52 protein-coding genes and 2 tRNA genes (2 of these 54 running past the window's edge) are annotated in these 56,963 nt (G+C 61.2%); 24 read left to right on the top strand and 30 right to left on the bottom strand.

Going from position 1 to position 56,963, the window contains the following annotated elements:
* The 6 genes from FSY45_RS12775 to hrcA form a co-directional block, all read right to left on the bottom strand.
* Positions 1-550, bottom strand: partial view of a hypothetical protein gene (locus FSY45_RS12775; RefSeq protein ID WP_148748088.1) — the 5' portion only. Its footprint begins 293 nt before the window's first position; only the first 550 of its 843 coding nucleotides appear in the window; its start codon is at positions 548-550; its stop codon lies off the left edge, out of view.
* A gap of 99 nt (positions 551-649) precedes the next feature.
* Positions 650-1,552 (bottom strand): sigma factor-like helix-turn-helix DNA-binding protein, encoded by a 903-nt coding sequence (locus FSY45_RS12770; protein WP_148748087.1) that lies wholly within the window; start codon positions 1,550-1,552, stop codon positions 650-652.
* A 113-nt stretch (positions 1,553-1,665) separates the two neighbouring features.
* The gene (locus tag FSY45_RS12765) at positions 1,666-2,133 is read right to left on the bottom strand and encodes an AlpA family transcriptional regulator (RefSeq protein WP_255443315.1); all 468 of its coding nucleotides are present in this window, start codon (positions 2,131-2,133) and stop codon (positions 1,666-1,668) included.
* Positions 2,134-2,211: 78 nt separating this feature from the next.
* The gene (locus FSY45_RS12760; RefSeq protein WP_148748086.1) at positions 2,212-3,165 is read right to left on the bottom strand and encodes a ChaN family lipoprotein; all 954 of its coding nucleotides are present in this window, start codon (positions 3,163-3,165) and stop codon (positions 2,212-2,214) included.
* 364 nt (positions 3,166-3,529) lie between these two features.
* A tRNA-Ile gene (locus FSY45_RS12755) sits at positions 3,530-3,606 on the bottom strand.
* Between the two features lie 52 nt (positions 3,607-3,658).
* The gene (gene hrcA, locus FSY45_RS12750; protein WP_003066063.1) at positions 3,659-4,666 is read right to left on the bottom strand and encodes a heat-inducible transcriptional repressor HrcA; all 1,008 of its coding nucleotides are present in this window, start codon (positions 4,664-4,666) and stop codon (positions 3,659-3,661) included.
* Positions 4,667-4,695: 29 nt separating this feature from the next.
* On the opposite strand from hrcA, the gene FSY45_RS12745 reads away from it, so the two are divergent.
* The 7 genes from FSY45_RS12745 (at position 4,696) to FSY45_RS12715 (ending at position 12,266) form a co-directional block, all read left to right on the top strand.
* The gene (locus FSY45_RS12745) at positions 4,696-5,595 is read left to right on the top strand and encodes an NAD kinase (protein ID WP_003066061.1); all 900 of its coding nucleotides are present in this window, start codon (positions 4,696-4,698) and stop codon (positions 5,593-5,595) included.
* 2 nt (positions 5,596-5,597) lie between these two features.
* On the top strand, positions 5,598-7,355 hold the full coding sequence (gene recN, locus FSY45_RS12740) for a DNA repair protein RecN (protein ID WP_046461106.1): 1,758 nt from the start codon (positions 5,598-5,600) through the stop codon (positions 7,353-7,355).
* A 4-nt stretch (positions 7,356-7,359) separates the two neighbouring features.
* Positions 7,360-8,283, top strand: a complete 924-nt coding sequence (gene rapZ / locus FSY45_RS12735) for an RNase adapter RapZ (protein ID WP_003066057.1) — start codon at positions 7,360-7,362, stop codon at positions 8,281-8,283.
* A gap of 29 nt (positions 8,284-8,312) precedes the next feature.
* Entirely contained in the window at positions 8,313-8,996 is a 684-nt protein-coding gene (locus tag FSY45_RS12730) for a winged helix-turn-helix domain-containing protein (protein WP_012837146.1), read from the top strand.
* A gap of 5 nt (positions 8,997-9,001) precedes the next feature.
* On the top strand, positions 9,002-10,456 hold the full coding sequence (gene creC, locus FSY45_RS12725) for a two-component system sensor histidine kinase CreC (RefSeq protein WP_046461105.1): 1,455 nt from the start codon (positions 9,002-9,004) through the stop codon (positions 10,454-10,456).
* 107 nt (positions 10,457-10,563) lie between these two features.
* Complete coding sequence (gene creD, locus FSY45_RS12720; protein WP_003066052.1) at positions 10,564-11,988, top strand: cell envelope integrity protein CreD; 1,425 nt, start codon at positions 10,564-10,566, stop codon at positions 11,986-11,988.
* Positions 11,985-12,266 carry a hypothetical protein gene (locus FSY45_RS12715; protein WP_003066050.1) on the top strand — a complete coding sequence of 94 codons (282 nt, stop codon included), beginning with the start codon at positions 11,985-11,987 and terminating at the stop codon, positions 12,264-12,266. The genes creD and FSY45_RS12715 overlap by 4 nt, the downstream gene beginning before the upstream one ends.
* Before the next feature lie 63 nt (positions 12,267-12,329).
* Here FSY45_RS12715 and mutY read toward each other — a convergent pair whose 3' ends face one another.
* The 3 genes from mutY to mutM all read right to left on the bottom strand — a co-directional run bounded on the left by mutY (position 12,330) and on the right by mutM (position 16,506).
* Positions 12,330-13,397, bottom strand: coding sequence for an A/G-specific adenine glycosylase (mutY, locus tag FSY45_RS12710; protein WP_003066048.1), 1,068 nt, complete (start codon positions 13,395-13,397; stop codon positions 12,330-12,332).
* Positions 13,398-13,401: 4 nt separating this feature from the next.
* The gene (locus tag FSY45_RS12705) at positions 13,402-15,399 is read right to left on the bottom strand and encodes a dynamin family protein (RefSeq protein WP_003066046.1); all 1,998 of its coding nucleotides are present in this window, start codon (positions 15,397-15,399) and stop codon (positions 13,402-13,404) included.
* Between the two features lie 267 nt (positions 15,400-15,666).
* The gene (gene mutM, locus FSY45_RS12700) at positions 15,667-16,506 is read right to left on the bottom strand and encodes a bifunctional DNA-formamidopyrimidine glycosylase/DNA-(apurinic or apyrimidinic site) lyase (protein ID WP_046461104.1); all 840 of its coding nucleotides are present in this window, start codon (positions 16,504-16,506) and stop codon (positions 15,667-15,669) included.
* 50 nt (positions 16,507-16,556) lie between these two features.
* On the opposite strand from mutM, the gene FSY45_RS12695 reads away from it, so the two are divergent.
* The 7 genes from FSY45_RS12695 to pth all read left to right on the top strand — a co-directional run bounded on the left by FSY45_RS12695 (position 16,557) and on the right by pth (position 22,444).
* A complete protein-coding gene (locus tag FSY45_RS12695) occupies positions 16,557-18,344 on the top strand; it encodes a tetratricopeptide repeat protein (protein ID WP_046461103.1) in 1,788 nt (595 codons plus the stop codon).
* Positions 18,341-18,862 (top strand): lipoprotein insertase outer membrane protein LolB, encoded by a 522-nt coding sequence (locus tag FSY45_RS12690; RefSeq protein ID WP_046461102.1) that lies wholly within the window; start codon positions 18,341-18,343, stop codon positions 18,860-18,862. The genes FSY45_RS12695 and FSY45_RS12690 overlap by 4 nt, the downstream gene beginning before the upstream one ends.
* Before the next feature lie 59 nt (positions 18,863-18,921).
* Positions 18,922-19,785 (top strand): 4-(cytidine 5'-diphospho)-2-C-methyl-D-erythritol kinase, encoded by an 864-nt coding sequence (gene ispE, locus FSY45_RS12685; protein ID WP_046461101.1) that lies wholly within the window; start codon positions 18,922-18,924, stop codon positions 19,783-19,785.
* A gap of 30 nt (positions 19,786-19,815) precedes the next feature.
* A tRNA-Gln gene (locus FSY45_RS12680) sits at positions 19,816-19,892 on the top strand.
* 44 nt (positions 19,893-19,936) lie between these two features.
* Positions 19,937-20,896, top strand: coding sequence for a ribose-phosphate pyrophosphokinase (locus FSY45_RS12675; RefSeq protein WP_003066035.1), 960 nt, complete (start codon positions 19,937-19,939; stop codon positions 20,894-20,896).
* Positions 20,897-21,052: 156 nt separating this feature from the next.
* Positions 21,053-21,676, top strand: coding sequence for a 50S ribosomal protein L25/general stress protein Ctc (locus FSY45_RS12670; RefSeq protein ID WP_003066033.1), 624 nt, complete (start codon positions 21,053-21,055; stop codon positions 21,674-21,676).
* 129 nt (positions 21,677-21,805) lie between these two features.
* Complete coding sequence (gene pth / locus FSY45_RS12665; RefSeq protein ID WP_003066030.1) at positions 21,806-22,444, top strand: aminoacyl-tRNA hydrolase; 639 nt, start codon at positions 21,806-21,808, stop codon at positions 22,442-22,444.
* Between the two features lie 80 nt (positions 22,445-22,524).
* Here the strand turns inward: pth and FSY45_RS12660 are convergent, their stop codons facing one another.
* The gene (locus FSY45_RS12660; RefSeq protein ID WP_003066028.1) at positions 22,525-22,785 is read right to left on the bottom strand and encodes a YfhL family 4Fe-4S dicluster ferredoxin; all 261 of its coding nucleotides are present in this window, start codon (positions 22,783-22,785) and stop codon (positions 22,525-22,527) included.
* 175 nt (positions 22,786-22,960) lie between these two features.
* Here FSY45_RS12660 and FSY45_RS12655 point away from each other — a divergent pair, with 175 nt between their 5' ends.
* The 5 genes from FSY45_RS12655 (at position 22,961) to FSY45_RS12635 (ending at position 28,347) form a co-directional block, all read left to right on the top strand.
* A complete protein-coding gene (locus tag FSY45_RS12655) occupies positions 22,961-23,923 on the top strand; it encodes an ABC transporter permease (protein WP_003066026.1) in 963 nt (320 codons plus the stop codon).
* The gene (locus FSY45_RS12650) at positions 23,920-24,825 is read left to right on the top strand and encodes an ABC transporter permease (protein WP_039049634.1); all 906 of its coding nucleotides are present in this window, start codon (positions 23,920-23,922) and stop codon (positions 24,823-24,825) included. The genes FSY45_RS12655 and FSY45_RS12650 overlap by 4 nt, the downstream gene beginning before the upstream one ends.
* Positions 24,826-24,831: 6 nt before the next feature.
* On the top strand, positions 24,832-25,860 hold the full coding sequence (locus tag FSY45_RS12645; RefSeq protein ID WP_046461100.1) for an ABC transporter ATP-binding protein: 1,029 nt from the start codon (positions 24,832-24,834) through the stop codon (positions 25,858-25,860).
* A complete protein-coding gene (locus tag FSY45_RS12640) occupies positions 25,857-26,687 on the top strand; it encodes an ATP-binding cassette domain-containing protein (protein WP_003066021.1) in 831 nt (276 codons plus the stop codon). Before FSY45_RS12645 ends, FSY45_RS12640 begins: the two co-directional genes overlap by 4 nt.
* 172 nt (positions 26,688-26,859) lie before the next feature.
* Positions 26,860-28,347, top strand: coding sequence for an ABC transporter substrate-binding protein (locus tag FSY45_RS12635; RefSeq protein WP_046461131.1), 1,488 nt, complete (start codon positions 26,860-26,862; stop codon positions 28,345-28,347).
* 192 nt (positions 28,348-28,539) lie between these two features.
* Here FSY45_RS12635 and FSY45_RS12630 read toward each other — a convergent pair whose 3' ends face one another.
* From FSY45_RS12630 to FSY45_RS12555, 16 genes are all read right to left on the bottom strand, one after another.
* Positions 28,540-29,187 (bottom strand): LysE family translocator, encoded by a 648-nt coding sequence (locus tag FSY45_RS12630; protein WP_046461099.1) that lies wholly within the window; start codon positions 29,185-29,187, stop codon positions 28,540-28,542.
* Between the two features lie 78 nt (positions 29,188-29,265).
* On the bottom strand, positions 29,266-30,156 hold the full coding sequence (locus FSY45_RS12625; protein ID WP_003066016.1) for a DMT family transporter: 891 nt from the start codon (positions 30,154-30,156) through the stop codon (positions 29,266-29,268).
* Between the two features lie 195 nt (positions 30,157-30,351).
* A complete protein-coding gene (gene folE, locus FSY45_RS12620; protein WP_003073932.1) occupies positions 30,352-31,074 on the bottom strand; it encodes a GTP cyclohydrolase I in 723 nt (240 codons plus the stop codon).
* 205 nt (positions 31,075-31,279) lie between these two features.
* Complete coding sequence (locus tag FSY45_RS12615; protein WP_003066010.1) at positions 31,280-32,044, bottom strand: endonuclease/exonuclease/phosphatase family protein; 765 nt, start codon at positions 32,042-32,044, stop codon at positions 31,280-31,282.
* 14 nt (positions 32,045-32,058) lie between these two features.
* Positions 32,059-32,562 carry a dihydroneopterin triphosphate diphosphatase gene (gene nudB / locus FSY45_RS12610; RefSeq protein WP_046461098.1) on the bottom strand — a complete coding sequence of 168 codons (504 nt, stop codon included), beginning with the start codon at positions 32,560-32,562 and terminating at the stop codon, positions 32,059-32,061.
* A 243-nt stretch (positions 32,563-32,805) separates the two neighbouring features.
* Complete coding sequence (gene aspS, locus FSY45_RS12605; protein ID WP_046461097.1) at positions 32,806-34,611, bottom strand: aspartate--tRNA ligase; 1,806 nt, start codon at positions 34,609-34,611, stop codon at positions 32,806-32,808.
* An 18-nt stretch (positions 34,612-34,629) separates the two neighbouring features.
* A complete protein-coding gene (locus FSY45_RS12600) occupies positions 34,630-35,274 on the bottom strand; it encodes a DUF502 domain-containing protein (RefSeq protein WP_003058473.1) in 645 nt (214 codons plus the stop codon).
* A gap of 14 nt (positions 35,275-35,288) precedes the next feature.
* Positions 35,289-35,558: an FmdB family zinc ribbon protein gene (locus FSY45_RS12595; protein WP_039049629.1), complete on the bottom strand. Its 270-nt coding sequence runs from the start codon at positions 35,556-35,558 to the stop codon at positions 35,289-35,291.
* A 101-nt stretch (positions 35,559-35,659) separates the two neighbouring features.
* Complete coding sequence (locus FSY45_RS12590; protein ID WP_046461096.1) at positions 35,660-37,111, bottom strand: sodium:solute symporter family protein; 1,452 nt, start codon at positions 37,109-37,111, stop codon at positions 35,660-35,662.
* Between the two features lie 35 nt (positions 37,112-37,146).
* On the bottom strand, positions 37,147-38,715 hold the full coding sequence (gene ubiB, locus FSY45_RS12585; protein WP_012837124.1) for a ubiquinone biosynthesis regulatory protein kinase UbiB: 1,569 nt from the start codon (positions 38,713-38,715) through the stop codon (positions 37,147-37,149).
* Complete coding sequence (locus tag FSY45_RS12580) at positions 38,712-39,323, bottom strand: hypothetical protein (RefSeq protein WP_003065999.1); 612 nt, start codon at positions 39,321-39,323, stop codon at positions 38,712-38,714. Before FSY45_RS12580 ends, ubiB begins: the two co-directional genes overlap by 4 nt.
* 139 nt (positions 39,324-39,462) lie before the next feature.
* The gene (locus tag FSY45_RS12575) at positions 39,463-40,464 is read right to left on the bottom strand and encodes a Tim44 domain-containing protein (protein ID WP_034362179.1); all 1,002 of its coding nucleotides are present in this window, start codon (positions 40,462-40,464) and stop codon (positions 39,463-39,465) included.
* 51 nt (positions 40,465-40,515) lie between these two features.
* On the bottom strand, positions 40,516-41,247 hold the full coding sequence (gene ubiE, locus FSY45_RS12570; protein ID WP_003065997.1) for a bifunctional demethylmenaquinone methyltransferase/2-methoxy-6-polyprenyl-1,4-benzoquinol methylase UbiE: 732 nt from the start codon (positions 41,245-41,247) through the stop codon (positions 40,516-40,518).
* Between the two features lie 243 nt (positions 41,248-41,490).
* Positions 41,491-41,910 carry a gamma-butyrobetaine hydroxylase-like domain-containing protein gene (locus tag FSY45_RS12565; protein ID WP_003065996.1) on the bottom strand — a complete coding sequence of 140 codons (420 nt, stop codon included), beginning with the start codon at positions 41,908-41,910 and terminating at the stop codon, positions 41,491-41,493.
* Positions 41,911-41,984: 74 nt separating this feature from the next.
* Positions 41,985-42,422, bottom strand: a complete 438-nt coding sequence (locus FSY45_RS12560) for an HIT family protein (protein ID WP_012837122.1) — start codon at positions 42,420-42,422, stop codon at positions 41,985-41,987.
* A 111-nt stretch (positions 42,423-42,533) separates the two neighbouring features.
* Positions 42,534-46,451: an FAD/FMN-binding oxidoreductase gene (locus tag FSY45_RS12555; RefSeq protein WP_034357568.1), complete on the bottom strand. Its 3,918-nt coding sequence runs from the start codon at positions 46,449-46,451 to the stop codon at positions 42,534-42,536.
* Positions 46,452-46,954: 503 nt separating this feature from the next.
* Here FSY45_RS12555 and ugpB point away from each other — a divergent pair.
* The 5 genes from ugpB (at position 46,955) to ugpQ (ending at position 52,155) form a co-directional block, all read left to right on the top strand.
* On the top strand, positions 46,955-48,268 hold the full coding sequence (gene ugpB, locus FSY45_RS12550) for a sn-glycerol-3-phosphate ABC transporter substrate-binding protein UgpB (protein WP_003065990.1): 1,314 nt from the start codon (positions 46,955-46,957) through the stop codon (positions 48,266-48,268).
* Between the two features lie 122 nt (positions 48,269-48,390).
* Positions 48,391-49,272, top strand: a complete 882-nt coding sequence (ugpA, locus tag FSY45_RS12545) for a sn-glycerol-3-phosphate ABC transporter permease UgpA (RefSeq protein ID WP_003065988.1) — start codon at positions 48,391-48,393, stop codon at positions 49,270-49,272.
* Positions 49,273-49,274: 2 nt separating this feature from the next.
* Positions 49,275-50,123 carry a sn-glycerol-3-phosphate ABC transporter permease UgpE gene (ugpE, locus tag FSY45_RS12540; RefSeq protein ID WP_003065986.1) on the top strand — a complete coding sequence of 283 codons (849 nt, stop codon included), beginning with the start codon at positions 49,275-49,277 and terminating at the stop codon, positions 50,121-50,123.
* A gap of 65 nt (positions 50,124-50,188) precedes the next feature.
* Positions 50,189-51,196 carry a sn-glycerol-3-phosphate import ATP-binding protein UgpC gene (locus FSY45_RS12535; protein WP_003065985.1) on the top strand — a complete coding sequence of 336 codons (1,008 nt, stop codon included), beginning with the start codon at positions 50,189-50,191 and terminating at the stop codon, positions 51,194-51,196.
* A 182-nt stretch (positions 51,197-51,378) separates the two neighbouring features.
* Complete coding sequence (gene ugpQ, locus FSY45_RS12525) at positions 51,379-52,155, top strand: glycerophosphodiester phosphodiesterase (protein WP_034362157.1); 777 nt, start codon at positions 51,379-51,381, stop codon at positions 52,153-52,155.
* A 201-nt stretch (positions 52,156-52,356) separates the two neighbouring features.
* Here the strand turns inward: ugpQ and FSY45_RS12520 are convergent, their stop codons facing one another.
* From FSY45_RS12520 to FSY45_RS12505, 4 genes are all read right to left on the bottom strand, one after another.
* The gene (locus tag FSY45_RS12520) at positions 52,357-53,340 is read right to left on the bottom strand and encodes a tripartite tricarboxylate transporter substrate binding protein (protein ID WP_179625555.1); all 984 of its coding nucleotides are present in this window, start codon (positions 53,338-53,340) and stop codon (positions 52,357-52,359) included.
* Between the two features lie 180 nt (positions 53,341-53,520).
* Positions 53,521-55,149 carry a tetratricopeptide repeat protein gene (locus FSY45_RS12515; RefSeq protein ID WP_046461095.1) on the bottom strand — a complete coding sequence of 543 codons (1,629 nt, stop codon included), beginning with the start codon at positions 55,147-55,149 and terminating at the stop codon, positions 53,521-53,523.
* A gap of 190 nt (positions 55,150-55,339) precedes the next feature.
* Positions 55,340-56,233: an N-formylglutamate amidohydrolase gene (locus FSY45_RS12510; RefSeq protein ID WP_148748085.1), complete on the bottom strand. Its 894-nt coding sequence runs from the start codon at positions 56,231-56,233 to the stop codon at positions 55,340-55,342.
* Positions 56,234-56,244: 11 nt separating this feature from the next.
* On the bottom strand, positions 56,245-56,963 hold the 3' portion of the coding sequence (locus tag FSY45_RS12505) for a tripartite tricarboxylate transporter substrate binding protein BugE (protein ID WP_003058506.1). Its footprint extends 271 nt past the window's final position; the window shows 719 of its 990 coding nt (coding positions 272-990); its start codon lies off the right edge, out of view — the gene reads right to left on this strand; its stop codon occupies positions 56,245-56,247.

The following is a 56,963-nucleotide window of genomic DNA, read 5'->3' as shown; positions in this document are numbered from 1 at the left end:
GGATGCCGTGCTTTCCCAAAACGTCCTTACCACTCAAGCGCAGCTCAACGTGAAAGCACTCCATGGCACCGGCATCTGGACGCACATTGTTGATCTTGCTGGCTTTATCTGCGTAGACCGCCAGGACACTGCCATCACGACCACAACTTTCTGCCCTCTTACCGCAGTAAAAGGTGCCTTTACATTGAACGAAGAGTGACCTCTGGCTCGTCACTTTTACGGAACCGAGAAACGCAGTAAGTAACGCCATGCGAGCCTTGTTGGGTAAAGTCACATCGCGGGCCAACTCGACATAGGTTAGATCGGCATTGGTTTCTGCCCTCAGAATTTCATTTGCCATACGCAGGCACTTGCGCGTCGGCTGAAACAGGTCCAACTTGCACTTGCGGTTGGCCTGGAACTTGGGCTGATCGTTCGTCACAGTCAGAAAGGTGCAGTGCTCGCGCAGCTCTTCAAACTCAGCTTCTGATGCCAGGCGGTCTAGCCATATCGTCACACGATCAGCCCCATATACAGGCGAGCGAGACACCGCGTTGTTCTCGATAGTCATGATGAGTCTTCTTGAGATTGGGGGGACGTTGCAGGTGTTGCACGAAATCTGGCTTTGCATGGAAATGCCGCAAATCACGCAACACGTGCAACACAGGGATCACAGGCGGCCGCCGCGCAGATGAGAAGGCAGCGCGCTCAAGCGGCGGGAGATGGTGCTTTTGTTGCAGCCCAAGGCTTCGCCGATCTCCTCCAACGACTTGTTTTCTTCTTTACGCAGGCGATAGATTTCGCGATCCCGTCTGTCTGGGGAAACGCAGGGCAGGCAGTGGCGTTCAATGCGCCCCTCAGCATCCACGCGGATGTTTTCGATCACAGCACTGTGGCCCGTCGCTGCAAAAAAACTACCGGAGATGGGAGCGGCCGTAAACGCCGATGGGTAGCCCTGGTCAGGCTCACAGGGGCAGACTGTGAATACGCAGTTAAAGCAGGAAGACAAGTAGGCCTCTTCCTCTTTGCTAAACCCTTGAAAGATAAAAATGACCAGCGCGCCCTTGCCCGCTACTACACGCTTGAATGCAGACAAATTAGATTCGGACCAGCGCACCTTTTTGTTAGCTGCGGGGACAACCACGACATGACAGCCCTCTGCTTTCGGCGGCCCCATGAGAGCACGGCCTTCTTGGCTGCGATAGTCGGGAGGAGTCGGCGTCTTAGGGACGATTACGGAGATATTGGCTTCGCCATCGACAAAACGAGACACCTGAAATTTCAGATCACTTGCGGAAACATGATCAGCCGCGAATATCTCGACATTCTTTTGCTTTCCTACAGACAAACCGAAGATCGTGCCTTCCACGCACAAGTCAGCCGCGACTCCATAGGCAACCAAGGTGGCAGAAGCACCTACTCCTACCGAGACCCCGTAGCAGCGGGACGCGGCCAGAGGAAAAGATTTGCTAGGGACTGAAGAATTGGCTGAATCGCTGCTTTGGGCATCCTTCTTCACAGCTGGCACTGCAACTTTTTGAGCATTGATTTCACTTGGACTAGACGTACTCATGGGCTGATAACTCCTTAGTGGAAAAAATTGGCAAAGCGAAGCCCCTACACCTGTCAATCAGGTGCATACGGTATGGAAATGGAGCTGTTCGGTGAACCAGCGCTAGGCTGGGATCAGAACTTCGGTGGGTTTGCGATGAGTTCGCGGATGGCAGCGCGTGACCAGCCGACTGAGCGGGGGCCAAGTTTTACGCCTGCGGGATAGATGCCTTTGAGGACGCCGTCGTACCATGCCGCACGCGAGACTGGATATACCGTTAGAACGTCATTGAGGCGTATATAGCCATCACCATCCAAGCTAACGTTTGAGAATGGTTTGCTGCCAAACTTTTTATAATGTGCAGCGCGATCGAATGCAGCTGCGTTATCTGCAGTGATGAAGCAATCCGAGGTCTTCTTGGCGCATACTTTAGGCGCCACTGCGATGAGCCTGCGACTGGCAAACTGAGCATCCAGGACACGTTGAAATGCCTTGGTTTTGGGCATGTGGGACGGACGCTTTGGGTAACTCAGAAAAAATGGCGCAAAGGCCAAACTGCCAGATTCAGATGTATTTGAAGAGACAACGTTGTTGAGGCTCATGACGGCGTTTCATACGATTGCTGCGATGCCGTCTACTTTGCCAGCGTCCCTTCGCCCACGAAACATAGGGCACGCAGTTCAAACGTTTGTCTGTTGCTGCGCAGGCGTTTGCACCACTTTTTTCAGACTGGCAATGCGCTCTTTGCCTTCTGCATGTTTCTTAAGTCTGTCGACGAAATCCGCGCCCAGGAATTCGAGAGCGCCTTCAAACGCCTCTTTTACGACACTCTGAGACAACTGATCAATCCCGTGATCCTTGCAGAACTCCGACAACGGTGCATAGAGCCCTGCATCCTTCTTGCCTCGGCTGTGCGCCATCAGCTCTTTGGCAGGCAACTTCGGCTGCAAGCCATAGTCTTTCATGGCCAACGCGATGAGCAATTTAGCCCACTTTTTGTGCAGCGTTTCATCATGCTCGCCACCTGATGACTCTTCTTTTTTTACTGGAGATGGTCCCCTTTGCGTAGTTACTACTTCGGCTCTTCTTGGCACTGGAGGGGTCAGCTCAAAAAATTTCTGAGGTATGTCGAGCCCAGGAAACGGTTTTGTCTCCTTCACCCACTGGATGAATGGGGCCAAAAGAATGCTCGTGCTGTTGGTGACTTTTCCCCCGCCGTGACGAGCTTCAACTGGCAGAACGTCTGGTTCATTGCGAACCCAATCCTTCAAAGTCTTCAAATGCGTATTGAAACCTTTCGTTCTTGGATCGCGGCCTTTCTGTAACTTTTCTAGAACCCGCTTGTTGCCCACGATGTTGTGTACCGTACAGATAGCATCCACCAGAGTTATCGTGTGCCGCTTTTCCCATGAATCCCAAACAGGAATGCTTTTCGCCACAGACTCCTGAGGTGTAGCGCTCTGTGTTGGCGCCCTCTTATGGGCGGTTGATCCTGTTTTCTTGGCGGGCACAGGGCTAGCTTTTTGGGGTGGCGTTGTCTTTTTTACTTTCGCCGCACTCTTCGCCTTGGAGACTTTGGCCGAATCCTTTTCCGAGATGTTGTCAGTGCTCGAAGACTTTGTCGTGCGAGGCATGGTGCTCCTTCTAATTTTACGTACCACTCACTGCATCATTATTGGCGAGCAAGCGCGTCTTTCGTAAATCTCGCGATAACAGAATTTCACCGCAGCTAGCAACGCTTCTGACCAATTTTTATCGACAGCAAGCGCTTGAAAAAATTTTCAACAACTCAGCGCATAAGACCGCTTCGTTGTGATTGATCCGGAGCCACAACGCCATGAAAACAACCGTCTCCACCTGTTGCGTCCATATCGCAACAGTCCATTGACGTACAGCTACATCTGGCAAAATTCCGGAACCAAACCGGAACCAGGAATAAAAGCAAAAAAGCCTGCTACTTTTTATGTAGCAGGCTTTTCAATACCAGAAATGGTTATCTGGTAGGGCGTGGCGGACTTGAACCGACGACCAAAGGATTATGAGTCCTCTGCTCTAACCAACTGAGCTAACGCCCCAACACTGACAACAGCCGTGGCTGCCACCAGAAAAACTTCGCCATTGTAGGGCCTAACGCTTGTGACTCAGAGCATTGCTCACCAGTTTGGATGTGATATCGACAATCTGAATCATCTTGTCGTAGTGCATGCGCGTGGGGCCGATCACCCCCAAGGTGCCAACCACCTTGCCGTCGAGCTCATAGGGAGCACTCACTACAGACAAATCTTCAAACGGCACGGTCTGGCTCTCGCCGCCGATGTAAATGCGTACGCCATCAGCCTGATTGGAGAAATCCAGCAACCTAAGGATTTGCGTTTTCTGCTCGAACAGGTCGAAAGCGCGGCGCAGATTGCCCATATCGCTGGAAAAATCGCTCACGGACAGCAGATTGCGCTCGCCGGCGATCACCACATCCTCGCGATCATGGTTGCTCATGACCTCAGTGCCTACATTCACCGCTGCCTGCATGAGGCTGGCAACCTGGCCCCGCAATTGCTCCACCTCGGTCTGCAGCCGCGTGCGCACCTCCTCCATTGTCAAACCGGCGTAATGGTGATTGAGGAAATTCGAGGCTTCTATCAGTTGCGAGGACTCGTAATCCACATCCGTGAAGATCACGCGGTTTTGCACATCGCCTTCGGGCGAGACGATGATGACCAGAAAGCGCCGCTCCGACAGGCGCACGAACTCGATATGCTTGAAGACGGAGCTGCGACGCGGCACCATGACCACACCCACGAACTGGGAGAGGTTGGACAGCAGATTGGCCGCATTGGCAATCACCTTCTGCGGCTGTTCAGGCATCAGGCCGGGCGTTACAAGATCGCAGCGGTCCACAGTCAGCATGGTGTCGACAAACAGGCGGTATCCCCTGGCTGTCGGCACGCGGCCTGCCGATGTGTGAGGGCTGATGATCAGGCCCATCTCTTCCAGGTCGGCCATCACGTTGCGTATGGTGGCAGGCGACAATTCAAGCCCGGATGCACGTGAAAGAGTGCGCGAGCCGACTGGTTGACCGTCAGCGATGTAACGCTCGATCAGCGCTTTGAGCAATAACTTGGCACGTTCGTCGAGCATGATTTCATTTTAATGATGTAATTTCCCAGATGACATCCACGTTCCACCATATTGCCCTGATCGGCAAGTACCACACACCCGCAGCAGGCGTTCCGTCCGATGCAGCCAGCGAAGCGCTGCAACGGATTGCCGGTTACGTGCGCAGCCTGGGTTGTGAGGTGATTCTGGATACCCAGTCCGCCATCTATGCGGGCCTGCCCGATTACCCGAGCATGGACGTTGACGGTCTGGGCAGGCATTGCGACCTCGGCCTGGTGGTGGGCGGCGACGGCACCATGCTGGGCGTGTGCCGCCATCTGGCGCGCTATGGCACGCCGCTGGTCGGCATCAACCAGGGCCGCCTGGGGTTTGTCACCGATATCGCCCTGGACGAATTCGAAGCCTCCATCACGCCCATACTGCAGGGCGAGTACGAGGAAGACGAACGCACCCTGATGAATGCTCGCGTCATGCGCGACGGCCAGTGCGTGTTTGAAGCCCAGGCCATGAATGATGTAGTGGTCAACCGTGGCTCGACCTCGGGCATGGTGGAGCTGCGCATCGAGGTCGGCGGCAGCTTTGTCTCCAACCAGCGCGCGGACGGCTTGATCGTGGCCACTCCCACAGGCTCCACCGCCTATGCGCTCTCGGCCGGCGGCCCCATGCTGCACCCTTCGATTCCGGCCTGGGTGATGGTGCCCATCGCGCCGCACAACCTCTCCAACCGCCCCATCGTGCTCTCCGACGCTCAGGAAGTGACTATCGAGGTGGTGGGCGGCCGAGGCGACGCCAGCGCGAACTTTGACATGCAGTCACTGAAATCGCTGCAGCATGGTGACCGCATCCTGGTGACGCGCGCCGATCACAGCGTGCACTTTCTGCACCCCAAGGGCTGGAATTACTTCGACACCCTGCGCAAAAAACTGGGCTGGAACGAGGGAGGCGTCTGACCATGGCCTTGAAGCGCATCGTCCTGCGGGACTTTGTGATTGTCCAGTCACTCGATCTGGACTGGCAGACCGGCTTCACGGTGCTTACCGGCGAAACCGGGGCCGGCAAATCCATCATGCTCGACGCTCTGCAACTGGTGCTGGGCGCACGAGCCGATGCACAGGTGGTGCGCGAAGGCTGCCCTCAGGCAGATATTTGCGCAGAGTTCGATTGCCCGCCCCATCTTCATGAATGGCTGGAAGAGTCGGGTTTTGCGCAGGAGCAGGATTTGCTGCTGCGCCGCGTCATCGACAGTCTGGGCCGCAGCCGCGCCTGGATCAACGGCTCTCCCGCCACAGCCACGCAGCTGCGCCATCTGGGCGATCAACTGATCGACATTCACGGCCAGCATGCCTGGCAAAGCCTGACCCGCCCGGATGCAGCACGCGCCATGCTGGATACCTACGGTGGCATTGAAACGGCCCAGCTCAAATCGCTTTGGCTGGACTGGCGCCAGAACCATCAGGCACTGGAGCAGGCGCTATCGGCCCAGGACAATCTGCAACGCGAACGGGAACGCCTGCAATGGCAGATTTCCGAGCTGGACAAGCTGTCGCCGCGCGCCGAAGAGTGGGATGAGCTCAATGCCCAGCACACACGTCTGTCACACGCGCAGACCTTGATGGACTCGGCCCAGTCCTGCCTGCAACTGCTGGAGGATGACGATTCGGGAGCAGCCACCCCATTGGGCAGGGCCCACCACCTGCTGCAGGACCAGGAGCATCTTGAGCCTGAGTTTCAGAGCATTGCCGACGTACTGGGCTCCTGTGTGGCCCAGTTGCACGATGCCCGTCACTCGCTGCAAGCCTATCTGCGCCGCGCCGATCTGGATCCCGAGCTGCTGGCCGATCTCGATGAACGCCTGTCGCTGTGGATGCAACTGGCGCGCCGCTACAAGCGCACACCCGAGGACTTGCCCGCCCTGCTCGAAGGCTGGAAACAGGAGCTGCACCAGCTGGATGCTGCCGTCGACGTGGAGGGGCTGCGCGCCAAAGAGCAAGCCGCCCATCTCAGGTATCAGGCCGAGGCGCGCAAAATCTCGCAGCAGCGCACCCTTGCTGCACCACGCCTGTCACGCGCCATCACCCAGTCCATGCAAAGCCTGGGCATGAAGGGCGGCCGTTTCGAAGTGCAGCTCGAGCATGCCGATGCCGCCAGTCCCGCGGGCACGGACAGCATCACTTTTCTGGTTGCAGGCCATACCGGCGCCACGCCCAAACCCGTTGCCAAGGTGGCATCGGGCGGCGAGTTGTCGCGCATCTCGCTGGCCATCGCCGTGACCACCAGCGAACTGGGCCAGGCCGGGACCCTGATCTTTGACGAGGTGGACTCCGGCGTGGGCGGAGCCGTGGCCGAAACCGTGGGCCGCCTCATGCACTCGCTCGGCGATTCACGCCAGGTGCTGGCCGTCACTCACCTGCCCCAGGTCGCTGCCTACGCAGACCAGCACTACCGGGTGACCAAGCGCCCCAAGTCCAACACCACCATCAGCAGCGTGGATCCGCTGACTGGCGAGGAGCGCGAGATGGAAATGGCCCGCATGCTGGGCGGCGAGCACCTGTCCGAAGCAACCATGGCCCATGCCAGAGAAATGCTGGCCATGGCAAGATTGCCTGCAAAGCAGGCCGCAAACAGCGCCCAGCGTCCATCGGCCACCCAGGCCCGAAGTGCCAAGGCCAGCACTACAGCACGCAAAAGCGGCAAAGTCAGAGGAGTTTGAAATCATGTCCATGGAGATTGTTCTGATCAGCGGCATGTCCGGATCGGGCAAATCCGTTGCGCTGCATGCGCTGGAGGATGCTGGCTACTACTGCGTCGACAACCTGCCCCCGGAACTGCTGCAGTCCTTTGTGGAGCTCAAGCTCAACCATCAGGACGAGAAAGTGGCCATTGCCATGGATGCACGCAGCGCCAAGGGCCTACCTCAGCTGCCTGAGCAGCTGCATCGCCTCAAAAAGCAGGGGCTGATGCCGCGCATGATTTTTCTCGATGCCGACAGCAGCACCCTGATCAGGCGCTTTTCGGAAACCCGCAGGCGCCACCCTCTGTCCCCCGGCTCCCTGACGAACGAGCGCCAGGCACTGGAGCTCGATATCGAAAAGGAACGCGAGCTGCTGGGCCTGCTGCGCGACCGCTCCATCGTCATCGACACCGGCGACCTCAAGTCGGCGCAGCTGCAAAGCTATATCAAGCAGATCATCGAAGCACCCACAGGGCAGATGACGCTGATGTTCCAGTCCTTTGGGTTCAAGCACAGCATGCCTACAGACTCTGACTATGTGTTTGATGTGCGCATGCTGCCCAATCCCTTCTACGACAAGGAACTGCGTGCCTTGACGGGCCTGGACAAGCCGGTTGCCGACTATCTGGGCGCCCTGCCCGAGGTGCAGCAGATGCAGCTGGATATACAGCAGTTCCTCGAACGCTGGCTGCCGCTGCTGGCCAGAGACCACCGCAGCTATGTCACCGTGGGCATAGGTTGCACGGGCGGGCAGCACCGCTCGGTCTTTCTCGTCGAAGCTCTCGCCAGGCACTTCGAGAAGCAGTGGCCCACCGTCCGCCGCCACCGCTCACTGGATTTTCGCGACAAATTCATCCAGGTCTCTCAGCAGTTTCTGGCCCCGGACGCCATCCACCCGATCAGCTGACCCGCATGCTCAGCCCTCAGACGTCAGCCATGCAGGTGCTGCTGCTCGAAGACGACCCGGCCATTGCAAGAACGATTTGCTACGCTCTGGAACGCGAGGGCATTGCCGTCACCCACAGTCTGCTGATCGCCGATGCGCGTCAGCAATGGAGCAGGACAGCGTTTGATGTGCTGCTCATGGACATAGGCCTGCCCGATGGCAACGGCCTGGACTGGTGCCGCGAGCTGCGCTCTGCCGGCTCGATTGTTCCGGTGCTGGTGCTCAGCGCCAGAGGCGAGGAGATGGACAAGGTTCTGGGCCTGGAGCTGGGCGCAGACGACTATCTGACCAAGCCCTTCAGCCCCCGCGAACTGCTGGCGCGCACCCGCGCCCTGCTGCGCCGATCCAGGCAATTTCAGCCTGCAGCACCCGCCCAGCTTGCGAGAGCACTTCAAATAGATGAGCAAGGGCAGCGTGCCCTGATCCACAGCAAGGCGCTGGATCTAACCAGGCGCGAATATCAGCTGCTGCAGAGTCTGGTCAATGCGGCAGGCCGCATCCTGAGCCGCGACGCCTTGCTGGAGCAAATCTGGGGGCTGGACAGCGAGAGCACGGACCGCACGGTGGATACCCATATCAAGACCCTGCGCGCCAAACTGCGCGAGCGTTTGCCCGATCAGGAGCTCATCGTCACCCACCGCGGTCTGGGCTATAGCCTGAACCAGCCCGGATAGCCGGTATGCGTCTGGGCCTGCGTCTCTTCTTCGCCTTCTTCCTGATCAACGGTCTGGCCGCCTTTTTCGTACTGCGCGTCTTCATGGTGGAGATCAAGCCCAGCGTGCGCAAGGTGACCGAGGACACGCTGGTGGAGACCGCCTATGCGCTTGCCACGCTGGCCAGTGCCGACATGGAGAAAGGCAGGCTGCAAGCCGGAGCGGACAGCACGTTTGCCGCTCAGCTGCAGGGCTACACGCAAAAGCCGATACAGGCCTGGATCTGGGACACGCGCAAGACCACGCTGGATCTGCGCATCACCGTCACCGACGCCCGGGGCATGGTGCTATTCGACTCCCAGGGCAGGGACCAGGGAGCCGACTACTCGCGCTGGCGCGATGTCTATCTGACGCTGCGCGGTGAATATGGCGCACGCACCACGCGAGCCGTCAAGGAGGACGAATCCAGCAGCGTCATGTATGTCTCCGCGCCCATCATGGTGGACGGCCAGATTGCCGGGGTGCTGACCACCTCCAAGCCTTCCAGCTCGGTACAGAAAATCGTCGACGGCGCGGAGCAGAAGATTCTGCGCGGCGGCCTGCTGTTTGTGCTGCTGTCCGCCGCCGTGGGCTGTGCGGTGACCTGGTGGTTTGTGCTTCACGTGCGCCGGCTGCGCAACTATGCACAACAGGTGCAGGCCCCCACGCTCAACGAGTCTGCCCACCCCGCACAGGCCTCGGCTCCTGCGGCCATACCCGACATGCCCGGCGAGCTGGGCGAGCTGGCCCAGGCCATGGACAATATGCGCAAGCGCCTGGAAGGGCGCGACTATATCGAGGGCTATGTACGCGCCCTGACCCATGAACTCAAAAGCCCGGTAGCCGCCATACGCGGCGCGGGCGAGTTGCTGCAGGAAGAGCTGCCACCCCAGGACCGGGCCATGTTTGCCGGACAGGTGGTGGACCAGAGCCTGCGCCTGCAAAACCTGATCGACCAGCTGCTCCAGCTCAGCCGCCTCGAGCAGCGCCAGCAACTGGACACCAGCCATGGCTGCAGCCTGATGGAATGTGCCCGGCAGGCCATAGACTCCCTGCAAAGCCATGCCGAGCAACGCGGCATGGCCATGCGCCTGAGCGGTGTGGACAGCAGCGGCCCCTGGGAGGCCGGCCTGGTCACTCTGGCGATCAGCAATCTGCTGCAGAACGCCCTGGATTTCTCTGCAGAGAACAGCGTGATCGAGCTTGAGCTGGCCCCGCACCGCATCACCGTCAGCGATCAGGGCCCGGGCGTGGCCGAGCCCTTGCTGGCCCGCCTGGGCGAGCGCTTCTTCACGACACCCAGACCCAACGGAGAGCGCAGCGGCACCGGGCTGGGCCTGTCCATCGTCACCCGCATCATGCATCTTCATGGCGGCAACATGCATGTCCGCAATCGTCACCCCGGCCTTGCCGTGACACTGGATTTCGCTCCCCAAAGCTGAGCAGCCAAGGCTTTCGAGCAGGACTTCACGCCCACTTCACAGACTTCATTGCATCCACACAGTCGCTGCTGACACTGCGTCCTGAAACCCCTCATTCAGGAGCACGCATGAAAAACCGACTGCTGTTCAAGACAGTCTCACTGCTGATCGTTCTGGCCTTGCTCATGGCCGGCCTGTCCATGATTCAGGATGTGGTGAAAGACCGCATACGCAACCGCGACTACGCCGTGCAAAGCGTGGTCTCCAGCCTGGCCGGCACGCAGACGCTGATCGGCCCGGCCCTGGTGCAGAACTGCACCGAAACCACCAGCACGACCAATGGCAAGAAAATCGAGTACAGCACCCGCGAATTCCAGCGCATGCTGCTGCCCGACACGCTCAACCACGATGCCAACGCCAAAATGGAAGAGCGCTCACGCGGCCTGCACCACATCAACACCTATGTGCTGCACGACCAGATATCGGCCGGTTTTGCCAATGCCGCGCAGTATGCGGAGCTGCCCAAACCCAGCGAGCCCAACGCCGTGGTGCGCTGCAAGAAAGTCTTTGCGGCATTCGCGCTCAGCGACCCCCGCGGCATCCGCAGCGCGACGCTGCAGGCCAACGGCCAGGACCTGGCGGTCGAATCCGGCACTCCGCTGGAGCGCTACGGCAAGGGCATCCAGGCGGAGATTGACGCCAGCCTGCTGAAAAAAGGCCAAGCCCTGAATCTGGACCTCAAGCTGCAGTTGCTGGGCACGGAGCAGCTCGCCTTCAGCCCCATCGCCACGGAAAGCAAGGTCACGCTGACGGCCGACTGGCCTCATCCCTCGTTTGGCGGCAGCTTTCTACCCAGCCGACGCGAAGTGACGGACAGCGGCTTTACCGCCAGCTGGGAGCTGTCCTCGCTGGCCACCTCTGCCAGCACGGCCTTCACCCGCCAGCAACGTCTTTGCAGCCCTGGCTACTGGGGCAGCTCGGAAACCTATGCCGCCTCCGCAGCCCGCGGCCATGACGACAGCGGCCCCTGCCTCGAAACCATGGACACGGAGTTCGTCAACCCCGTCAATGTCTATTCGCTGAGCGAGCGCGCCACCAAATACGGCATTCTTTTTGTGATCCTGACCTTTGTCGCGGTCGGCCTGTTCGAAGTCATGAAAAAGCTGCGCGTTCACCCCGTGCAGTACCTGCTGGTCGGCTCGGCCTTGTGCAGCTTCTTCCTGTTGCTGATCAGCCTGTCCGAGCATCTGGGCTTTGCCACGGCCTATGCGATTGCGGCCAGCTCCTGCGTGGCTCTGCTGGCCTTTTATGCCAGCCACATTCTGGGCAGCATCAGACGCGGCCTGCCGTTCGCGATTGCCATCTCGGCCCTGTACGGCCTGCTGTATGTGCTGCTGCAGCTGGAGCAGACCGCTCTGGTCGTCGGCTCCATCGCCCTGTTCGGCGTGCTGGCCCTGGTCATGATCTGTACCCGTCATGTGGACTGGTACGCCTTTGGACGCAGCGAGAGCGAAGCGCCAGGCAAGTCTTCGAAACAAGAGGAGGCCGCATGAACCAGTCACGACACACTCCGCAGGCTCAGGCCTTGTTGAACACCTCGTCGCGCCATCTGTTTGGCGAGCCTTGCCAGCTCAGCGTGCAGCAGTACCAGCAACTCTGGCTGAGCGCACAAAGCCAAGGCGACCGCAAGGCGCAGCAAGTCCTGCGCCAGCAGGTGGTGGCCGCCGGCCGGCAATTGCAGACACAGCGCGGCAACCCTCAGGCCAGGGCCCTGTGGCTGGCCTTGATGGGGCTGCGCTGCTCCATGCTGATGCCCAGATTGCGCTTCTGAAATCTTCAGCCATCAAGAAAGGTGACGCCGGCCGTCACCTTTTTTCATTCATGCGGCAGGCATTCAGGCCAGCTCGGCATCGAGCAGCTTGCGGATCGGGGCCGGCAGACCCAGCTCCGCCCAGGCCGCGGCATCCGCCCAGCAGGACTCATCGGCCTCCGAGACCAGGGCGGCGTGCGCCTGATCGACGGGCACCAGAACCGGATGCAGGTGCAGATCCTTGTGGGTCAGCACATGCAGAAAGCCGGGAAGATCCTGCCAGCTCCGGGTCCCGTCCTGAGGCCATGCGGCCTGCGCATGGCTTTGCAGTGCCGCATAGTCTTCAAAGACCGGCGGGCTGTAAAGCCCGGCCCAGATACCGGCTTGCGGACGCTTTTGCAGCCATACGCGGCGCTGCACGTCCACCGCCAGCAGCAGCCACCAGGACTCGGCGCTGCGCTTGATCTTGCGCGTGCGCACAGGATAGTTCTCCGGGTTGCCGGCGCGGGCCGCCCGGCATTCGGAGTGCAGAGGACACACCAGGCAGGTGGGCTTGCGCGATGTGCAGACGCTGGCGCCCAGGTCCATCATGCCCTGGGTGTAGCGCGGCATGGCTTCGTGCAGATTCTCGGTGGGGCACAGTTGCTGGGCGTGTTCCCACAGCTGCTTTTCATTTCTGGACTGAGCCAGATCCGCATCGAACGCCAGCACCCTTGTGAGAACACGTCGCACATTGGCATCCAGGATCGGCACCCGCTCGGAAAAGCAGAACGATGAAATGGCGCCGGCCGTGGAACGACCAATGCCTGGCAAGGTCGCCAATTCTTCGGCCGTTTGCGGAAAAGCCCCGCCCCATTGCTCCATCACGGTCTGCGCGCATTTATGCAGATTGCGCGCGCGGCTGTAGTAGCCCAGGCCGCTCCACAGCGCCAGCACGGCATCCTGCGGTGCAGCCGCCAGGCTGGCCACATCCGGAAAAGCGTCCAGGAAACGCTGGTAGTAGCCCAGCACGGTGCTGACCTGGGTCTGCTGCAGCATGATTTCAGACAGCCAGACGCGGTAAGGGTCACGGGTTTGCTGCCAGGGCAGATGATTGCGGCCATGGCTGGCCTGCCACTGCACTACGGCTGCGGCAATCGAAGGGAGAGTCAAGATTTCAAGCTACCAGGTTGATGTCCAACGGCATGGACGCGGCCTGCGGCCGCTCGGCCGCAATCGGATCCAGCAATTGTGCCGATGCGCTGATCAGCTGCGTCTGCAGCATGCCCAGGCGGGCTTGTGCATTTTCCATGTCTGCAATGCGCTCCTCCAGCTCAGTGGCTGCACCGCTGATCCGGTCCACGGCCTCCAGGCGGCGCGTGTAACTGCGTTTACGTTCGCGCAATTGTGCATCGACTGGTGCAGTCAGTGATTTGCTCCACATATCCACGTCGTTCGATGCCGCTTCAAACACCGTGCGCAGACGCAGCGCCAGAGCTTTGATCAGGCGCTGCGAAAAGTCGGCACTGCCGAGCCTGATGACACTGCCAAGCCCCAGATACTGGGTGTAACTGCCTTCGATGCTGCGCAAGTCATCCTTGAGCTCGGACAGCACCAGCTGCGGCGGTGTCTGCAGGGAGAAGCCAAACTCCGCATTGAGCTCCTTGAACGAGGAACTCATCATTGCCTGGATCTCATCGGCCTGGTCCTGCGCCTTTGCAGCCACGGCATGCAGACGCTCGAAAGTCTGCTCATAGACCTTGCGCAGGCCAAGTTTGAGCCCACGCTGATCCAGCGCTTCTTTCAGCTCGGCCAGTTCGGCCTTCAAAGTGCTCGAGCTCAAAAGCAGGAAAAGTTCCTTGAGCATGCGCATATGGATGTTGCGCATGGCCTGGATGCGGCTGGCACTCTGGTCGAATTCCTTGTGCTCGGCCTCGATACGGGCACGCATGCCGGCAATCACCGTCGCATTCTTGCCGCGCAGGCCGCAGAGCTCGGCCAGTTGGTCGTCGAGATCGCCGCGGCGCATATTGATGACGCGCTCCACCTGCGACTGCAGTTGTTGCACATTGGTACGCACAGCGGCCTGCAGCACTTTCTGGCGCTGCCCCATGATGCCATTGGCCAGAAGGTCTTCAAAAGCGGGCAGGCCGCTGGCCTGAAGCAGGCTGTCGTTACGCCCCACCTTGGCGACCAGCCCCTTCTGGGCGGAGATGGGCAGCACGCGCTCCAGCGCCACCCCCAGCAACTGGGCCGAGTCCTGCTGCTGACGGCGCAACTGGGCCTGCACCTGCGCGCCGGAACTCAGACTGTCCCACAGCGTATCCACCTTGTTGAGTACCACCAGACGCGATGCTGCCAGAGCGTCATCGCCCCCCGCCTTGCCGGCTCCTGCCGGCAGCACATGGTCACGCCAGATGGCAAGGTCGGACTTGGTCACGCCGGTATCGGCGCCCAGCACAAAGACCACGGCATGTGCCTGGGGTATCAGATTGACGGTCAGCTCCGGCTCGGCCCCCACGGCATTCAGACCAGGCGTATCGAGAATCACCAGTCCCTGCTTGAGCAGAGGATGGGGCATATTGATCAAGGCATGGCGCCACATCGGCACTTCGACCCAGCCGTCGGCATCGACCATGGGGTTGTCGGCAGCCTCGTCGTCATGCCAAAAGCCCCAGGCCCTGGCCTGATCGATGGAGACCTTGCGCACCTCCGCCACCTTGGCCAGCGTGTCGGATATCTGCTGCGCATCGGCGATATCCAGCGGCTGCTGCACCCAGGCGTCGGGACGCATGCGCCACTGGCCGAGGCTCTCCGGCGACTCTCTGGTATCGATGGGCAGCAGACGCAGACAAGGCGGCAGCTCCGGCTCCCAGCCCAGCTCCGCCGGACACATGGTGGTGCGGCCTGCACTGGCCGGCATCAACCGGCGGCCGTAATGGGCAAAGAAGACAGCGTTGATCAGCTCGGATTTGCCGCGCGAGAACTCGGCCACGAAGGCAACCATGACCTTGTCGGTGCGCATCTGCTCTTCCAGTCTCTGCAAGCGCTCCTGCACCGAGGCGTCCAGCAGATCCTGGGCCATCAACCATTCACGCAGCTCCTGCAGTTGGGTGGCAAAACCCCGTCGCCATGCGCCATACTGACCAAACTGCTCGTTGAATGAAGCTGACACATCTACCCCTCTTGTTTGTCTGAGTCGCCGGGTCAGCCAGGGCTGACCGCCTGATCAATATATAGCATTGCCCCTTGACAGCATCTACGGCTCTTCCAGAGGCTGGCCTGATATCTCCAGCCGCCAAGTATCTGCGCGCAACGGCGCAGAACAGCGCCAATGCCTGGGCACTGGCGACGCCTCTGAGGCATATCAAGCATCAAAATGAAATTGTGACGTCAAAACATGCCTGAACGCATACTCAAGCTGCGGTATTAGCTATCAAATTCAGAGAGTTTTCGCGGCCTTCTGGCAGCGGGCGCAGTAATAGGTGCTGCGCTGCCCCTGGCGCATGAGCTGGATGGCGGCACCGCAATGCGAGCAAGGCAGGCCATCGCGGCCATAAACCTGGGCCTCCAGCTGAAAGTGCCCTTCCATGCCGTTGGCCGCGGAAAAATCGCGCAAGGTCGTGCCGCCTTTCTCCACCGCCAAGGCCAGCACGGAGCGAATGGCCTCATACAAAACCTTGACCTTGCGCCTGCCCACATCGCGCGCCGGTGTTGCCGGGTGAATCCGCGAGAGAAACAACACCTCGGAAGCATAGATATTGCCGACACCGACCACCACGCTGCCGCTGAGCAACAACTGCTTGATGGGCGAGCGACTGGCAGCCAGCCCGGCTTGAAAGGCGTCCAGCGTGAATCCGTCGCTCAGCGGCTCCATACCCAGATGGTCAAGCAGCTTGCGCGCCAGGACATCGCCTTCATCCGGAACATAGATCACGGCTCCGAAGCGGCGCGGATCATGCAGACGCAGCAAGCCGCGCGATGTCTGCAGGTCGAAGTGATCATGCGCTCCGCCAGTACCCAGCGGCTCCTCGTCGCGGCCCGCAAAGCGCAGACTGCCAGACATGCCAAGGTGCATGAGCAGCAGACCCTCGCTCAGGTCCAGCAGCAGATACTTGCCGCGTCTGCGCACGCCCAGCACAACTCTGCCGACCAGTGCCTGCGGCAACAGCCCCAGAGGCCAGCGCAGGGGCTTTCCCAAGGTGGCTTTCTCAATCTGCGCACCCGCAATGCGGTCAGCAAAAGAGCGGCGCGTAACCTCGACTTCGGGCAACTCAGGCATGCAATCTCATCTTCGCCAAGTGTTCAACAAGCTTGGATTATTATGAGCCGATGGTTCATCCTCTACGTTTTCAGGGACTCGCCGTGGCCGCCGTTCTGGCCATGGGATCGGCAATCGCATCCGCCCAGACCGCTGACCCGCCATCCCAGCAGGACAAGATCGAGCAAAGCACTGATCTCGAACAGGCCGCGGAGCGTGAGAATGAGCAAGCAGCCCTCTCTGCCGAGCTGTTCTACGAAATCCTGGTGGGAGAGATGGCCGCTCAGGAAGGCGCCCTGACGGACGCCCAGGCCCTGATGATGGAGGCCGCGCGCAGCAGCAACAACGAAAAGCTCTATCGCCGCGCCACCGAACTTGCCATTCAGTCCCGCTCGGGCGACCGCGCACTGCGCAATGCCCGCGCCTGGCTGGAGGCCTACCCCGAATCACGCGATGCCAACCGCGCAGTGCTGCGCATTCTGGTGGTGATGAACCGCATTGCAGACTCGGCCAGCTATCTGCGTCGAGAGGTCGAGCTGACCCCTCAAGCCAATCGCAGCGCCACTTTTCTGGCCATCACCCAGCTCTACAACAATGCCTCGGACAAGCCCCTGGCCGCCGATGTGGTCGAGCAAGCGCTGGAAATCGATTTAAAGGACCCGAAGAACGGCCCCATGGCCTGGGCCGCCATAGGCCATATGCGCCTGATCGCCGGTCAAAAGCCTGCCGCCCTGCAGGCGCTGCAGAACGGCGCCAAGCTGGGTCCTGAATCGGGTGCCGTCGCCTTGCTGGCCATGGAACTGCTGGAATCGGGTTCCGCCGAAGTGGAGCCGCTGGTCAAGCGCTATCTTGAAAAGAATCATTCGCCACAACTGCGCCTGACCTATGCCCGCGTGCTGCTGGGACAAAAACGCAACGCCGATGCCAAGACCCAGTTGCAGCTCATAACGCGCGAGGCGCCCGAATTTCCGGAAGCCTGGGTCATGCTCGCCAATTTGCAATTGCAGGATGGCGAGCTGGATGCTGCCGACGTTTCCCTGACACAGTTCAGCGCTCTGCTGCCCAAGCTGCCTGAGGGTGTGGGTCGCGCTGCTGGCGAATCCCAGCTCTATCTGCTCAGGGCCGATCTGGCCGAGAAGCGTCAGCGCTACGACGAAGCCGACATCTATCTGCAGCGCATTCCCGATGCCGCCAACCTGCTCAGCGTGCAGGCTCGGCGCGCTGATCTGCTGGCTCGCCAGGGCAAGGTGAAGGAAGCTCGCGCCCTGATCCAGGCCATTCCTGCAAACGGTCCCAACCAGAAGCGCCTCAAGCAGATTGCCGAGGTGCAGCTACTGCGCGACGCAGGCCTGAACAAGGAAGCCTATGCGCTGCAAGCTCAGCTGCTGAGCCAGGCACCCGATGATGTGGAGCTGGCCTACGACACCGCCTTGCTCGCGGAAAGAGCCGGAAACTTCAGCGAGATGGAGCGCCTGCTGCGCGACATCATCAAGCGCAAACCCGATTTCAAGCATGCGTACAACGCACTGGGGTACTCCTACGCTGATCGCGGCATCAAGCTGGAAGAAGCGCAGACCTTGATCCAGACCGCTCTGGACATGCAGCCCGGCGATCCATTCATCACCGACAGTCTGGCCTGGGTGCATTTCCGCCGCGGCAATCTGGACGAAGCCGAAAAACTGCTGGAGCAGGCCTATGCCACGCGTCAGGACGCGGAAATTGCCGCCCACCTGGGGGAAGTTCTCTGGGCCCAAGGCAAGCAAGACCGCGCCCAACTCATCTGGCGCCAGGGCATGAAGGCAGACAGCAGCAATGACACTCTGCTGGAAACCCTCAAACGCTACAAAGTGACGCCATGAAGCGCAGGCCGACTTTCTTGAAAATTCTGCCAGCCCTCGGGCTGGCTCTGGGAGTGGCCATGCTCGGCGGCTGCGCCCAACCGGCACGGCAGCTGCAGCTCGATGTGACGGCCAGTCACCACTGGTCCGGCCGCATGGCGCTGCAGGTCCAGGATGCCCGGCAGCAATCCTTCAGCGCCGGTTTTGAGCTGCAAGGCCAGCCCGAGAGCGGAACACTGCTGGTCTTCAACCCGCTGGGATCCATCATGGCCCGCCTGCAATGGACGCGTGCCGGAGCCACCTTGCAGCAGGGCGATCAGATCACCCAGTCAGACTCCCTGCCTGAGCTCATCACCCGCATGACAGGCAGCGAGATTCCCGTCACCGCGCTGTTCGACTGGCTGCAAGGCAAGAACACGGCTGTGACCGGCTGGCAGACAGATCTTTCGCGCATCAACGATGGCCGCCTGCGTGCCGACCGTATAAGCCCCCCACCCGAGGCTTCCTTGCGCATCGTTCTCGATCAGGACGCTCGCTGACTGGCCGGCAACCCGGTGCTATCGTTGCACCGTTTTTCTCTTACTGACACATACACGCCATGCACTCGCTCTATGACGTGCCGGCCCCGGCCAAGCTCAACCTTTTTTTGCATATTACCGGCCGCAGGCCTGACGGCTATCACCTGCTGGAATCCGTCTTCATGCTCATCGACTGGCATGATGTGCTGCATCTCGAGCGCACGGTCAGCAGCCAGATCAGCCGTGAAGACCTCAACGGCGTTGCCCTGCCTGCCGATGATCTGATCACACGCGCGGCCCGTGCCCTGCAGCAAGCCACAGGCTGCACGCAAGGCGTGCGCATAGGGATTGAAAAGCACCTGCCCGCCCAAGCCGGCATGGGGGGCGGCTCATCCGATGCAGCCAGCACGCTGATGGCATTGAACCGCCTCTGGAATCTGAAGCTCTCACGCCAGGAACTGCAAGACATAGGCTTGAAGCTCGGCGCCGATGTCCCCTTTTTCCTCTGCGGTCACTCGGCCTGGGTCAGCGGCATCGGCGAAATCATCACCCCGCTGACAGGCCGCAATGCCTTGCCGGAGCAGCAGTTCCTGGTGGTCAAGCCCGAACAGGGCCTGGAAACGGGCAAGATTTTTTCCAGCGAGCTCCTGAAACGCGACACAAAGCCTGCTATAGTTGCGGACTTCGCTGCGAATCACTTCGGCTTTGGCCGAAACGACCTGCAGCCGGTCGCTGAAGGCTTGCAGCCCGAGGTGATGAAAGCCAGAAGCTGGCTCGAATCACGCAAATTGCATGCTACAATGACGGGCTCTGGAAGTGCGGTATTTGCACCGATAACGCAAAGCATTGATTTGAGCTGTGCATCTAGCACATGGCAGATCAAGATTTGCAGAAATCTGGAAAAACACCCACTTAATAGCTGGATTCCAGAGAACAAGTTATAAGGCTTTTTGTTTTCGACAAAAGGCCTGTGTAGGGGAGTCGCCAAGTTGGTTAAGGCACCGGATTTTGATTCCGGCATGCGAAGGTTCGAATCCTTCTTCCCCTGCCAAACATCTTCTTGCGTCATAGCAACCCACAGCACTGGGACGCACAATGCATTCACATCACTCTGATTTCATGGTCTTCACAGGCAATGCCAATGCTGGCATGGCCGAAGAGATTGTTAAGCACCTCGGCACCTCTCTTGGTGCTGCTGACGTTGGCCGCTTCTCCGATGGAGAAGTCGCGGTCGAGATCAAGCAGAACGTTCGCGCCCGCGACGTTTTCGTGGTTCAGTCCACCTGCGCTCCGACCAACGACAACCTGATGGAGTTGCTGGTCATGGTCGATGCCCTCAAGCGCGCATCGGCCGAGCGCATCTGCGCCGTGATCCCCTACTTCGGCTATGCCCGCCAGGATCGCCGCCCCCGCTCCAGCCGCGTGCCCATCACTGCCAAGGTGGTGGCCAATATGCTGCAGGCAGTTGGCGTCGAGCGCGTCCTGACCATGGACCTGCACGCCGACCAGATCCAGGGCTTCTTCGACATTCCCGTGGACAACATCTACGCCACCCCTGTGCTGCTGGGTGATCTGCGTCAGAAGAACTACGAAGACCTGATCGTTGTCTCCCCTGACGTTGGCGGTGTGGTGCGTGCTCGCGCCCTGGCCAAGGAACTGGGTTGCGATCTGGCCATCATCGACAAGCGTCGCCCCAAGGCGAACGTGTCCGAAGTCATGCACGTGATCGGCGATATCGACGGCCGCAACTGCGTGATCATGGACGACATGATCGACACCGCCGGCACGCTGGTGAAGGCTGCCGAAGTGCTCAAGCAGCGCGGCGCCAAGAACGTGTACGCCTACTGCTCGCACCCCATCTTCTCGGGCCCGGCCCTGGAACGCATCGGCAACGGCAGCGCTCTGGACGAAGTGGTTGTGACCAACACCATTCCTCTGAGCCCCGCAGCCCAGCAGTGCGGCAAGATTCGCCAGCTGTCCGTAGCCGGCCTGTTTGCCGAGACAATTCACCGCATTTCCACAGGTGATTCGGTGAGCAGTCTGTTTACCGCTTAAAATCTCTGGTTTTTCGGCTTCGAGCCCAAGCAAACCTCCTTCGGGAGGTTTGACCGTTTCGAGGCCACCGCAAGAATCCACGGCCTTGCTGCAAGGTGCAGATTCTTTTATCAATCGGGCGAGACTGGTCGCGGTCCGCCCATCTAGGAGTTAGTTATGCAATTCGTCGCTACTGAGCGCGCCAAGCAAGGTACGGGTGCGAGCCGCCGTCTGCGTCTGTCGGGCAAGACCCCCGGTATCGTTTACGGTGCTGGTGAAGCCCAACTGATCGAAATCGATCACAACGCCCTGTGGCACGCTGTGCACAAGGAAGCTTTCCACTCCAGCATCCTGGACATGGAAATCAACGGTCAAGTGACCAAGGTCGTGCTGCGCGACGTGCAGTTCCACCCCTACAAGAAGCTGGTGCAACACATCGACTTCCAGCGCGTGGACGGCAACACCAAGCTGCACATGAACGTGCCCCTGCACTTCGAAGGCGCCGCTGAATCCCCCGCCGTGAAGGTCGAGAACTGCACCGTGACTCCTCTGATGCACGAACTGCAAGTGATCTGCGAACCCGCAAACCTGCCCGAGTTCATCAAGGTGGACCTGAGCGCCCTGACTTCCAAGTCCGTGCTGGGCCTGCAAGCTCTGAAGCTGCCCAACGGCGTGAAGGCTGTGGTGCGTGGCGCCAACAAGAACCCTTCGCTGATCTCCATCAAGCTGCCCGAAGTGGCTCCTGCCGAAGGCGCCGCACCTGCTCCCGCAGCTGCTCCCGCCAAGAAGGGCAAGAAGTAATTCTTGCGACTTCGGTACGGCGGCTGCCGCTGTACTCCAAGAAAAGGCCCACCTCGGTGGGCTTTTTCTTTGGTCCATGCACAACAGCCCTCGCCCGCCCAGCTTTGCTGGCAAGAAGATAATCGAGCAATGATCAAACTGTTTGTCGGCCTCGGCAATCCTGGCCCTGAATATGAAGACACCCGGCACAATGCCGGCTTCTGGTGGATCGATGCGCTGGCGCGCGAACTCAAGGTCAACCTGGTTCCAGAACGCAGCTACTGGGGATTGATGGCACGCACCAGCATCCACGGCCAGAGCATCTGGCTGCTGGAGCCGCAGACCTTCATGAATCTCTCGGGCAAGTCGGTCGGCACACTGGCCCGCTTCTTCAAGATTCAGCCCGAGGAAATCCTGGTCGTGCATGACGAGCTGGACTTCGAGCCCGGCGTGGTCAAGCTCAAGCTCGGCGGCAGCCATGGCGGCCACAACGGCTTGCGCGATATCCATGCCCAGCTGGGTTCGCCCAATTACTGGCGTCTGCGCGTGGGCATAGGCCACCCCGGCCACAAGGGCGAAGTCGCCAGCTGGGTGCTCAAAAAACCGGCCCCCGACCAACTCAAGCTGATCGAAGACGCCATCGCACATTCGCTCAAGGCCTGGCCCGATATGGTGGCCGGCCAGATGGACAAGGCGACTCTCGCGATCCACACCACCAAGGCACCACGCCCCAAGCCACCCCGCAAGCCTGCGCCCGAGGCCGCCCAGCCCGCAGCTGGCGAGGCCTGAACCCGAGGCAGAATGAAAAATAGCTCCTGAATCAGGAGCTATTTGCGCTTGATATACAAAGAATTCAGACTCAAAGAGCCTTAACTTTCTTTCTTGGCCTGCGTAAGCAGCTCATATTTCTTGAACAGCACCTCACGGCTTTCGATGTACTCGGGGTTCACCGGTATGCAGGCCACGGGGCAGATCTGCACGCACTGGGGCTCGTCAAAATGACCCACGCACTCGGTGCACTTGTGCGGATCGATTTCGTAGAACTCCTCACCCATATAGATGGCATCGTTGGGGCACTCGGGCTCGCACACATCGCAGTTGATGCATTCATCGGTAATCATCAATGCCATGTGCCAGCTCCTGTGAAGTTCTCGGTATCGACCCACATTATCCCAAGCTCCCCAAGACATGGCAGCGCCCGGGACAAAGCCACCCCCTCCCGGACGCGGCACAATTGCCGCTATGCTGCGCAGCACGCAAACACCGCGTCTGAGCCCACTTCACGATGAAACAACGCCCCACGCCATGAGCATCTTCTTGCTCAAACGCCTGCTTACGCTGGTCGCCACATTGATCGGTGCCTCCATCGTGGTTTTCGCCGTGCTGGAAGTCCTGCCCGGCGATGCCGCCCAGATGCTCATGGGCCCCGATGCCGAGCCCGAGGCCGTGACGGCCATGGTTCAGCAACTGGGCCTGGACCAGCCCGCGCTGACGCGCTACTGGCAGTGGATAACCGGCTTGCTGCACGGCGACATGGGCGACAGCTACGTCTATGGCTCGCCCGTGGCCGAACTGGTCTGGGAACGCCTTGCGGTCACCGTGCCGCTGGCCATCATGGCCATGTGCATCACCGCCGTGCTGGCCATTGCTGCGGGAGTGTTTGCAGCCGCCAACCATAAACGCTGGGGCGATGTAGGCCTCATGGGCCTGGCCCAGATCGGCATTGCCATCCCCAACTTCTGGTTTGCGATTCTTCTGATCCTGCTGTTCTCGGTGAAGCTGCAATGGTTCTCGGCCGGCGGCTTTCCGGGCTGGAGCGAGGAGGCCGGCGGCGGCTTCTGGCCTGCGCTGCAGGCACTGCTGCTGCCGGCCGTTGCGCTGGCCGTGGTGCAGGCAGCCATCCTGGCGCGCATCACCCGCTCTGCGGTGCTGGAGGTGCTGCGCGAGGACTTTGTGCGCACGGCCCGCGCCAAGGGGCTGTCACGCGGCGAGGCGCTCTGGCGTCATGTGCTGCGCAACGCCATGATTCCCGTCGTCACCGTCATGGGACTGCAGTTCGCCAACCTGCTGGCAGGCACCATCGTGGTGGAGAACGTGTTCTATCTGCCGGGCCTGGGCCGGCTGATCTTTCAATCCATTTCCAACCGAGATGTGATCGTGGTGCGCAACTGCGTGCTGCTGCTGGCCGCCATGGTGGTGGTGGTGAATTTTGTCGTCGACGTGCTTTATGCCGCCATCGACCCCCGCATCAAGGCCGGCGATATATGAGCAGGCAGACCGATACCCGCGCCAGTGTGAGCGACTACCCGACACGCGCCTTCACGCGCACACAGCCCCAAGGCTTTGGCCGGCGCGCCTTGCAGCACCGCAGCTTTGTGCTCGGCGCCCTGCTCACGACCTTGCTGATTGTCGCCGCTCTGCTGTCTTTTGCCTGGACCCCCGGCTCGGCCTATGAAGTGGATATGGACGCAGCCCTGCAGGCCAGCAGCAGCCGGCACTGGCTGGGCACCGATGCCTTCGGGCGCGATATTGCCTCGCAGATTCTGGTCGGCGCACGTGCGTCGATTGCCGTGGGCCTGATCGCCGTGGGCATAGGTCTGACGCTGGGTGTGGTGCTGGGCCTGGTCGCCGCTGCACGCCGTGGCTGGGTGGAGGAAATCATCATGCGGCTGGCGGACTTCACCTTTGCCTTTCCAGCCCTGCTCTCGGCCATCATGCTCACAGCCGTGTTTGGAGCCGGCATGGTCAATGCCATCATTGCCATCGGCATCTTCAACATCCCCACCTTTGCGCGCATCACCCGCGCCTCGGCCAATGCCATCTGGGCGCGCGACTACGTGCTGGCCGCGCGCGCCTGCGGCAAAAGCCGCAGTGCCATCACTTTGCAGCATGTGCTGCCCAATATTGCGGCCGTACTCGTCGTGCAGGCTACCATTCAGTTTGCACTGGCCATTCTGGCCGAGGCCGCCCTATCCTATCTGGGCCTGGGCACGCAGCCGCCCCAGCCATCCTGGGGACGCATGCTCAGCGAAGCCCAGACCCTGATGTTCCAGGCGCCGCTGCTGGCCGTCTGGCCCGGCCTGGCAATCGCCTTGTCGGTGCTGGGTCTGAACCTGCTGGGCGACGGTCTGCGCGACCTGCTGGACCCCCGACTGACACGCGAGCGTTGAATCACCATGGCTTTGCTTGAAGTCTCCAACCTCACCATCAATCTGCAGACCCATCGCGGTCGGGCTCAGGCCGTGCGCGATGTGAGCTTTACGTTGGAGCGCGGTGCCACGCTGGGCCTGATCGGCGAATCGGGCTGCGGTAAATCGCTGACGGCATTGGCGCTGATGGGCCTGCTACCCGAACACGCACAGGTGGACGGCAGCATCCAGCTGGACGGCCAGGAACTACTGGGCCTGAGCGAGCGCCAGCTCTGCGCCCTGCGCGGCAACCGCATGGCCATGGTGTTTCAGGAACCCATGAGCGCCCTCAACCCCGTGCACAGCATCGGCCGCCAGGTGGCAGAGCCGCTGCGGCTTCATCTGGGAATGAGCCGCGCCCAGGCCCGCGCCCGCGCCACCGAGCTGCTGGAGAGAGTGGGCATTGCACAGGCTGCGCAGCGGCTCGATGAATATCCGCACCAGTTCTCCGGCGGCCAGCGCCAGCGCATCATGATTGCCATGGCTCTGGCCTGCGGTCCCGATCTGCTGGTGGCCGACGAGCCCACCACAGCCCTGGATGTGACGGTTCAGCAGCGCATTCTGGATCTGCTTCAGGAGCTGGTGGCCGAGCATTCCATGGCGCTGGTGCTCATCAGCCATGATCTGGGCGTGATTGCCCAGAATGCGGAGCAGTTGCTGGTCATGTATGGCGGCACCGTGGTCGAATCCGGCATGACGGAAGCGGTGTTCGCCAGGCGCGCCCACCCTTATACGCGCGGCCTGTTTGCTGCACGCCCACAACTCCACGCCACAGAAGGTACAGCCCATCTGCCCACCATTGCCGGAGCCGTGCCAGAGCTCGTGGACCTGCCCGCAGGCTGCCCGTTTGCGGGCCGCTGCGCCCATACTCAGGACGAGTGCTATGTGCAGCGTCCCCAGCCTCGCACGCTGCACCAGCCCAGCATGGCGGCACCTGCCTCTCTCGCTTCCTGGCGCCAGCCCCATGTGGCACGCTGCCTGTATGAACAGGTGCTGACGGCAGGAGCAAGGACATGAACGAGCCAGCCGAAACCTCTGAAGCTGGAACCAGCAGCGCAATCTTGCTGAGGGTTAGCGGCCTGAAACGCGCATATTCACGTCCCCGCACATCACTGTGGCACAAGCCCGAGCCGCTGCAGGCGCTGCGCGGCGTGAGCTTCGAGCTGCAGGGCGGACAAAGCCTGGGCGTGGTCGGCGAATCGGGCTCCGGCAAGTCCACGCTGGCACGTCTGGTCATGGCTCTGGACCGCCCCAGCGAAGGCAGGGTGGAACTGCTGGGCCGCAATCTGCACCGGCTGTCCGAACAGGAACTGCGCGCCGCGCGGCGCGACTTCCAGATGGTGTTTCAGGACCCCTATGGGTCGCTGGACCCGCGCATGACAGTGGAAGCCATCGTCAGCGAGCCTTTGGGAACGACTCATGAGAAGCTCAGTCGCCCTGCCAGGCGCCAGCAGGTGCTGAGCGTGCTTGACCAGGTCGGTCTGCGCGCGCAGGACGCCGACAAATATCCGCACGAGTTCTCCGGCGGCCAACGCCAGCGCATCGCCATTGCCCGCGCTCTGATAACCCGCCCCCGCCTGATCGTGGCCGACGAGCCGGTCAGTGCGCTCGATGTCTCGGTGCAGGCCCAGGTGCTCAATCTCATGCAGGACCTGCAGCGCGAGCTGGGCCTGTCATATCTGTTCATCAGCCATGACCTGGCCGTGGTCCAGCATGTCTGCGATCAGGTCATCGTGCTCCATCAGGGTGAAGTGGTGGAGCGCGGCACACCGCGCAAGCTGTTCTCCGCCCCCGAGCACCCCTATACCCAGGCCTTGGTCAAGGCCGCGCCGCGAGTCATCTGAACCGGGCCGGCAAACAGTTGTGCACACTCGCAGCAGCGATATGCCTGCGACCACTGCAAAGACTGCTCCGACTGGTGTAAAAACGCATATGAAACAAGTCCGCTCCCCGCGATGACTTGCAGCGCTTTTGATGGCCCCATGCGGCCAGCCCCCCCCATCGGAGACTTTGTTGATGCTCAATCGCCGCTCCTTGCTGGCCAGCTCGGCTGCCAGCTTGCCCTTGTTCGCTGCCTGGCCTGCCATGGCCCAGGCCAAGAAAGACAGTGTCACGCTGGCCATGACGCTGGAGCCGCCAGGGCTGGACCCCACGGCCGGGGCTGCCTCCTCGATTGCCGAAGTCGTGCTCTACAACGTGTTTGAGACACTGACCAAGATCAACTCCGACGGCAGCGTCTCGCCTCTGCTGGCCGAAAGCTGGGAAGTCTCGTCCGATCTCAAGACCTATACCTTTCGCCTGCGCAAGGATGTGAAGTTCCAGAACGGAGAGCCCTTCAACGCTGCCGCCGTCAAGTTCTCGTTCGACCGCGCGGCCGCGGACAAAAGCACCAACAAGGACAAGCGCACCTTTGCCAATCTGAGCACCAAGGTCGCCGACGAGCATACGGTGGTGCTGACCAACCAGGAGATCGATCCCGACTTTCTGTTCATGATGGGTCAGGCAACCTCCATCGTTGTCGAACCCAAGAGCGCCACCACCAACGCCAGCAAGCCCGTGGGCACCGGCCCCTACAAGCTGGCGGCCTGGGCCAAGGGTGCATCGGTCACGCTGACCGCCTGGCCCGGCTATCGCTCGGCACAGAGCATTCGCATCAAGCGCGCCGTGTTCCGCTTCATCCCCGATCCCGCAGCACAGGTTGCAGCCCTGCTGGCCGGCGATGTCGATACCTTCCCGCGCGTCTCGCCGCGCAGCGTGCCCCAGTTCAAAGCCAACGCCCGCTTTCAGGTAGTGGTGAGCAACTCGCGCGCCAAGACCATTCTGGCCATCAACAATGCGCGAAAGCCGCTCAGCGATATCCGCGTGCGCCGTGCCATTGCCGCCGCCATCGATCGCAAGGCCGTGATTGCCGGTGCCGCCGATGGCTATGGCGTGCCCATCGGCAGCTACTATGTGCCCACGGCCTTTGGCTATGTGGACACCACAGGTGTCAACCCCTTTGACCTGGAAAAAGCCAAGGCTTTGATGGCTGAAGCTGGCGTCAAGACCCCGCTGACCCTGACCATGACGCTGCCGCCCGCGCCCTATGCGCGCCAAGGCGGCGAGCTGATTGCAGCCCAGCTGGCCAAGATCGGCATCCAGCTCAAGCTGCAGAATGTGGAATGGGCACAGTGGCTGTCGGGCACCTACACCAACAAGAACTACGACCTGACCATCATTTCGCATGTGGAGCCGTTTGATCTGGGCAACTTTGCCAAGCCCGATTACTACTGGGGCTACCAGTCCCAGGAATTCAACGAGCTTTTCGACAAGATCAAGCACACACCGCGCCCCGCCGACCGCGCACGCCTGCTTGGCGACGCCCAGCGCCTGCTGGCGCATGATTCGGTGCACGGCTTTCTCTACACCCCGCAGTGGGTGACCGTGGCGAACAAGAAGCTGCGCGGGCTGTGGAAGGACATGCCGGTGTTTGTGAATGACTTGTCTGCGCTATCCTGGGGATAAGAACGACAAGCTCCCCCTGAGGCGCTACGCGCCTTCCCCCTGCCGGGCGCCCCTCTCTCTACGTGCTTCGCACACTATGGGAGGGGACAGAGAGGGACTGAGGGGGACGAAAGCCTCGCTGCGGCGCGGCCGGCACAGGCCCTTGCTCGCTGCCCCTTTGCTGGTGCGCGCCAGTTTAAAGAGTGTTTGCCTCTAGCGTTGCACCATCACAAGGCGAAGTGCGAGCGCACCGAAAACGGTCGCAGCGATGCGGTTCAGCCAGCGCTGGGCACGCACGGAGCGCTGCAGGATCTGGCCAAAGAGCCCCGAGAAACAGGCGATAGAGCCAAAGACCAGCCAAGCTGCTGCCATGAAGACGCAGCCCAGCACCATGATCTGCACTGGCACGCTGCCGCGAGCGGGGTCGGCGAACTGGGGCAAAAAGGCCAGAAAGAAGATCAGCACCTTGGGGTTGGTCAGGTTCATGACCACGCCTCTGCCCACCCAGCCCATGGCGGAGCACAGAGTCAGCACATCGCGCTGCTCCTGCGCCCTGGCACTTTCTTCGACGCTGACCGGCGCATGCCATGCACCCCAGGCCAGATAGGCCAGATAGGCAGCGCCGCAGAGCTTGAGCACCGTGAACAGCATGGGCGATGTGGCCACCACGGCCGCCAGTCCCAGTGCCACGGCGGCCGTATGTCCGACAATGCCCAGACACAGGCCCAGCACCACGCACAGCCCTACGCGCCAGCCGCGCTGTGCCGATTGCACCAGCACAAACAGGTTGTCGGGGCCGGGGCTCAGGCCCAGCAGCAAGGCCACGCCAAAGAATGTGATCAGGACTTCCCAGGTCGGCATTTTCAGCTCTCTTCAAAAACAATAGCTATTTGCGATTCATCGGCAAGGGCTACAGGCCCTTTCGACAAACGACTCACTTCAACCCAGCCCCAGTGCCGTCACGCCCAGGGCAATCATCACGGCCCCGGCAATGCGCAGGGCCCGGTCGCCCTCGCCCAGCAACCTGCCGCCGATCAGCGCTGCGAACAACATGGACACCTCGCGCGCCGGAGCGACGTGAGAGATGGGCGCGCTTTGCACGGCATAGAGCACCAGCACATAGGCAATGGGGCTGAAGAAAGCCACCACTGCCGCATAACGCCACTGCAGACGCCACAGGCGCTTGGTCTCGGGCCAGTCCCGGGCGGCCAGCGGCGCCAGAATCACCAGGCGGATCAGGTTGCCCATATAGTCCACCAGAATCGGCGACATCAGCAGCATCTTGACGGCATAGCTGTCCACCACGGTGTAGCTGGCAATGAACAAGCCCGTCAGCAGACCATAGTAGAGGCCCGCGAGCACACGCTGACGCGCCTCCAGGTCCTGTCCGTCGCGAATGGCCACGATCATGCGCGGACCGCCCGCGATCAGGAATACACCCAGCACCACGCCCGCAATGCCGGCAGCCCCCAGCGTTGAAATCTGTTCCCCCAAAAACATCACCGCCACCAACGATGAGATCAGTGGCCCGCTGCCGCGCGCCAGCGGATAGACCACGGTGAGATCGGCCACGCGGTAGCCGCGCAGCAGCACCACGAAATAAGCCACATGCAGCACGGCGCTGGCGGTGACGAAGGCCCACTCCATCCAGCCCCAGCCCGGCACCACATCCTTGCCCAGCCACCAGCCCAGCGGCAGCCAGATGACGGCATTGCAGATGGCGGTGTAGAGCGAAAAACGGGCATCTCCACCCGCCTTCTTGGCCACGATATTCCAGCCCGAATGGATCAGGCCGGCCAGAATGATGAGAGTGAACGCTTGCAGGGACATGAGAGCCGGAAATGCAAAAGGCCGCGCGATGCGCAGCCTTTTGAAAGGAAAAATTCAGTGCTTCATCTGGCCGAACATGGCCAGTGCGTGATGAAACTGGCGCAGCACATGTGAGAGACGCCAAGCAAGGGCCGCCCCGCAGCGAAGGCGTCGTCCCCCCTCGGGGGAAGGCGCGAAGCGCCACAGGGGGATCATTTATTTTCTAGCTGCTATGAGCGACAGGAATTCGCGGCGCAGTTCGGAGTTGGTGAGGAAAGCGCCGCGCATGACGGAGTTCAGCATCTTGGAATCCATCTCGCGCACGCCGCGCCAGGACATGCAGAAATGCGAGGCCTCCATGACCACGGCCAGCCCGTCGGGTCGGGTCTTGTCCATGATCAGGTCGGCCAGCTGAATGATGGCCTCTTCCTGGATCTGCGGGCGACCCATGATCCAGTCCACCAGACGCGCGTACTTGGACAGACCGATCACATTGGTGTTCTTGTTGGGCAGCACGCCGATCCAGATCTTGCCGATCACGGGACACAGGTGGTGACTGCAGGCGCTGCGCACGGTGATCGGGCCGACGATCATCAGCTCGTTCAGATGCTCGGCATTGGGGAATTCAGTGATGGCCGGCTGATGCACATAACGGCCGCGGAACACCTCATTCACATACATCTTGGCCACACGGCGGGCCGTGGCGCGCGTGTTGTGGTCATGCACGGTGTCGATGACCATGGAGTCGAGCACGCCCTGCATCTTCTCCTGCACCTCGTCCAGCAGCTTCTCCAGCTCGCCGGGCTCGATGAATTCGGCAATGTTGTCGTTGGCGTGGAAACGTTTCTTAGCTGCCTGCAGCCGCTCGCGGATCTTGACCGAAACGGGTGTTCCTTCGGCTGAGTTGTCTTTTTTCATGTCGGCGAGATCTCTGAACATCCAAGAATGGTACCAGTGAATCAACTTCCCGAAGCTACAAAGGATTTGCCGTCCAGATGCATGTTTACAAGGCGTTGGAAGCTATGGTTTCAGGAGCAATCTCAAAATAAGCATGCACCCGACCGGAGACAGCGAGCAAGCGCCGCCGCGCGGCGAGGCTGTCGCGCCCGCCCGAGCAGCAGGCGCGGGGCCGGGATCAGGGCTGCTACAGCTTGAACTCTGCGATAAGCGGCAGATGATCCGACATGCGCCACCAGATGCGCCCCTTGGGCACCTGCAGCCCCAGCGGGGTCAGGCCGCGCACATAGATATGGTCGAGCTGCGCAATCGGCAGCCGCGAAGGGTAGGTCAGAATGCCCTGCGTTTCCTCGTACTCGAACAGGCCGAAACCCGCCAGCATGCGCTTGATCTGGTTGCCCCAGTCATTGAAGTCGCCCGCCACCACCAGCGGCGCATTGGGCGGCACCTCACGTTCGATGAAACGCTGCAGCAACGCAATCTGGCGAATGCGGCTGCCCGGAATCAGACCCAGGTGCACGACGATGGAGTGCACGCGCTTACCGTGGATGTCCAGCTCCACATGCAGCAGGCCGCGCTGCTCGAAGCGGTGGTCAGAGATGTCCTCATGCTGGTAGCCGATCACGGGCCAGCGACTGAGCAGCGCATTGCCGTGCTCGCCGTCCCGGGTGTAGGCATTGGTCAGATAGACGGACTCGTAGCCTTCGGGAGCCAGATACTCGGCCTGCGGCACATTGGGCCAGCGGTCGAAATACTGCTCCTCCTTGCGGTTCATCTTGCGAACCTCCTGAAGGCAGACGATGTCCGCATCGAGCTGTTCCACCGCGAGTCCCAGATTGTGAATCTCCAGCCTCCTGGCAGGGCCCAGGCCCTGCACACCCTTGTGAATGTTGTAGGTGGCCACGCGCAGGATCTGCGGCTCTGGCGGCGTAAACAACTGAACTTCAGACATAGGCACTGTTGGTTTCAAGGCTGTTGCCTGCAGCGGCGCTCGACCAGCGCCGGCTCGAAGCGCGGCAACAGCAAAATAGCTTCTGCGTTGGAAGAAGAAAAGCAGCGCTGGGCTGCCTCACGCCAATCATGCCAATCATGTGCGGTGTGCTCCCTGGGATTCAAGTGCACGGTCATGTGATGCGGCACACGGAGGCCGAAGACACGCTCCTGGTTATGGCTGACGCCCAGCGCGTAACGATGCAGCCATTGCGGATAGATGGCGTAGACGTTCTCGAGTTCCCAGTCGGTCAGGCAACAGTCCGGCGCCAGCGCATCGATGCCGGTTTCCTCGAGCACCTCGCGCACGGCGGTTTCGTGCCAGTCCTCGTCCAGGCTGTCCTTGCTGCCCGTGACGGATTGCCAGAAAGGCTCTCCCTCGGGCGCGGCAATGCTTCGACGCAGCAACAACACCTGCCCGTCTTCGCGGTAGATCACGACCAGCACGGACTGCGGAATCTTGTAGGGCCTGACTTCCATCGCAGCATATTAGCGCGGCCAGCATGACAGCAGGCTGAGTCGCCCCGCTGCTTGATAGCCATCAATATTCATAGCTTCAACCTCTCTCCATTCATTGAATTCAGACTGAAAACTATCTGAATTTCAAGATTGACAGGCGCAAGCAGCTCCCGATTTCAAAGCAATAAAAAAGCGCCAGCCGCTTTCGCGAACTGGCGCCCGGGTGTGAGCAGCGACCGGCGCTGTTCACGGGGAGCTTGGGAATCAAGCCTCGGTGGTGACCACCATGGGGTTGCGCAGCTTGATGTGCAGCTCGCGCAACTGCTTCTCGTCCACGGGCGAGGGAGCCTGGGTCAGCAGATCCTGGGCGCGCTGTGTCTTGGGGAAGGCAATCACGTCGCGGATGGAGTCGGAGCCGGTCATCAGCGTGATCAGACGATCCAGGCCGAAGGCCAGACCGCCGTGGGGGGGCGCACCGTACTGCAGCGCGTCCAGCAGATAGCCGAACTTGGCACGTTGCTGCTCGGGCGTGATGTTCAGGGCTTCAAACACCTTGGCCTGCACGTCGGCACGGTGGATACGCACCGAGCCACCGCCCAGTTCCCAGCCGTTCAGAACCATGTCGTAGGCCTTGGCAATGCACTTGCCGGGATCGGTGTCCATCAGGTCTTCGTGACCATCCTTGGGCGAAGTGAAGGGGTGGTGCACGGCCACCCAGCGGCCGCTGTCTTCGTCATGTTCGAACATGGGGAAGTCCACCACCCACAGAGGCGCCCACTTGTCTTCGAACAGGCCGCTCTTCTTGCCGAATTCGCTGTGGCCGACCTTCAGGCGCAGGGCGCCGATGGAGTCGTTGACGATCTTTTCCTTGTCGGCGCCGAAGAAGATGAGGTCGCCATCCTGGGCGCCGGTGCGCTTGAGGATTTCGGTCAGGGCAGCATCATGCAGGTTCTTGACGATGGGCGACTGCAGGCCTTCGCGGCCCTTGGCCACTTCGTTGACCTTGATCCAGGCCAGGCCCTTGGCACCGTAGATCTTGACGAACTCGGTGTAGCCGTCGATCTCGCCGCGCGAGATGGCAGCGCCGCCGGGCACGCGCAGGGCTACGACACGACCGCCCTTGGTAGTGGCGGGGGTGGAGAAGACCTTGAAGTCCACGTCGCCCATGATGTCGGTCAGCTCGGTGAACTCCAGCTTGACGCGCAGGTCGGGCTTGTCCGAACCGAAGCGGAAGGCCGCGTTCTGGTAAGTCATGATGGGGAACTCGCCCAGATCCACGTTCAGCTGGGTCTGGAACACTTCCTTGATCATGCGCTGGAAGATGGCGCGGATTTCCTCTTCATTCAGGAAAGAGGTTTCGCAGTCGATCTGCGTGAATTCGGGCTGGCGATCAGCGCGCAGGTCTTCGTCGCGGAAGCACTTGGTGATCTGGTAGTAGCGGTCGAAGCCCGAGACCATCAGCATCTGCTTGTACAGCTGGGGCGACTGGGGCAGCGCGAAGAATTCGCCGTCATGCACACGCGAGGGCACGAGATAGTCGCGGGCGCCTTCGGGCGTGGACTTGCCCAGCATGGGAGTCTCGATGTCGATGAAGCCTTCCTTGTCGAGGAAGTTGCGCACCTGGATGGCGGTCTTGTAACGCAGCATCATATTGCGTTGCATCACGGGACGGCGCAGATCCATCACGCGATTCGTGAGGCGCACGGTTTCCGACAGATTGTCATCGTCCAGCTGGAAAGGAGGCGTGACGGAAGCGTTGAGCACGTTCAGCTCATGGCACAGCACTTCGATCTGACCGCTCTTGAGCTTGTCGTTGGTGGTGCCGGCGGGACGCGCACGCACAACACCCTTGACCTGCACGCAGAACTCGTTGCGCACGTCTTCGGCCACCTTGAACATCTCGGCGCGGTCGGGGTCGCAAACCACCTGCACATAGCCTTCACGGTCGCGCAGGTCGATGAAGATCACGCCACCATGGTCACGGCGGCGGTTCACCCAGCCGCACAGGGTCACGGTTTCGCCCATTTGGGCTTCGGTCACCAGACCGCAGTATTGAGAACGCATTGCCATGAAAATTCTTCCTGCACCTTAGGGGTGCGACAAGGTTGTTTGTTTGGATTCTTCGATCAGTGCGAGGTCTGGCGGAGCCACCACGCCCATCGAAACAATGTATTTGAGCGCCGCATCCACACTCATTTCCAGCTCGATGCATTCGCTCTTGCGCACCAGCACGAAGTAACCCCCGGTGGGGTTGGGCGTGGTGGGCACGAAGACGCTCACATATTCATCGCGCAGCAAAGCCGCCACTTCACCGCTGGGCTGGCCTGTGACGAAAGCCACGGTCCATACGCCCTCGCGCGGCCACTGCACCAGCACCGCCGTGCGAAAAGCGTTGCCGCTGTCGGAGAACACGGTGTCCGAGACCTGCTTGACGCTGGAATAGATGGAGCGCACCACAGGAATGCGACGCACCAGCGCATCACCCCAGCCCACCAGCTTGCGGCCGATGAAATTGCTGGCAATGCCGCCCACGAGCAGCAGAATCAGCAAGGTCAGAATAACGCCAAAGCCCGGAATATGCATGCCCAGCAATCTGTCGGGCTGCCAGGCTTCGGGAAGAATGGCCAGCGTCTGATCCAGCGTTCCGATGATCCAGTTGAGCACGCCCAGCGTGATCACCAGGGGAACGATGACCAGCAAACCGGCAATCAGCCACTTGCGCAATGCAGACATAGTGTGGGTAAGCCTCAGGAATTGGCGGGCGCAGGGGCAGCTGCTGCAGGTGCAGCGGCACTGTCACTGGATGAAGAGGTGCTTGCAGCCGGCTTGCTGCCGCTGTTCTTGAAGTCCGTGGCATACCAGCCAGAACCCTTGAGCTGAAAGCCCGGAGCGGTGAGCTGCTTGGAAAAGGCCTCGGCCCCGCAAGCTGGGCACACGGTCAGCGGCGCGTCCGAGATTTTCTGCAGCACATCCTTGGCGTGACCGCAGGAGCCACACTTGTATGCATAGATAGGCATAGCGCTAAAAACGGGGAAAGTGCAAAAACCCTCAATTATAGGCGCCGCCCCTGGTTTTGCTGCGCTGCGCAAGCAAGCCCCGGTGCAGCCGGCTTGCTCTCTCAAGCCTTGATCTCGGCCAGGGACTCGATTTCACGGTGATGGTTGCTGATCCACTGGGGCAGCAGCGAGCCCGCCAGCATGCCGACAACCGCAGCCAAAAGACCAGCCAGCTGCTGTGGAAAAGCCTGGTTGAGCGCGGGCGTGACCATGAAGACCAGCCACACACCTATGCCCAGCGCCACGGCACTGATAGCACCCTGGGTGGTGGCTCGCTTCCAGTACAGGCCGAACACCAGCGGCACGAAGGCCCCCACCAGCGGCACCTGATAGGCGCTGGCGACCAGCTCATAGATGGGCGTGCCTTCCATGGCTATCGAATAGGCAAGCACACAGGCCGCGAACACCAGCACGCTGATGCGCATGGTCCTGAGATTGTCCTTGTCCGTGGTGTAGGGACGGAACTGGCGCCAGATGTTCTCGGTAAAAGTCACGCTGGGAGCCAGCAAGGTGGCCGACGCGCAGGATTTGATGGCCGAGAGCAGCGCGCCGAAGAACAGCACCTGCATGGCAAACGGCATCTTGTCCATCACCAGGGTGGGCAGCACCTTCTGCGGATCATCGGCCAGCAGGGCCGTGGCTTCAGCGGGCATGATGATGAGCGCACTGGCCACCAGAAACATGGGCACGAAGGCAAAGATCACATAGCAGGCGCCACCGATGATGGTGCCGCGCACGGCCGATTTCTCGGTGTCTGCCGACATCACGCGCTGGAAGATGTCCTGCTGCGGAATCGAGCCCAGCATCATGGTCACGGCAGCACCGATGAAGAAGACGATTTCATGCAGCGAGGGCTCGGGCAGAAACTTGAACAGATCCCGGCTGGTGGCCAGATCGACCACCTTGCCCGCGCCGCCCGCCATGTCACCGGCAAAGAAGGCCAGTATCAGCAGGCCGGCGACCAGAATGATCATCTGCACGAAATCCGTCACTGCCACGGACCACATGCCGCCGAACAGCGTGTAGACCAGCACGGAGAGCACGCCTATCGTCATGCCCATGGGAATGCTGACGACACCGCCCGAGAGCAGGTTGAACACCAGGCCCAGCGCCGTGACCTGGGCCGAAACCCAGCCCAGATAGCTGAGCATGATGATCAGCGAGCAGACCACCTCGATAGCTCGGCCATAGCGCGAGCGGTAGTAGTCGCTGATGGTCAGCAGATTCATGCGGTAGAGCTTGGCCGCAAAGAACACGCCCACCAGAATCAGGCACATGCCCGCGCCAAACGGATCTTCCACCAGCGCATGCAGTCCGCCTTCGATGAACTTGGCAGGCACGCCCAGCACCAGCTCGGACCCGAACCAGGTCGCAAAGGTGGTGGTGATGATCATGTAGAGCGGCAGATGACGGCCGGCAATGGCGAAATCCGCCGTGTTCTTCACGCGTCTGGCGGCCCACAGACCAATGCCGATGGTCACAAACAGGTAGACGATCACCAATGAGAGCAGCACGCTGGCACTCCTCGAACTCTAAAGAAAGGGAAAGCTCAGAAGCGGATGCGCAGCAGAACCTGCAGCACCACCAGCCCGATGACGAAACCGATGCCGCCGCAGAGGATGGCCTGCAGCAGACGGTTGGTCGTTTTCTGCTGCTGCAGCAGCTCCTTGAGCAGGGTCTCGCTGTCATTGCCAGCGCCATGCCTGGACAGATACTGGTGCAGCACGCGTGGAATGTCGGGCAGGATCTTGGCGTAGCGCGGCGCCTGCGCCTGCAGCTCATGCCATAGGCGCTGCGGCCCCATCTGGTCCAGCATCCATTTCTCGAGGAATGGCTTGGCCGTGCTCCAGAGGTCGAGGTTGGGGTCAAGCTGACGGCCAAGGCCTTCGATATTGAGCAGGGTCTTTTGCAGCAGCACCAGCTGGGGCTGGATCTCGACCTGGAAACGGCGCGAGGTCTGGAACAGGCGCATCAGCACCATGCCCAGCGAGATTTCGGCCAGCGGCCGGTCGAAATAAGGCTCGCAGACGGCGCGGATGGCCGCCTCCAGCTCCTCGACGCGCGTCGTGGCCGGCACCCAGCCACTTTCCACATGCAAGGCGGCAACACGCTTGTAGTCGCGGCGGAAGAAGGCCAGGAAATTCTGCGCCAGATATTCCTTGTCGAACTCGGTCAGCGTACCGACGATGCCGAAGTCCAGCGAGATATAGCGCCCGAAAGTATCGGGCTCCAGGCTGACCATGATGTTGCCCGGGTGCATATCGGCATGAAAGAAGCCGTCGCGGAACACCTGGGTAAAGAAGATGGTCACGCCATCGCGCGCCAGCTTGGGGATGTCCACGCCGGCTTCGCGCAGGCGCTCGACCTGGCTGATGGGCACGCCCTTCATGCGCTCCATCACCATCACATCGGTGTGGCAGTAATCCCAGTGGATCTCGGGGATCAGCACCAGATCCAGCCCTTCCATATTGCGGCGCAGTTGCGCGGCATTGGAGGCTTCGCGGATCAGGTCCAGCTCGTCATGCAGATAGTTGTCGAACTCGGCAACCACTTCCTTGGGCTTGAGGCGCTTGCCATCATGGGAGAGCTTTTCCAGCCAGCTCGCCATCATGTGCATCAGTGCCAGATCCTTGTCGATCACGGACTTCATGCCCGGGCGCAGCACCTTGACGGCGACATCGTGCTCGACGCCGGACTTGTCACGAACCCTGGCGAAGTGCACCTGGGCGATGGACGCGCTGGCCACGGGCTCACGCTCGAAGCTGATGAAGATCTGCTCCAGCGGCTTGCGAAAGGAACGCTCAATGGTGTCCACCGCGATCTGGGAATCGAACGGCGGCACGCGGTCCTGCAGCTTGGCCAGTTCCTCGGCCACATCGGGCGGCATCAGGTCGCTGCGCGTAGACAGCACCTGACCGAACTTCACGAAGATGGGGCCCAGCTCCTCCAGCGCTTCGCGCAGGCGCACGCCACGTGGCTTGTCCAGCTTGCGGCCAAAGGTCAGCACGCCGCGCAGGCTGCGCAGGCGCGGATGGGGAATCCCGGAGAGCACCAGCTCATCGAGTCCATAACGAAACACCACCCAGAGGATGGCCCAGCCCCGCAGAAAGCGGCTCATGGCTGTGTGTAATCGGCCCCGGGCATGGCTGCCACGGGTGCCGTGCCGGCAGGATTGGCGACATCGGCAGCAGAGGCAGACTTGCTGCCCATGCGTGCGCCGACGAACTGACGCAGCCCCTGTGCGGCCGTGCGTGCCACCTTGCCAATGGTGTGGGCCGGCACATCGCCAATCAGGCGAGCCAGATCTTCCTCCACATCCCACTTGACGTTATCCACCAGCCAATTGATCTCGGCGGCAAACTGCACATCGCCTTCGATGCGAATGCTGGGCTTGTCGCCACGCAAGGCCGTCTGAGCCAGCGACAGAGGAGAGGTCTCGGTGACTTCCAGCATCAGATCGGGTGCGGCCTCCGCAGGAGCCACGTCGAACAGGCCAGCAGGAGTGACCAGCAAGGCGACCGAATACTGGCGCCATTGCACGCGCGCAATACGCCCCTTCTGGCGCACGAGGCGGTCCATGGCCTCTTTTTCCTGCATCAGCACGTGATTGAGGAAAAGCACCAGACGCTGGTGCATTTCACTCACCAGCCATTCGGGAGCTTGGGGACCGGCCATCACGCGTTCGACGAGACCGCCCAGAAAAGAAAAAGGGGACTGTGTTGCCATAGTCCCCGATTATTCATGAAATTGATTCCCCCCTGTGGCGCTTTGCGCCTTCCCCCCAAGGGGGACGGCACCATCGCTGCGGGGCGGCCCTTGCTCGGTGCCCCTTGCATGGGCCGCGAGCAATCTCCTCCTGCGGCGCTTATTGCAGCGCCTGCACGCCTGCCACCAGCCAGCCGCTGGTGCCACTCTTGGGCTTGGTCATGTTCCAGACTTCACGGAAGGGGCTGGGGCCTGCCGATGCCTCTTCGCGGATCATGCCGGAGAACTCGACGCTGGCCATATAGCCATTGCCCAGATCTTCGATGCCCAGCAGTTGCGCATCGATCATCAACACGTCGGTGTGGTTGGGTTCACCGGCACGCTGGCTCTCGCGCTCGGACAGCTGGCTGCGGATTTCCGCGAGCATCTCGTCGGTCATCATCGAGCGCAGAGTGGTGATGTCGGACCTGTCCCAGGCCGACTGCAGCGTCACGAAGTTGCGCTTGGCTGCCGTGAGAAAGCCTTCGGCATCGAAGTCTGCAGGCACGCCCCAGTTCTGCGAACCCGACAGGGCAGAGCCGATCATGGAGCCGCCAGCTGCAGCTGCGGCTTCGGGAATATGGTTCTGTTCCCAAGGACGAGCCGACGCGTCATTGCCCACTTTTTCGGGGTTGTACTGGCGTGCCTGAGGTGCATTCACATCACCGCCCAGATTGCCTGCGCCCTGAAAGGCGAATGGACTGCTGGTGCTCTGCACGGCAGGCGCTGCCTTGCGACGGCGCATGATCATGCCGACCACCACCATGATCACCATGGCCAGCAGACCGAACATCAGCATATTGGCAAAGGCTTCGCCCATGCCCAGCGAGTTGGCCAGCCAGGCCAGGCCCAGGCCTGCGGCCAGGCCGCCCAGCATGGCGCCCCATGGTTTCTTGGGTGCAGCGGCCGGAGCCGCTGCAGGCGGAGCAGCACGGTTTTGCTGCGCCGCACTCTGCTGCGGAGCCTGCTGGGTATTCTGAGCGGGAGCACGAGACGCTTCGCGTTGAGTGACGTTGCCCGACTGCTTGCCGAACGATGAGCCACCGCCCATGCGTTTTGCATCGGCCTGACCATGTGCCACCACCAGCATTGCCACCAAGGCGATTGACCAAAGTTTCTTCATCTCATCTCCCTTCTTATAGAAAGTCGCTACAAATCTGCGCACAGGGCGCACTTAACACTTGATTCCCACATGCAAGGCACAGACGCCTCCTGTCATGTTGTGATAGTCCACATGGCCAAAGCCGCATTGCTGCATCAGGGCCTTGAGCTCCTTCTGGCCTGGGTGCATGCGGATGGACTCCGCCAGATAGCGATAGCTTTCGGCATCGCCGGCAATCATCTTGCCCATGGTCGGCAAAATCTTGAACGAGTACCAGTCATAGACTTTCTCCAGCGGTTTGGCCACCTTGGAAAACTCCAGCACCAGCAGCTTGCCGCCGGGACGCAGCACACGGTTCATTTCCTTGAGCGCTGCATCCTTGTGCGTCATATTGCGCAGACCGAAGGCCACGCTGACCAGATCGAAATAGTTGTCGGGGAAGGGCAGCTTCTCAGCATCGCAGACCAGCGTGGGCAGGATCACGCCCTTGTCGGTCAAACGGTCACGCCCCACGCGCAGCATGGCTTCATTGATGTCGGTGTGCACCACCTGACCGCTGGCGCCCACCTTCTTGGAAAAAGCCAGGGACAGATCTCCTGTGCCGCCTGCGATATCCAGCGCCTTGTCGCCTTCCTTGAGGTTGGCCACCATCAGCGTGTAAGCCTTCCAGGCTCGGTGCAGACCGCCCGACATCACGTCGTTCATGACGTCGTACTTGGAAGCCACGGAGTCGAACACACCGCGTACGCGCGATGCCTTCTCGCTTTCATCAACAGTCTGGAATCCGAAGTGTGTGGAGCTCATAACAAAGAATGCTAAGCAGGCAGTGCTTGCGCGTACAGCGACAACCCCGTATGACTACAGGCTTTGAAGCACTATGGTTTTTTGAAAGAATTCGCCTTGAGCGCTTATTTCACATGCGCTTCAAGCTATTGGAAATATAGCACCAGCCTCAATAACCCTGTGCCGTACACATGGGCTATGTGGCGTGTACGGGACGTTGCTGCCGGCTTTTGAGCCGACATGCAAGCCCCTGGGAGTCAAAGCTCAATGCACGCTGCAGCCATGACCGCCGGCGCCCTTCTCGGGCATGGGCGTGTCGCGCTCCATCCCGGCCTCTTCAAGGCGCTGCAGATATTGCTGCCACAGAGCATCCTGCTGGCTGCCCAGCTGGTAGAGGTATTCCCAGGTGTACAGACCGCTTTCGTGCCCATCGCTGAAGAAGGGCTTGATGGCGTAGTTGCCGACCGGCTCTATGGTGTTGATGCCCACATCGCGCTTGCCGGTCTGCAGCACTTCCTGGCCCGGGCCATGGCCTTGCACCTCGGCCGAGGGCGAGTACACGCGCAGCAACTCGAACGGGATGCGGAAAGTCTTGCCGTCCGAATAAGAAACCTCCAGCACGCGCGATGCGCCATGCACGGTCAATGACTGGGGGGTGGGAGTATTGGCTTGCAGTCCTGCCATGGTTCTCTCCTAATCAATGCATAAAAGGGCAGCCTCAAGCTGCCCTTTGAATCTCCCGACGGAGATGAAAAACATCACGCGGCCCAGAGGGCCAACGCCTTTTGCAGCACTCCATCCACCTGAGGCAGCTGGCGTGCGATCTCAGCTTCCCGCTCTTCATTGCGCTCGCGCTGGGCCGCAGCCCAGACGGAAGCGGGAAAGTGGCTGTCCCAGTCATAGCGCGCAATCACATGCCAGTGCAGATGCGCCACCATATTACCGAGAGCCGCCAGGTTGATCTTGGTTGGAGCCAGTTGCTCGCGCAGCACGCGCTCCACCAGGGCCACGGCATCCATGCAGACAATGCGATCCGCCGCGCTCAGATCCGAGAACTCGGCCGCATGCTCATTCCAGACCACGCGATAAAAGGCCGGAAAGCCAGCTTCCGCTGCGCGGATCACGCGAAGCTTCTCACCGCTCCAGATCAATGCGCCGCCATCGGTTGCACACAGAGGACAATTTTCAACCAGCATCTGAAATCTCCATTGCAATGCTTCTCGATGTAACCTCAGCAAAGGCCGGAGACACCGAGGCAGGACCGCCCCGGCCTCCCTTGGGGAAGGCGCGGAGCGACTCAGGGGGCATCACACCAGCACACGCTCGATACCGCCCTGGTTGGCGCGATTGACATACTCGGCCATCCAGTTCTCGCCCAGAATGTCACGCGCCATCTCGACCACGATGTAGTCGGCTTCGAGCAGACCGTTGTTCAGATCGTTGCCATAGCGACTCAGGCCTTGCAGGCAGCTGGGGCAGCTGGTCAGGATCTTGACGTTGTCCTGGGCGCCGAGCTGACCGTTGTCGCGCAGCGCGGCCTCGCCCTTGCGGATCTCCTCGGTCTTGCGGAAACGGATCTGCGTGGAGATATCGGGACGCGTCACCCCCAGCGTGCCGGATTCGCCGCAGCAGCGCTCGCTCTTGAGCACGTTGTCGCCCATCAAGGCCTTGACGGTCTTCATCGGGTCCTGCTGCTTCATGGGCGTATGGCAGGGGTCGTGGTACAGGTAAGCACCCTTGTTCTGCAGCGTGATGCCCTTTTCGAGCAGATATTCGTGGATGTCGATGATGCGGCAGCCGGGGAAGATCTTGTCGAACTGGTAGCCCTGCAACTGGTCATAGCAGGTACCGCAGCTCACCACCACGGTCTTGATGTCCAGATAGTTGAGCGTGGTCGCCACACGGTGGAAGAGCACACGGTTGTCCGTGATCATCTTCTCGGCCTTGTCGAACTGGCCCGAACCGCGCTGGGGATAGCCGCAGCACAGATAGCCGGGCGGCAGCACGGTCTGCACGCCGGCATGCCAGAGCATGGCCTGCGTGGCCAGACCCACCTGACTGAACAGGCGCTCCGAGCCGCAGCCGGGGAAGTAGAACACTGCCTCGGTGTCCGACTTGGTGGCCTGCGGGTCGCGGATGATAGGCACGTAATCCTTGTCTTCGATATCCAGCAAGGCGCGCGCCGTCTTGGTCGGCAGACCACCGGGCAGCTTCTTGTTGATGAAGTGAATCACCTGCTCCTTGATGGGAGCCGTGCCCACAGATGCGGGCGGATGTGCGGTCTGCTTCTTGGCGACAGCCCCCAGCACGTCGGCCGCCAGGCGCTGGGCCTTGAAGCCCACGCCCACCATGGCCGTGCGCATGAACTTGATGGTGTCGGGGTTGGTGGCATTGAGCATGGCCATGGCCAGCTTGTTGCCGGGACGGAAGCTCTTCTTGTCCATCTTGCGCAGCAGATTGCGCATATTCATGGTCACGTCGCCGAAGTCGATCTTGACCGGGCAGGGGTTGAAGCACTTGTGGCAGACCGTGCAGTGGTCGGCCACGTCTTCGAATTCCTGCCAGTGCTTGATGGAGACGCCACGGCGTGTCTGCTCTTCGTAGAGGAAGGCCTCCACCAGCAGCGAGGTAGCCAGGATCTTGTTGCGCGGCGAGTACAGCAGATTGGCGCGCGGCACATGGGTGGCGCACACGGGCTTGCACTTGCCGCAGCGCAGACAGTCCTTGACGGAGTTGGCGATGGCGCCGATGTCCGACTGCTGCATGATGATGGATTCATAACCCATCAGGCCGAAACTGGGCGTGTAGGCATTGGTCAGATCGGCAAACATCAGCGACTCGCGCGGCGAGCGACCGTCGTGACTCTGGTGCGCCAGGGCATCCCACTCTTCGTTGCGGATCAGCTTGCCCTTGTTGAAGCGGCCTTCGGGGTCCACACGCTTCTTGTAATCGGCAAACGGAGCCAGCTCGGCATCCGAGAGGAATTCCAGCTTGGTGATGCCGATGCCGTGCTCGCCCGAGATCACGCCGTCCAGACTGCGCGCCAGCTCCATGATGCGGGCCACGGCTTCGTGCGCGGTCTGCAGCATTTCATAGTCGTCGGAGTTGACGGGGATGTTGGTGTGCACATTGCCGTCGCCGGCGTGCATGTGCAGGGCCACCCAGACACGGCCCTTGAGCACCGTCTGGTGAATCTCGTTGACGGACTCGCGCAGCGGCTGGAAGGCAGCGCCCGCGAAAATCTTGGACAGCGGCTCCTTGAGCTGGGTCTTCCAGCTCGCACGCAGGCGGTGATCCTGCAGCTCGGGGAACAGCGTGGCCACGCCGTCCAGCCAGCCCTGCCAGAGCTCGCGCACCTCGGCCACCAGCGCCAGGGCCTGCTGCACGCGGTCTTCCAGCAGTTCGGCGCTGGGGATGTCGCCGGCATCGTCGCTCTTGCCCAGGGGCAGATCGGAGTGCTTGAAAAAGCCGCTCAGCTCGTCGCAGAGCTTGAGCTTGTTGCGCAGCGACAGCTCGATATTGATGCGCTCGATGCCATCGGTGTACTCGGCCATGCGCGGCAGCGGAATCACCACGTCTTCGTTGATCTTGAAGGCGTTGGTGTGGCGCGAGATCGCTGCCGTGCGCTTGCGGTCCAGCCAGAATTTCTTGCGCGCCTCGGCGCTGACGGCGGTAAAGCCCTCGCCGTTGCGCGAATTGGCGATGCGCACCACCTCGGCAGCCACGCGGGCCACTTCGTCGGCATCGTCACCGGCGATATCGCCCAGCAGCACCATCTTGGGCAGACGGCCGTTGCCCTTCTTGCTCTTGGTCGCGTAGCCCACGGCCTTGAGGTAGCGGTCGTCCAGGTGTTCAAGGCCGGCCAGCAGCACGCCCGAGCGCTTTTGCTCGGCGAACATATAGTCCTTGATCTCGACGATGGAGGGCACGGCATCCTTGGCATTGCCGAAGAATTCCATGCAAACGGTGCGCGTATGCGCCGGCATGCGGTGCACCACCCAGCGCGCGCTGGTGATCAGGCCGTCCGTGCCTTCCTTCTGGATGCCGGGCAGGCCCGAGAGGAACTTGTCCGTCACGTCCTTGCCCAGGCCTTCCTTGCGGAAGGTGTGGCCGGGGATGTCCAGGCGCTCGGTGCGCACATGGGTCTTGCCGTCCGCCTCGAAGTACTTCAGCTCGAAACAGGCCATCTCGGCATCATGGATCTTGCCGAGGTTGTGATCCAGGCGTGTGACCTCCAGCCACTGCGCATCGGGTGTGACCATGCGCCAGGACACCAGATTGTCCAGGGCAGTACCCCAGAGCACGGCCTTTTTGCCGCCCGCGTTCATGGCGATATTGCCGCCTATGCAGGAGGCCTCGATGGAGGTCGGGTCCACGGCGAACACAAAGCCGCCGCGCTCGGCCGCATCGGCCACACGCTGGGTCACCACACCGGCTTCGGAGTAGATGGTGGGCACTTCGTGATCCACGCCGGGAATCATGCGCATCTCGACTTCGGTCAGCGCTTCCAGCTTCTCGGTGTTGATGACCACCGAGCGCCAGGTCAAAGGAATGGCGCCGCCCGTGTATCCGGTACCGCCTCCTCGCGGAATGATGGTCAGACCGAGCTCGATGCAGCCCTTGACCAGGCCGGCCATCTCGGCTTCGGTATCGGGCGTCAGCACGACAAACGGGTATTCGACGCGCCAGTCGGTCGCATCGGTCACATGGGCCACGCGCGACAGACCGTCGAACTTGATGTTGTCCTTGGCGGTATAGCGACGCAGCGTCTTCTGCGCGCGGCGGCGCAGCTGCTCGGCCTCGACAAAAGTGGCGTTGAATTCATGCACGGCGCGGTGGGCCGCTTCCACCAGCTGACCCACCAGCTGATCGCGCAGCGCATCCTCGTTGGGCTCGCGGCGCTTGTCGATCTCGGCCAGGCGATGCTCCAGCGCCTCGACCAGCGACTTGCGGCGGTCGGGGTTGTGGATCAGGTCGTCCTGAAGATAGGGATTGCGCTGCACAACCCAGATATCCCCCAGCACTTCGTAGAGCATGCGGGCGGATCGGCCGGTACGGCGTTCCTGACGCAGCTGATTGAGCACATCCCACATGGATGAGCCCAACAGACGAATCACAATCTCACGGTCAGAGAACGATGTGTAGTTATAGGGAATCTCGCGCAGTCGTGCGGGTTCGGCAGCCTGGGCCTGGAGGGCGGCAGCCAACGCAATCGGTACATTCATGGGGGTAGACCGTGTCGGGCGCCCTCTGTGTGGCGCCCCTAAGCCAGTGGGATGACGATTTTAAGCGACGGAGGCTCAGCCATGCTTTGCTATGGGTTCTGAGTGGCCAGCCCTGCTATCGCCAAAGCAGCAAGCCCCACCGACATTTCCCCGGCGATTCGCTGAATGACAGTGCACAAAGGCGCTGCGAACCCGTTCACCGCTGCACGCAGCCAAAGGGTAGATGAATCTTTCATAGGCTATTTAGACAAAAATCATACATTTCCGAATCAAAAACAACTCAATACGAAAGACTACCAACAACAAACGAAATGCCGTTGACCTAGAATGGCGCAGCTTCGCGCACCATCAAATGTCACCGGATCGTCATACAAAGGCTTGTGACTGCGGGTTCTGCCCATGGTGCGGCGCGTTGCCCATGCAAACAATGACATCCATATGTCATACGGATGACTTAGTGTGCATCACCGCATATTTCGTCAACGATCGTTAGAGGAGCCTTCATGCAATTCAAGCAACTGGCCATGGCCGCCGCCGTCGCCGCTACTACTTTCTCGGCACAAGCCGTCACCGAAATCCAATGGTGGCACTCGATGACTGCCGTGAATAACGAGTGGGTCAATGACCTGGCCAAGCAGTTCAACGAAAGCCAGAAGGATTACAAGGTCGTGCCCACGTTCAAGGGCGTGTACGACGAATCCATGACGGCCGCGATTGCAGCCTTCCGCTCGGGCAACGCCCCTCACATCCTGCAGGTGTTTGAAGTGGGTACCGCCACCATGATGGCTTCCAAGGGCGCGACCGTGCCCGTGGGCAAGGTGATGCATGACGCCGGCGTCGCTTTCGATCCCAAGGCCTATATCCCCGCCGTGGCCGGTTACTACACGGCCCCCAACGGCCAGATGCTGAGCTTCCCCTTCAACAGCTCGACAACCATCTTCTACTACAACAAGGACGCCTTCAAGAAGGCCGGCCTGAACCCCGACGTCGCCCCCAAGACCTGGCCCGAAGTCTTTGCTGCCGCCAAGAAGCTCAAGGAAAGCGGCCACAGCTGCCCCATGACCCTGGCATGGCAAGGCTGGACCCAGCTGGAGTCCTTCTCCACCTGGCACAACGTGGAATTCGCCACCGAGCACAACGGTCTGAGCGCCAACGGCTACAAGGCGCGCATGAAGATCAACTCGCCTCTGCACGTCAAGCACATCGACAACCTGGCCGCAGCAGCCAAGGCTGGCGAGTTTGTCTACAAGGGCCGCGCCTCCACTTCCCAGGCTTCGTTCACCGCCGGTGAATGCGCCATGATCCAGACTTCGTCCGGCTTCTACGGCGATGTGGCCAAGAACGCCAAGTTCAACTACGCCCTGGCTCCCCTGCCCTACTACCCCGATGTCAAGGGCGCTCCCCAGAACACCGTGATCGGCGGCGCTTCGCTGTGGGTCATGGCTGGCAAGAAGGCCGAAGAGTACAAGGGCGTGGCCAAGTTCTTCGAGTTCCTGTCGCAGACCAAGGTGCAGGCCGCTTCGCACCAGCGCACCGGCTACCTGCCCGTGACCATGGCGGCCTACGACCTGACCGAAAAGTCCGGCTTCTACGCCAAGCACCCCGGCACCGACACCGCCGTGACGCAGATGATCCGCAAGGTGACCGACAACTCGCGCGGCATCCGTCTGGGCAACTACGTGCAGATCCGTACCATCGAGGACGAAGAACTCGAACAGGTATGGGCAGGCAAGAAGACCGGCAAGCAGGCGCTGGACTCCATCGTGAGCCGCGGCAACGAACTGCTGGCTCGCTTCGAGCGCTCCTACAAACAGTAAACCCTCCAGGCACCCGCAAGGGTGCCGCCAAGGCCTGCGGGGCCTTCAAACAAGGCTCTGCACCCCCAAATACCCCGTTGACTGCACCCAGGCTCCGGCGGTTTTTTTATTTGTAACTCCTCATGGAAAAACGCGTTCTTTTCCGATCCAAGTGGCTTCCCTGGGTGCTGATCGCCCCCCAGCTACTGATCATCGGCATCTTCTTCTTCTGGCCCGCCGGTCAGGCTGTGCTCCAGTCATTCCAGATGGAAGACGCGTTCGGCATGAGTACCGAATGGGTTGGCCTGGACAACTTCCGCCAGTTGTTCGCCGACCCCACCTATCTGAATTCCTTCAAGCGCACAGCACTGTTCTCCGTGCTGGTGGCCGGCGTCGGCATTGCCGTTTCGCTGGCTCTGGCCATCTTTGCGGATCGCATCATCCGCTTTGCCATGGTCTACAAGACCTTGCTGATCATCCCCTACGCAGTGGCTCCCGTGATCGCAGGCGTGCTGTGGGTCTTCATGTTCTCGCCCTCCATCGGTGTGGTGACCCATTACATGGGCAAGCTGGGCTATGAATGGAACCATCTGATGAACGAAAACCAGGCCATGGCCCTGATCGTCATCACCTCGGTGTGGAAACAGATTTCCTACAACTTCCTGTTCTTCCTCGCCGGGCTGCAGTCCATTCCCAAGGCACTGATCGAAGCCGCGTCCATCGACGGTGCCGGCCCATGGCGCCGCTTCTGGAACATCCAGCTGCCGCTGCTCTCGCCCACCACCTTCTTCCTGCTGGTGATCAACGTCGTCTACGCCTTCTTCGACACCTTCGGCATCATTGATGCAGCCACGCAGGGCGGCCCCGGCCAGTCGACATCGATTCTGGTCTACAAGGTCTACCAGGACGGCTTCAAGGCGCTGGACCTGGGCGGCTCCGCAGCCCAGTCCGTGATCCTGATGCTGATTGTTGTCGTGCTGACTGTGATCCAGTTCCGCTATGTTGAAAAGAAAGTGCAGTACTGATCATGGTCGATCGTAATCCCTGGCTTGCCTTCATCTCCCACGCCGTGCTGCTGCTGGGCGTGGCCATCGTGGCCTTTCCGCTGTATCTGGCGCTGGTCGCATCCACCCATACTGCGGACGCCATCGTGCAGTCCCCCATGCCGCTGCTGCCCGGCTCGCATATGTGGGAAAACTACCGCGAAGCCCTGCTCGGTTCGGGCAAGCTCGGCTCCAACACCAATGTCGTGCAGATGATGTGGGTGAGCTTTGTCGTGGCCATGGTCATCACCGTGGGCAAGATCGCCATCTCGCTGCTGTCGGCCTTTGCCATCGTCTACTTCCGCTTCCCGTTCAAGATGGTCTGCTTCTGGGCGATTTTCCTGACGCTGATGCTGCCCGTGGAAGTGCGTATCCTGCCCACCTACAAGGTCGTGGCCGAGCTGGGCATGCTCAACAGCTACGCTGGCCTGACCCTTCCCCTGATTGCCTCGGCAACCGCCACCTTCCTGTTCCGTCAGTTCTTCCTGACCGTGCCGGACGAGCTGGTGGAGGCCGCGCGCATCGACGGCGCCGGCGCCATGCGCTTTTTCAAGGACATCCTGGTGCCCTTGTCCAAGACCTCGATTGCCGCGCTGTTCGTGATCCAGTTCATCTACGGCTGGAACCAGTACCTGTGGCCGCTGCTGATGACCACCTCGGAAGACATGTACCCCGTGGTGATCGGCATCAAGCGCATGCTGGCCGGCGGTGAAGCCGCCGTGGACTGGAACATTGTGATGGCGACCGCCATTCTGGCCATGCTGCCCCCGACAGCCGTGGTGATGCTGATGCAAAAGTGGTTTGTCAAAGGCCTGGTGGATACCGAGAAATAAAGCTCGCCCCCACTGCCTCCACCACCTTCTTTTGACCCATTGAACGAATACCTGGAATACCTCTCATGGCATCCATCTCCCTGAAGAACATCGTCAAGCGCTACGGCTCCGGCAAGTCCGCCGTACCCGTCATTCACGGCATCAACGTCGAAATCAACGACGGCGAATTCATCGTGCTGGTCGGCCCCTCGGGCTGCGGCAAGTCCACCCTGCTGCGCATGATTGCCGGCCTCGAAGAAATCACCGACGGCGACCTGCTGATCGGCAGCAACAAGGTCAACGACCTGGAGCCCGCCAAGCGCAATATCGCCATGGTGTTCCAGAACTACGCGCTCTACCCCCATATGAGCAACTACGAGAACATGGCCTACGGCCTGAAGCTCGCCAAGGTGCCCGAGGACGAGATCAAGCGCCGCGTGGACAAGGCTGCCAAGATTCTGGAGCTGAGCCATCTGCTGGACCGCAAGCCGCGCCAGCTCTCCGGCGGCCAGCGCCAGCGCGTGGCCATGGGCCGCGCCATCGTGCGCCAGCCCCAGGTCTTTCTGTTCGACGAACCCCTGTCCAATCTGGACGCCAAGCTGCGCGGCCAGACCCGCCTGGAAATCCAGAAGCTGCACGCCGAGCTGGGCATCACCAGCCTGTTCGTGACCCATGACCAGGTCGAGGCCATGACCCTGGCCCAGCGCATGGTGGTGATGAACGGCGGCAATGTGGAGCAGTTCGGCACGCCCGAAGAGGTCTATCACACGCCCGCCTCCACCTTTGTGGCTGGTTTCATCGGCTCTCCTCCCATGAACCTGCTCAAGCACTCGCCCAACGGCAAGCCCGGCATGATCCTGGGCATCCGTCCCGAGCATATCGACCTGGTGGAAGCCGGCGGCGTGGAGTTCAAGGTCCAGACCGTGGAACTGCTGGGCGCCGAACGCCTGCTCTACGGCAAGGTGGGCGACGAAGACGTCACCGTGCGCGTGGAAGAAGGCAAGCCCTATCCCAAGCCCGGTGAAACGGCCCGCATCTCGGCACGCGAAGACCGCCTGCACTGGTTCAACGCCGAAACCGGCAAACGCGTATAAATCAAAACACCCCCTGAGCGGCTTCGCCGCTTCCCCCTCTCTGGCGCGAGCGCCGGAGGGGGACGACACCCTCGGTGCGGGGCGGCCCTTCCTCGGTGTCTCCTGTTTGAATGCTGCCTGCTCCAGGCGCAGCGCCAAACTCGCAGAAAAGTGTTGAGCCGCAAACCTTTGTTGGATTGATCATGACTACTGCTTTGAAACCCTGGCCCTATCCCCGCTGGGTGGCCCACCGCGGCGCCGGCAAGCTGGCACCTGAGAACACCATGAGCGCCTTCCGTCTGGGCGCGCAACATGGCTACCGCTTTTTTGAATGCGATGCCAAGCTCAGCCAGGACGGCGTGCTGTTTCTGATGCATGACGCCACGCTGGAACGCACCACCAACGGCCACGGCATTGGCGGCGCACTGAGCATGGGAGAGATCGCCCAGCTCGACGCCGGCAGCTGGCACTCGCGCGCCTATGCGGGCGAAGCCCTGCCCACGCTGGAGGCCCTGGCACGCTGGTGCCTGGCCAACCATCTGCACCTGAATGTGGAAATCAAGCCGACCCCGGGCCAGGAACTGGAAACCGGCCGCGCCTGCGGCGAGCTGATGCAGCGCATCTGGCCGCAAACCGAGGTACAGCCGCTGTTCACCTCGTTCAAGTCCGAATCGCTCAAGGGCGCCCGCGAGACCGCAGCCCATATTCCGCGCGGCCTGCTGGTGGACAAGCTGGCCGACGCCAGCGGTGACGCCGACCTGAAGCTGGCCCTGGAGCTGGACTGCAGCGCCATGGTGCTCAACCATGCGCTGTGGACACCCGAGCTGGTGGCCAAGGTGCATGGCGCAGGCCTCTACTGCAGCAGCTACACCGTCAACGACCAATGGGCCGCACAACGCCTGATCGACCTGGGCACGGACGGCATCATCACCGACCGCGTGGATATGTTCAGCCCCGCGCAGACAGGCGATCAGCTGTAAATCAGTAGCTGCTTACGCAGATCCACCTTGAATTTCAGCATTAATCAATGCTGGATTCCTTTCAAATCAAGCGCAAACAGCTTCGATACCCATAGCAAAACAAAAGCCCGGCCACCCAAAGTGACCGGGCTTTTTTGCGTTCACCACCTCCAATACTGGCACTGACAAATCAGGGCAGCCGCGCAAGGGCCTCAGGGGGTGTCAATCCAGTTTCGTGCCCGAGGCCTTGACGGCTGCCGCCCAGCGCGGCGTCTCGCCGGCCAGGAACTTGCCGAAGGCTTCAGAGCCCAGGAAGGCCGGGTCGGCGCCCTGCTCCACCATGCGGCTCTTCACATCGGGCATGTTCATCACCTGCTGGAAGGCATTGCTGAGCTTGGCCGTCACCTCCTTGGGCAGACCGGCAGGCGCGAGGAAGCCATAGAAGCCCACCACCTCGAAGCCCTTGAGGCCGGACTCTATGGCGGTCGGCACCTCGGGCAGCGCGGGGTTGCGCTCCTTGCTGGTCACGGCCAGAGCGCGCACCTTGCCCTGCTTGTGATAGGCCGCAGCCTGAGGAATGCTCTCGGCCATGAACTGCACCTGGCCGCCGATCAGATCGGTGAACGCAGGCGCACTGCCCTTGTAGGGAATGTGCACCAGGTCCACGCCTGCGGCGCTCTTGAACATCTCGGGCACCAGATGGCTGATGCCGCCGTTGCCGGCCGAGCCGAAGTTGATCTTGCCGGGGTTGGCCTTGGCATAGCTAGTGAACTCGGTCAGCGTCTTGGCCGGCACCTTGTTATTGACCAGCAGCGCCAGCGGCTGCATGGCGGTGCGGGCAATCGGCGTGAAATCCTTGAGCGTATTGTAGGGCAGCTTGCTGTAGAGCGCAGGGTTGATGACCATCACGCCGGTATTGGCCAGCATCAGCGTGTAGCCGTCGGCGGGCGAGCGCATCACGTCCTGCGCCCCCACCGAGCCGCCCGCTCCGGGCTTGTAATCCACCACCAGCGGCTGACCGAGCACGCCCTGCAGCTTGTCGGTCAGCAGACGGGCATGCTGGTCCAGCGGGCCGCCGGCGGGGAAGCCCAGCACGATGCGAATCGGCTTGGTGGGAAAGGCGTCCTGAGCCTGTGCGCCCGCGGACAAAAGCAGGCCTGCGCCAGCCATCAGGCCGGCCAGCATGTTCATTGAAATCTTGTTCATTGTTGTCTCCTTGGTTTTAAAAATCGTCGGCAGCGCCAGGCACGGCCCAGGCAAACCCGGCTCGACCAGCCTGCACCGGCAGCGGCATTCGAGCCTTGCTCTGAACCATGGCGGTGGCCGGCCGGCATAAAAAAGCGCTTCTCGAGGGAAGCGCTTGCTTGCCAGAGTGCCAGGCGGCAATCAGCGCTTGGGCTGCCAGGCCAAGGCCTTGTTCTGCTGCTCGGCCACCTGGGCAATGGTGAGCTTGTTGGCCGCTTCGTCACGGCGCTTGGCGGCATCGCCGCCCAGCTCCATGGCCGCCAGGTTGTACCAGAAGTAGGCCCTGGCATTGTCACGCGGCACGCCCTGACCCTGTGCATAGACCATGCCCAGGTTGTACTGGGCAGCGGCATCGCCCTGCTCGGCCGCACGCTGATACCACTGCACGGCCTTGCCGTAGTCGCGCGCAGCGCCCTGGCCTTCGGCGTACATCACGCCCAGGCGGTTCTGCGCACCGGAATGGCCTTGCTCGGCTGCCGCCGCATACCACTTCATCGCCTGAGCGGGGCTGGCGGCACTGCCCTGGCCATCGGCATACAGACGCGCCAGGTTGAACTGGGCCGAGGCATCGCCCTTGTCGGCCGCGCGGCGGAACCACTGCATGGCCGTCGCATAGTTCTGCGCAACGCCACGGCCTTCGGCGTACAGCGTACCCACGTTATTGATGGCAGCAGCATGACCTTGCTCGGCCGCCTTCTGATACCACTGCAGAGCCGTGCCGTAGTTCTGGGGCGTGCCCAGGCCTTCGGCATAGATGGTGCCCAGGTTGTACTGGGCATCGGCATGATTTTGGTCAGCCGCGCGCTGGAACCATTGCGCCGCATAGGCTGGGCTTTGCTCCACACCCAGACCGTAGAGATACAGACGACCCAGATGGTTCTGGCCGTCGGCATTCCATTGCTCGGCGCTCTTCTGGAACCAGGAAGCCGCCAGCTTGTAGTCGCGCGGGACACCCACGCCATCCATATACATGCGGCCCAGGCTGTTCTGGGCCCTGGCATCGCCCTGCTCGGCAGCGCGCTGCAGCCACTGAGCGGCCTGCACGGGGTCCAGCTTCACGCCCACGCCGTCGGACAGCATGGAGCCCAGCTGGTTCTGCGCTTCCGCATGGCCTTGATCGGCCGCTTTCTTGAACCAGTCGGCAGCCGTCATGTAGTTCACGGCCACGCCATTGCCCTTGAGGTAGCGCTGGCCCAGCTCGAACTGGGCCGTCACATGGCCTTGAGCGGCAGATTTTTCCAGCCACTGGGCTGCGGTGCTGAAGCTCTGGGGCACGCCCAGACCTTCCTGATAGAGGTGGGACAGGTTGTACTGGGCCACGGCATTGCTCTGCTGCGCCGCGCGGCCATACCACTGGGCAGCCTCGCGATAGTTCTGCGGCAGGCCCTGGCCGTTGGCATACAGCGCCCCCAGGCTGTTCTGGGCACCCGCATGTCCCTGGGCCGCGGCCTTGCGGAACCATTGCGCGGCCGTGGCGGCATTCTGGGGCACGCCCTGTCCATGCACATACATCTCGCCCAGCTGGTTCTGCGCCTTGGCATCGCCGCGCTCGGCAGCCTGCAGCGGACCGGCCGTGGAGGCTACGCGCGAGCCTGCAATCGGCAGCGGGCCGTATTGCAGACGACTGAATTCAAACTGGGGGCCCGATGTGGCGGCTCTGGAATCGCGCAAAAAATTCATGCGACCTTCCGCACCGGTTTGCGCGGATGCGCTCTGGGCAAAGGCCGCCAGACTCGACATGACCAGCGCTGCGATGGGAGTGAACTTCATTCCGGTACGATTCCTAGACGCTTGTTGTTACATCAGACATACGATGACACCAACCTGCGAGCGTAACTGATTCTGATAGCAGCTTCGATAAGGAAGCCCTCAATCGCGGCATCCTCGCCACAGTTTTTTTGACATTTGACCGTGACATGAAAAAGCCCGGCAACGCCGGGCCTGGAGCGATGGACGGGTTTCAGCCTCTGATCATCTGCTGGCGCACATAGTCCGCCAGCACCTGCATGAGCCCGGCAAAATGCCTGCGCAGCGGCTCGAAGCCGGCATTCGGTTCGCGCGTGTCCTCATCCATATAGACGGGGCGACGGATCTCGATCTGCATGGAGTGGCGATTGAGCTGCGGCTGGCCTATGCGCCCGATCAACTCCACGCCCTTGTAGGGCTCGTTGTAGGCCACGCTGTAGCCAAAGCCCTTGAGCGTATCGCCCACCAGATGGATGAACTCGGGCGCGCAGGTCGTGCCGTCGCGGTCGCCCAGCACGAAGTCGGCCAGCGGCGGTGCATCGCTGCGCCCCAGTCGCTGGTACACATCGTTGGGCATGGAGTGCAGATTCAGGTGCCACACGGCTCCGAAACGAGCCACGCTGTCGTCGATGGCCTGCGCCAGCGCCGCGTGATAGGGGCGCCAGTAGCGCTCGATACGGTGCTGCACTTCGGCCACGGTGCGCTTGCGCTCATACAAAGAAGTGGCCACGCCGGCCTTGCTAATGCGCTGCCAGATCAGGCCCAGCCCCTGCTGGGTCTTGATGCTGGGCGACAGCGGCACCGGCCACTCGCCCTCGATTTGCGCAGGGTCCAGGTCGGACTCGTTGCGATTGGGGTCGACATAGGTACGAGGAAAAGTCGCTTCCAGCAATGTGGCGCCGAACTCGGGCCAGCGGTCCCAGAGCGCGGCCACATGCGTGTCCTCGCCGCGACGCAGCAGACTCATGGGCACGACGGCACCGAAATCCTCGGGATAGGCCGTGCCGCTGTGCGGCGAGTCGCAGACTATGGGCAGAACCTCGCCCCGGGCCGGGTGCACCAGCACAGGCTCGGCCGGTCTGGCTTGCAGAAAATCAGGCACAGACATTGAAGCCTTCATCAGTCCAGCTTGATATTGGCGCGCTTGGCCACGGCCGTGTAGCGCTCGATTGCAGTCTTGATCTGCTTGGCAAACTGCTCAGGCGTGTTGCCCATGGACTCGCCGGAGATGGACTTCTGCTTTTCCAGATAGTCGGGCGAAGCCATGACCTTGTGTGCCGCAGCATTGAGCTTGTCGATGATGGGCTTGGGTGTGCCCGCAGGCGCCACCAGGCCGAACCAGCCGCCGTCACCCATCTGGGGGTAGCCCAGCTCGGTATAGGTGGGCACATCGGGCAGCACATCGCTGCGCTTGAGGGCCAGCACGGCCAGGGGACGCAGCTGGCCGGCCTTGATATGCGGCAGGGTCGAAGGCAGGTTGTCCGTCATGGCATTGACCTGTCCGCCCAGTGCATCGGTAATCGCCTGGCCCGCTCCCTTGTAAGGAATGTGCAGCAGCTGGATACCGGCCAGGTTCATGAAGTTCTCGATATTGGCATGTCCGAGCGATCCCGTGCCCGGTGAGGCAAAGGTGTACTTGTCGGGGTTGGCCTTGGCCAGCGCGATGAATTCCTTCATGGTCTTGGCAGGCACGCTGGCGTTCACTACAAACACGCTGGGCACGCTCATCACATTGGTGATGGGAGCAAAGTCCTTGATCGCGTCATAGGGCAGCTTGCGGAAGATGGCAGGGTTGGAGCCATGGGTGGACACCGTGGCCATGCCGATGGTGTAGCCGT

Origin of the sequence: Comamonas sp. Z1 (assembly GCF_008121555.1) — a bacterium.
GTDB lineage: Bacteria > Pseudomonadota > Gammaproteobacteria > Burkholderiales > Burkholderiaceae_C > Comamonas > Comamonas thiooxydans.
Note: the sequence above shows the minus strand (reverse complement) of the source record. Positions and strands in the feature narration are given on the sequence as shown.

Coding starts and splice junctions, on each gene's coding strand:
- FSY45_RS12645 (WP_046461100.1), top strand. CDS start 24,832: ATGGCTTTGCTTGAAGTCTCCAACCTCACCATCAATCTGCAGACCCAT.
- FSY45_RS12575 (WP_034362179.1), bottom strand. CDS start 40,464: ATGAAGAAACTTTGGTCAATCGCCTTGGTGGCAATGCTGGTGGTGGCA.
- ubiB (WP_012837124.1), bottom strand. CDS start 38,715: ATGAGCCGCTTTCTGCGGGGCTGGGCCATCCTCTGGGTGGTGTTTCGT.
- FSY45_RS12770 (WP_148748087.1), bottom strand. CDS start 1,552: ATGAGTACGTCTAGTCCAAGTGAAATCAATGCTCAAAAAGTTGCAGTG.
- FSY45_RS12650 (WP_039049634.1), top strand. CDS start 23,920: ATGAGCAGGCAGACCGATACCCGCGCCAGTGTGAGCGACTACCCGACA.
- pth (WP_003066030.1), top strand. CDS start 21,806: ATGATCAAACTGTTTGTCGGCCTCGGCAATCCTGGCCCTGAATATGAA.
- FSY45_RS12745 (WP_003066061.1), top strand. CDS start 4,696: ATGACATCCACGTTCCACCATATTGCCCTGATCGGCAAGTACCACACA.
- FSY45_RS12635 (WP_046461131.1), top strand. CDS start 26,860: ATGCTCAATCGCCGCTCCTTGCTGGCCAGCTCGGCTGCCAGCTTGCCC.
- FSY45_RS12560 (WP_012837122.1), bottom strand. CDS start 42,422: ATGCTGGTTGAAAATTGTCCTCTGTGTGCAACCGATGGCGGCGCATTG.
- ugpE (WP_003065986.1), top strand. CDS start 49,275: ATGGTCGATCGTAATCCCTGGCTTGCCTTCATCTCCCACGCCGTGCTG.
- FSY45_RS12690 (WP_046461102.1), top strand. CDS start 18,341: ATGAAGCGCAGGCCGACTTTCTTGAAAATTCTGCCAGCCCTCGGGCTG.
- ugpA (WP_003065988.1), top strand. CDS start 48,391: ATGGAAAAACGCGTTCTTTTCCGATCCAAGTGGCTTCCCTGGGTGCTG.
- FSY45_RS12565 (WP_003065996.1), bottom strand. CDS start 41,910: ATGGCAGGACTGCAAGCCAATACTCCCACCCCCCAGTCATTGACCGTG.
- mutM (WP_046461104.1), bottom strand. CDS start 16,506: ATGCCTGAGTTGCCCGAAGTCGAGGTTACGCGCCGCTCTTTTGCTGAC.
- aspS (WP_046461097.1), bottom strand. CDS start 34,611: ATGGCAATGCGTTCTCAATACTGCGGTCTGGTGACCGAAGCCCAAATG.
- FSY45_RS12730 (WP_012837146.1), top strand. CDS start 8,313: ATGCAGGTGCTGCTGCTCGAAGACGACCCGGCCATTGCAAGAACGATT.
- FSY45_RS12580 (WP_003065999.1), bottom strand. CDS start 39,323: ATGGCAACACAGTCCCCTTTTTCTTTTCTGGGCGGTCTCGTCGAACGC.
- FSY45_RS12555 (WP_034357568.1), bottom strand. CDS start 46,451: ATGAATGTACCGATTGCGTTGGCTGCCGCCCTCCAGGCCCAGGCTGCC.
- ispE (WP_046461101.1), top strand. CDS start 18,922: ATGCACTCGCTCTATGACGTGCCGGCCCCGGCCAAGCTCAACCTTTTT.
- FSY45_RS12625 (WP_003066016.1), bottom strand. CDS start 30,156: ATGTCCCTGCAAGCGTTCACTCTCATCATTCTGGCCGGCCTGATCCAT.
- folE (WP_003073932.1), bottom strand. CDS start 31,074: ATGTTCAGAGATCTCGCCGACATGAAAAAAGACAACTCAGCCGAAGGA.
- FSY45_RS12760 (WP_148748086.1), bottom strand. CDS start 3,165: ATGCCTCGCACGACAAAGTCTTCGAGCACTGACAACATCTCGGAAAAG.
- FSY45_RS12695 (WP_046461103.1), top strand. CDS start 16,557: ATGGTTCATCCTCTACGTTTTCAGGGACTCGCCGTGGCCGCCGTTCTG.
- FSY45_RS12595 (WP_039049629.1), bottom strand. CDS start 35,558: ATGCCTATCTATGCATACAAGTGTGGCTCCTGCGGTCACGCCAAGGAT.
- FSY45_RS12675 (WP_003066035.1), top strand. CDS start 19,937: ATGCATTCACATCACTCTGATTTCATGGTCTTCACAGGCAATGCCAAT.
- FSY45_RS12670 (WP_003066033.1), top strand. CDS start 21,053: ATGCAATTCGTCGCTACTGAGCGCGCCAAGCAAGGTACGGGTGCGAGC.
- FSY45_RS12630 (WP_046461099.1), bottom strand. CDS start 29,187: ATGCCGACCTGGGAAGTCCTGATCACATTCTTTGGCGTGGCCTTGCTG.
- FSY45_RS12535 (WP_003065985.1), top strand. CDS start 50,189: ATGGCATCCATCTCCCTGAAGAACATCGTCAAGCGCTACGGCTCCGGC.
- FSY45_RS12520 (WP_179625555.1), bottom strand. CDS start 53,340: ATGAACAAGATTTCAATGAACATGCTGGCCGGCCTGATGGCTGGCGCA.
- FSY45_RS12515 (WP_046461095.1), bottom strand. CDS start 55,149: ATGAAGTTCACTCCCATCGCAGCGCTGGTCATGTCGAGTCTGGCGGCC.
- recN (WP_046461106.1), top strand. CDS start 5,598: ATGGCCTTGAAGCGCATCGTCCTGCGGGACTTTGTGATTGTCCAGTCA.
- FSY45_RS12640 (WP_003066021.1), top strand. CDS start 25,857: ATGAACGAGCCAGCCGAAACCTCTGAAGCTGGAACCAGCAGCGCAATC.
- nudB (WP_046461098.1), bottom strand. CDS start 32,562: ATGGAAGTCAGGCCCTACAAGATTCCGCAGTCCGTGCTGGTCGTGATC.
- ugpB (WP_003065990.1), top strand. CDS start 46,955: ATGCAATTCAAGCAACTGGCCATGGCCGCCGCCGTCGCCGCTACTACT.
- FSY45_RS12765 (WP_255443315.1), bottom strand. CDS start 2,133: ATGAGCCTCAACAACGTTGTCTCTTCAAATACATCTGAATCTGGCAGT.
- ubiE (WP_003065997.1), bottom strand. CDS start 41,247: ATGAGCTCCACACACTTCGGATTCCAGACTGTTGATGAAAGCGAGAAG.
- FSY45_RS12600 (WP_003058473.1), bottom strand. CDS start 35,274: ATGTCTGCATTGCGCAAGTGGCTGATTGCCGGTTTGCTGGTCATCGTT.
- creC (WP_046461105.1), top strand. CDS start 9,002: ATGCGTCTGGGCCTGCGTCTCTTCTTCGCCTTCTTCCTGATCAACGGT.
- creD (WP_003066052.1), top strand. CDS start 10,564: ATGAAAAACCGACTGCTGTTCAAGACAGTCTCACTGCTGATCGTTCTG.
- ugpQ (WP_034362157.1), top strand. CDS start 51,379: ATGACTACTGCTTTGAAACCCTGGCCCTATCCCCGCTGGGTGGCCCAC.
- rapZ (WP_003066057.1), top strand. CDS start 7,360: ATGTCCATGGAGATTGTTCTGATCAGCGGCATGTCCGGATCGGGCAAA.
- hrcA (WP_003066063.1), bottom strand. CDS start 4,666: ATGCTCGACGAACGTGCCAAGTTATTGCTCAAAGCGCTGATCGAGCGT.
- FSY45_RS12615 (WP_003066010.1), bottom strand. CDS start 32,044: ATGTCTGAAGTTCAGTTGTTTACGCCGCCAGAGCCGCAGATCCTGCGC.
- FSY45_RS12660 (WP_003066028.1), bottom strand. CDS start 22,785: ATGGCATTGATGATTACCGATGAATGCATCAACTGCGATGTGTGCGAG.
- FSY45_RS12715 (WP_003066050.1), top strand. CDS start 11,985: ATGAACCAGTCACGACACACTCCGCAGGCTCAGGCCTTGTTGAACACC.
- FSY45_RS12510 (WP_148748085.1), bottom strand. CDS start 56,233: ATGTCTGTGCCTGATTTTCTGCAAGCCAGACCGGCCGAGCCTGTGCTG.
- FSY45_RS12655 (WP_003066026.1), top strand. CDS start 22,961: ATGAGCATCTTCTTGCTCAAACGCCTGCTTACGCTGGTCGCCACATTG.